The organism is Enterobacter cloacae complex sp. SYL001 (assembly GCF_049237025.1).
In the GTDB taxonomy this organism is placed as follows: Bacteria; Pseudomonadota; Gammaproteobacteria; order Enterobacterales; family Enterobacteriaceae; genus Enterobacter; species Enterobacter intestinihominis.
On the sequence record NZ_JBMKJI010000010.1, the window covers coordinates 1 to 55,429 of the forward strand.

Consider the following 55,429-nt stretch of genomic DNA (forward strand, 5'->3'; position numbering starts at 1 on the left):
ACACAGACCGCACGACCGTTGTAGGTCGGGTAAGCGTGAGCGCCACCCGACACACAGACCGCACGAACATTGTAGGTCGGGTAAGCGTAAGCGCCACCCGACACCACAGACCGCACGAACATTGTAGGTCGGGTAAGCGTAAGCGCCACCCGACACCACAGACCGCACTATCAGTACAGCAGACGCGCGCGAATCGTCCCCGGAATGGCCTTCATGCTCTGCAATGCTTTCTCAGCAATGTCTTCATCCGCTTCAATATCAATCACCACATAACCCATCTGCGCGTTCGTTTGCAGATACTGCGCGGCAATGTTGACGCCCTGTTCGGCAAAGATCTGGTTGATAGCAGTCAGCACGCCCGGACGGTTTTCGTGAATGTGCAGCAGACGACGCCCGCCGTGTAGCGGCAGAGACACTTCCGGGAAGTTCACCGCAGAGAGCGTTGAACCGTTGTCGGAATATTTGCTCAGCTTGCCCGCCACTTCCAGGCCGATATTCTCCTGCGCTTCCTGAGTAGAACCGCCGATGTGCGGCGTCAGGATCACGTTGTCGAACTCGCACAGTGGAGAGGTGAACGGATCGCTGTTGGTGGCCGGTTCCGTCGGGAACACGTCAATCGCCGCACCCGCCAGATGCTTACGCTTCAGCGCATCGCACAGGGCAGGAATATCGACCACTGTACCGCGCGCGGCGTTGATCAGCAGTGAGCCCGGCTTCATCAGCGCCAGCTCTTCCGCTCCCATCATGTTTTTTGTGGACGCATTTTCCGGCACGTGCAGGCTGACCACGTCGCTCATGTTCAGCAGGTCAGAAAGATGCTGCACCTGCGTCGCGTTACCCAGCGGCAGTTTGTTTTCGATATCGTAGAAAAACACGTGCATGCCAAGGGATTCCGCCAGAATACCAAGCTGCGTACCGATGTGGCCGTAACCAATAATCCCGAGTTTTTTACCACGCGCTTCGTAGGAGCCCGCGGCCAGCTTATTCCACACGCCGCGGTGCGCTTTGGCGTTAGCTTCCGGAATACCGCGAAGGAGTAGCAGCAGCTCGCCAATCACCAGCTCCGCCACGGAACGGGTGTTGGAGAACGGGGCGTTAAAAACCGGGATACCGCGTTTTGCGGCGGCATTCAGATCAACCTGATTGGTACCGATACAGAAACAGCCAATCGCCACCAGCTTTTCCGCCGCAGCAATAACGTCTTCAGTCAGTTGGGTACGGGATCGCAGGCCAATGAAATGGGCATCACGGATGGACGCTTTCAGCTCTTCAGTATCCAGCGCGCCTTTGTGAAATTCGATGTTGGTGTAACCTGCAGCGCGAAGGCTATCGAGCGCTTTCTGGTGCACGCCTTCAACCAGCAGGAATTTAATCTTGTCTTTCTCCAGTGATACCTTTGCCATTTACCCGACCCTGTTTTTATCTGAACTGATGTTGTGCTGGATATAAATCCCGTGCAGCCAACATATCAAAAAAAACTATTGCAGCAATATGAACGTTTGCGTCGGCACTCTGAAGAAAAGTCATACAGAGCAAAATGACAGAGGAAAATGCTATGGAAATTTACAAACGCGGCAGGATCGGCAAAAGAGGCGGAAAAACGTGACACAAGTCACCGAATTTAGCTTTTCAAAATTTTTTAGCGGGGGGAGCGCTCCCCCCGTCAGATCATTTTACGATGGTTTTTACACCGTCAGCCGTGCCGATCAGCGCCACATCCGCGCCACGGTTGGCAAATAACCCTACTGTAACGACGCCCGGAATGCCGTTGATCGCATTTTCCAGCGCAATGGCATCGAGGATCTCAAGGCCGTGAACGTCGAGGATCACGTTGCCGTTGTCGGTCACCACACCCTGACGGTATTCCGGACGACCACCCAGCTTCACCAGTTGACGTGCCACGGCACTGCGCGCCATCGGGATCACTTCGACCGGCAGCGGGAAACTCCCCAGAATGTCGACCTGCTTGGAGGCGTCCGCGATGCAGATGAACTTATCCGCCACGGAGGCAATGATTTTTTCACGGGTCAGCGCCGCGCCACCGCCTTTGATCATCTGCATGTGGCCGTTGATTTCATCCGCGCCATCAACGTAAATGCCCAGACGGTCCACTTCGTTGAGGTCGAAAACAGTGATGCCGAGGCTTTTCAGCTTTTCCGTGGAAGCATCGGAGCTCGAAACCGCGCCCTCGATTTGCCCCTTCATCGTGCCCAGCGCATCGATAAAGTGTGCCGCCGTCGACCCCGTACCAACACCGACAATGGTACCCGGCTGTACGTACTGGAGAGCGGCCCATCCTACTGCTTTTTTCAGTTCATCCTGCGTCATGATCGTTTTGCCTGTGGTGTGAAAACTCAGGGCGCATTATAGAACACGTCGAATGGATTTCGTCTGCCACGAAGGGAAAATTGTGTCATAGTGCAGATTAAGCAAAATTAAGGAGTCAGCCAGAGCAATGAAACGTCCGGACTACAGAACACTACAGGCACTTGATGCAGTTATTCGTGAACGCGGTTTTGAGCGCGCGGCGCAAAAGCTGTGCATCACCCAGTCCGCCGTATCACAGCGTATCAAACAGCTTGAAAACATGTTCGGGCAGCCGCTGCTGGTGCGTACCGTACCGCCGCGTCCAACGGAGCAAGGACAAAAGCTCCTCGCCCTGCTGCGCCAGGTTGAACTGCTGGAAGACGAGTGGCTGGGCGATGAACAGACCGGCTCCACGCCGCTGCTGCTGTCGCTGGCGGTGAACGCCGACAGTCTGGCAACCTGGCTGCTGCCGGCCCTTGCGCCGGTGCTGGCCGACTCCCCTATCCGCCTGAATCTCCAGGTTGAAGATGAAACCCGCACCCAGGAACGTCTGCGTCGCGGCGAAGTGGTTGGTGCCGTCAGTATTCAGCCTCAGGCGCTGCCAAGCTGTCTGGTGGATCAGTTGGGCGCGCTGGATTACCTCTTCGTCGGTTCAAAAGCCTTTGCCGAGCGCTATTTCCCGAACGGTGTGACCCGCGCCGCGCTGCTGAAAGCGCCTGCCGTCGCGTTCGACCATCTGGACGATATGCATCAGGCCTTCCTGCAGCAAAACTTCGATCTGCCGCCGGGCAGCGTGCCGTGTCATATCGTTAACTCGTCCGAAGCCTTCGTGCAGCTTGCACGTCAGGGAACCACCTGCTGCATGATCCCGCATCTGCAGATTGAGAAAGAGTTGAAAAGCGGTGAGCTGATTGATTTAACTCCGGGGCTGTATCAGCGCCGGATGTTGTACTGGCACCGTTTTGCGCCGGAAAGCCGCATGATGCGCAACGTCACCGACGCGCTGCTGGCGTTTGGGCATAAGGTGTTAAGACAGGATTGAAAAACAAGCCGGGTGGCGGCTTCGCCTTACCCGGCCTACGGGTTACTGAGCTGGCTTTTCAGTCGGCTCCAGCTGGAACACCACATCAACCTGATCGTCGAACTGAATGGTTGGCTGCTCGTAGGTTTCCTGAGCAGAAACCGGCGCGGCGTCCGCTTTCATCATCCGCACCATCGGGCTTGGCTGGTAGTTTGAAACGTGGTAACGCACGCTGTAAACCGGACCGAGCTTGCTCTTGAAGCCGGATGCCAGCTGCTGTGCCTGATGAATGGCATCATCAATCGCCGCTTTACGCGCTTCGTCTTTATACTTCTCCGGTTGCGCAACGCCCAGCGAGACGGAACGAATTTCGTTCAGCCCTGCCTTCAGCGCACCATCCAGCAATCCGTTGAGCTTATCAAGCTGGCGCACGGTCACTTCTACAGTACGCACGGCGCGATAGCCTTTCAGGATGCTTTTGCCGTTCTGGTAATCGTAATCCGGTTGAGTACGCAGGTTCGCAGAGCTGATGTCTTTTTTCGCGACACCGTTCTGTTCCAGGAAAGAGAGGTATTGCGCAACACGATCGTCTGCCTGTTTCTTGGCGGAAGCAGCATCTTTCGCCGCCACGTTCACTTCAATTGCCAGGGTTGCAACATCCGGTACCGCATCCACGCTTGCCGTACCTGAAGTGACAATGTGCGGGCCGTTTGGCAGTTCATTCGCCTGCACCGACACCGCACCTAAACTTACTAATGCCGCCAGGGCCATCACCTTAAACTTCACTGTCATTCCTCCATGTTGCGAAGAGTGCCCTGTTAACAGGGCTCATGCCAGCAAGCTTAGCGGGTCTTGTTCAGATGTCCATAAGACAACGCTTAGTTGAACAATCCCTGTACGTGATGAATGCCCTCTTTCGCCAGCTGGAAGGCAATAAACCACATCACCAGCCCCACCAGGGTATTGATAATGCGCTGCGCTTTGGCGGTACGCAGTCGTGGCGCCAGCCACGCCGCCAGGATCGCAAGACCAAAGAACCAGAGGAAGGAGGCGCTGACCGTACCGAGCGCAAACCAGCGTTTGGGCTCAACGTCCAGCTGTCCCCCCAGGCTGCCGAGCACCACGAACGTATCAAGATAAACGTGCGGGTTAAGCCATGTCACGGCGAGCATGGTGACGATAATCTTCCAGCGCCCTTGCTTCATCACTTCGGCGCTCGCCAGCTCAAGATTGCTGCTCATGGCCGTTTTCAGGGCGCCAAACCCGTACCACAGCAGAAACGCTACGCCGCCCCAGGTAACCAGCGCCAGCAGCCACGGCGACTGCATCAACAGGGCGCTGCCGCCAAAAATCCCGGCGCAAATCAGCAGCAGATCGCTCACCGCGCACAGCAAGGCAATCATCAGATGGTACTGACGGCGGATGCCCTGATTCATCACGAACGCATTTTGTGGACCAAGGGGAAGGATCATGGCCGCACCTAACGCAAGCCCTTGAAAATAGTAAGATAACATAACGTAATTCTCGCAGAGTTGTCCTGGGGCAGACTATACTGCGGGAACGACATTAGAGGAAATGGATAATATTAATTGGGGATTAGCGGGGCTAATAAAAGAAAAGCCCGGTGTCGCTGACGCTTACCGGGCCTACGGAGACGTTACTCTGCTTCTTTGACTTTTTTGACGTTTACGTCCATCTGCGGGTACGGGAAGCTGATGCCGTTAGCATCGAAGTCACGCTTAATGCGCTCCAGCACATCCCAGTAAACGTTTTGCAGATCGCTGCTTTTGCTCCAGATGCGCACCACAAAATTAATGGATGATGCGCCCAGTTCATTCAGACGAACGGTCTGCTCGCGGTCCTTCAGAATACGGTCATCTGAAGCAATGATGTTGGTAATCAGAGACTTCACCTGATCGATATCGGAATCGTACGCCACGCTGATGATCAGCTCGTTACGACGCACCGGCTCGCGGGAGAAGTTAATGATATTGCCGGCAATGATTTTCCCGTTCGGTACCACCACAATACGACCGTCGACAGTACGCAGAGTGGTAGAGAAAATCTGTACCTGCAACACGGTACCCGCGATCCCGCCTAAATCCACGTATTCACCGGAACGGAACGGACGGAAGGTTACCAGCAGTACGCCCGCCGCCAGGTTCGACAGCGAACCCTGTAATGCCAGACCAATGGCCAGACCGGCAGCACCGAGCACAGCGATGACGGATGCCGTCTGCACGCCGACACGCCCCAGCGCCGCAATCAGCGTAAAGGCGATGATGCCGTAACGCACCAGCGCGGAGAGGAAATCGGCGACCGTGGCGTCAATGTGACGTGCAACCATCACCCGGTTGACCGCGTTCGATACGATACGCGCCACGATCATCCCGACAATGATGATGGCAATAGCGGCAACAATATTCACAGCGTAGCTCAGCAGTAGCGCCTGGTTGCGCACCAGCCAGTTACCCGCGTGATTGATGCTGTCTACAACATCAAGTTGTTCCATTTATTCTTCCTTTTGCTAAACCAAAACACAAAATCTATCCCTTAAGGGGACAGGCAGGTCAGTAAAGGGTAAACAAAAAGAGCGGGTAATGCCAAACAGATCACAAAATCAGGTATTGCAGGATATTGAAAAAGCATAAAAAAAGGCCCGCATTTGCGGGCCTTCTGATGTGCTGTCAGCAGTACAAATTACAGAACGTCAACCGCGTTCAGTTCTTTGAATGCCTGCTCCAGACGAGTAATCATAGAAGTCTGGGCAGCGCGCAGCCATACGCGTGGATCGTAGTATTTCTTGTTCGGCTGGTCTTCGCCTTTCGGGTTGCCCAGCTGACCTTGCAGGTAAGCTTCGTTGGTTTTGTAGTATTGCAGGATACCGTCCCAGGTTGCCCACTGGGTGTCGGTATCGATGTTCATTTTCACTACGCCGTAGCTTACGGAATCTTTGATTTCCTGAGCAGAAGAACCGGAACCGCCGTGGAAGACGAAGTTCAGGCTGTTGTGCGGCAGGTTGTGTTTCTTAGACACATATTCCTGAGAATCACGCAGGATGGTCGGGGTCAGAACCACGTTACCTGGCTTGTACACGCCATGCACGTTACCGAAGGATGCTGCGATGGTGAAGCGTGGGCTGATTTTGCTCAGCTCGGTGTAAGCGTAATCAACGTCTTCTGGCTGAGTGTACAGAGCAGAAGCGTCCATGTGGCTGTTGTCCACACCGTCTTCTTCACCGCCGGTGCAACCCAGTTCGATTTCCAGGGTCATGCCCATTTTGGACATACGCGCCAGGTACTTAGAGCAGATCTCGATGTTTTCTTCCAGAGACTCTTCGGACAGGTCGATCATGTGAGAAGAGAACAGTGGCTTACCGGTTGCTGCGAAGTGTTTTTCACCTGCGTCCAGCAGACCGTCGATCCATGGCAGCAGTTTTTTCGCGCAGTGGTCAGTGTGCAGGATAACCGGAACACCGTAGTGCTCAGCCATCTGGTGAACATGATGTGCGCCAGAGATAGCACCCAGGATAGCAGCGCCCTGAGGAACGTCAGTTTTCACGCCTTTACCTGCGATGAACGCAGCGCCGCCGTTAGAGAACTGAACGATAACCGGTGCTTTAACTTTTGCAGCGGTTTCCAGTACGGCATTGATGGAGTCGGTACCTACGCAGTTAACTGCTGGCAGAGCGAAGTTGTTTTCTTTAGCTACCTGGAACACTTTCTGTACGTCATCACCAGTGATAACGCCAGGTTTTACGAAATCAAAAATTTTAGACATGTTGCTTAGTCCTGTATCTTCGGCCGTTAGAAAAGGTGCGAGCTCTGATAAGCGCGCTGAAAATTGGGCAGGTTTCCCTGCCCCTGAATGGCTTACTTCTTAGCGCGCTCTTCGAGCATTGCTACTGCTGGCAGGACTTTGCCTTCCACGAATTCGAGGAATGCGCCGCCACCAGTGGATATGTAGGAGATCTTGTCAGCGATACCGAACAGGTCGATAGCTGCCAGGGTGTCACCACCGCCTGCGATAGAGAACGCTTCGCTGTCTGCGATAGCGTTAGCCACGATTTCAGTCCCTTTGCGGAAGTTCGGGAATTCGAACACGCCGACAGGACCGTTCCACAGGATAGTTTTTGCGTTTTTCAGGATTTCAGCCAGTTTCTGTGCAGAAACGTCGCCCAGGTCCAGAATCTGCTCTTCATCTTTGATGTCATTAACAGATTTAAGGGTTGCGGTAGCAGTTTCGGAGAACTCGGTCGCCACGCGAACGTCAGTTGGAACCGGGATATCACAGGTGCTCAGCAGGCGTTTGGCTTCGTCAACCAGATCCGCTTCGTAAAGGGATTTACCCACGTTGTGGCCTTGCGCAGCAACGAAGGTGTTCGCGATACCACCGCCAACGATCAGCTGGTCAGCGATTTTGGACAGGGAATCCAGAACGGTCAGTTTGGTAGAAACTTTAGAACCACCAACGATAGCGACCATAGGACGAGCAGGTTCTTTCAGTGCTTTACCCAGCGCTTCCAGTTCATCAGCCAGCAGTGGACCTGCACAGGCGACGTCTGCGAATTTACCGATACCGTGGGTAGAAGCCTGCGCACGGTGAGCCGTACCGAATGCATCCATCACGAATACGTCGCACAGCGCAGCGTATTTTTTGGACAGGGTTTCGTCGTCTTTCTTTTCGCCTTTGTTGAAGCGAACGTTTTCCAGAACAACCAGCTCACCTTCGGCAACTTCCACGCCGTCCAGGTAATCTTTCACCAGGCGAACCGGGTTGGACAGTTTGTCTTTCAGGTAATTAACAACCGGCAGCAGAGAGAACTCTTCGTTGTACTCGCCTTCAGTTGGACGGCCCAGGTGGGAGGTGACCATCACTTTAGCGCCCTGCTTCAGAGCCAGTTCAATGGTTGGCAGAGATGCACGGATACGCGCGTCGCTGGTCACTTTGCCATCTTTAACCGGTACGTTCAGATCGGCACGGATGAAAACGCGTTTACCTGCCAGATCCAGATCGGTCATCTTAATTACAGACATGGTGAATCCTCTCGTTGATTCTTAAAGTTTTGCAAGCGCAAGGTGCGCTCTACCTGAAACCTTTTGCGGCCATGGCTAACGTGGTGTCGAGCATTCGGTTAGCAAAGCCCCATTCGTTATCACACCAGACCAGCGTCTTGATGAGGTGCGCACCACTGACTCGCGTCTGCGTGCCATCCACGATGGCGCTGTGCGGGTCGTGGTTAAAATCTACTGAGACCAACGGTAATTCCGTATAGTCAACTATACCATGAAATGCTCCCTGTGCCGCTTTTTGCAGCAACAGGTTGACTTCACAGGCTTTTACCGGTTTTTTCACCGTCACGCTAAGATCGATTGCGGTGACGTTTATCGTCGGGACGCGCACGGCAATCGCTTCGAAACGGTCGTTAAACTGCGGGAAAATACGCGTGATCCCTGCAGCCAGTTTCGTATCCACCGGAATGATGGACTGGCTCGCCGCGCGAGTGCGTCGTAAATCCGGATGGTAGGCGTCGATAACCTGCTGATCGTGCATGGCGGAGTGAATCGTGGTCACGGTACCGGATTCAATGCCATACGCATCGTCTAACAGTTTAATGACCGGAATAATGCAGTTGGTGGTACAGGAGGCGTTGGAGACAATGCGGTGTTCAGCCTGCAGCTCGTGCTGGTTGACACCAAACACGACGGTGGCGTCGAGGTCGTGACTGCCGGGATGGGAGAACAGCACTTTTTTCGCGCCAGCATTCAGATGCGCTTCGCCATGTTCACGGTTACCGTACACGCCGGTACAGTCCAGCACCACATCCACACCCAGTTCGCGCCAGGGCAGCTCTTCAATACTGTTCTCATGCAGCACGCGGATGGCATCGTCACCGACGAACAGCTGTTCCCTTTCCTGGCGAACGTCCCAGGCGAAGCGACCGTGGCTGGTGTCATATTTCAACAAATGCGCCATGCCCGCAGCATCCGCCAGTTCATTGATTGCCACCACGGTGATTTCCGCACGACGCCCGGATTCATATAAAGCACGAACCACGTTGCGCCCGATGCGACCGAAGCCATTAATCGCTACGCGTACGGTCATAGATCTCCTGCAAAGCTATCCCTGAGTTTGAGGTGGCTGAAAGAGTAATCCAGCGACGCCCGAAGGGGAATCCTTGCTGTCACAAACTGCGATTGATTGGTCAATTGTCGAACATTTAATCGACTGAAACGCTTCAGCAAGAATAAGCGAATCGGGGAATAAAAGGAATCTCTGTCCAGATGAATAAGCGAGCTATATGACTTGCATCACATTTTCGGTGGAATAATTTACAGAGCAGTTACATGTCTGAGGAATCGTGCATACAAAAAAGCCGGGTGGCGCTAACGCTTACCCGGCCTACATTTAATGCCATTTGTAGGCCCGGTAAGCGTTAGCGCCACCGGGCAAAACGGCAATTACAGCAGTTCTTTCGCTTTAGCGACAACGTTCTCAACGGTGAAGCCGAACTCTTCGAACAGCAGCTCTGCCGGAGCAGATTCACCGAAGGTGGTCATACCGACGATAGCGCCGTTCAGACCCACGTATTTGAACCAGTAATCAGCGATACCCGCTTCCACTGCCACGCGAGCGGAGACCGCTTTAGGCAGTACAGATTCGCGGTACGCGGCATCCTGCTTGTCGAACGCATCGGTAGACGGCATGGAAACCACGCGCGCTTTCACGCCTTCAGCAGTCAGTTTTTCCCATGCGGCAACGGCCAGTTCAACTTCAGAACCGGTCGCGATAAAGATCAGCTCAGGCTGGCCCGCGCAATCTTTCAGCACGTAACCACCGCGGGCGATGTTTGCCAGCTGCTCTGGGGTACGTTCCTGCTGCGCCAGGTTCTGACGGGAGAGGATCAGCGCAGTCGGGCCGTCCTGACGCTCAACGCCGTATTTCCACGCCACCGCAGATTCAACCTGGTCACATGGACGCCATGTGCTCATGTTCGGGGTCACGCGCAGGGAAGCCACCTGCTCTACCGGCTGGTGAGTTGGACCATCTTCGCCCAGACCGATGGAGTCGTGGGTGTAGACCATCACCTGACGCTGTTTCATCAGCGCGGCCATACGCACGGCGTTACGTGCATACTCTACGAACATCAGGAAGGTAGAGGTGTACGGCAGGAAACCACCGTGCAGAGCGATACCGTTGGCAATCGCGGTCATACCGAATTCACGTACACCATAATGGATGTAGTTACCGGCAGTGTCTTCGTTGATTGGCTTAGAGCCAGACCACAGGGTCAGGTTAGATGGCGCCAGGTCAGCGGAACCGCCGAGGAATTCTGGAAGCAGAGGACCAAACGCTTCGATCGCATTCTGAGACGCTTTACGGCTGGCGATTTTAGACGGGTTCGCCTGCAACTTCGCAATGAACTCGTTCGCTTTCGCGTCGAAGTCAGACGGCATGTCGCCTTTCATACGACGGGTGAATTCAGCCGCTTCCTGTGGGAAGGCTTTCGCGTAAGCCGCGAACTTCTCGTTCCAGGCTGCTTCTTTCGCCTGGCCCACTTCTTTCGCATCCCACTGCGCGTAGATTTCAGATGGGATTTCGAAGGCAGGGTGTTTCCAGCCAAGCGCTTCACGGGTCAGTGCGATTTCCGCGTCGCCCAGTGGTGCGCCGTGGGAGTCGTGAGTGCCCGCTTTGTTCGGAGAACCGAAGCCGATGATGGTTTTGCACATCAGCAGGGACGGTTTGTCGGTCACGGCGCGCGCTTCTTCTACGGCACGTTTAATCGAGTCAGCATCGTGGCCATCAACGCCGCGCACAACGTGCCAGCCGTAGGCTTCGAAACGTGCGGCGGTGTCGTCAGTGAACCAGCCTTCAACGTGACCGTCGATGGAGATGCCGTTGTCGTCGTAGAACGCAACCAGTTTACCCAGCTTCAGGGTGCCTGCCAGGGAGCACACTTCGTGAGAAATGCCTTCCATCATGCAGCCGTCGCCCAGGAACGCATAGGTGAAGTGGTCAACGATGTCGTGGCCAGGACGGTTGAACTGTGCCGCCAGGGTCTTCTCAGCAATCGCCATACCCACGGCATTCGCAATGCCCTGACCCAGCGGACCGGTAGTGGTTTCAACGCCAGCGGTGTAGCCCACTTCCGGGTGACCTGGAGTTTTGGAGTGCAGCTGACGGAAGTTTTTCAGCTCTTCAATTGGCAGATCGTAGCCAGTGAGGTGCAGCAGGCTGTAGATCAGCATAGAGCCATGGCCGTTAGACAGCACGAAACGGTCGCGGTCTGCCCATGCCGGGTTCTGCGGGTTGTGGTTAAGGAAATCACGCCACAGGACTTCGGCGATGTCAGCCATGCCCATAGGGGCGCCCGGGTGGCCGGATTTGGCTTTCTGTACTGCGTCCATGCTCAGCGCACGAATAGCATTAGCAAGCTCTTTACGTGAGGACATTTTAACTCCAGATCGGACTGTTAAAGGCCATGCCCTTGACGACAGCGCGTTTTGGGCTACGCCGGAAAAAAGTGCCAACAATGTAACCCAAGCCGCAGGGCATGTACATGGACCATTCTTTTGCAGCTTAAGAAATCTCTGGATCATGCTCGCATGTTGCGCAATCTACTCGCCCGCCCCTGTAGATATTCCTTATACTTAGCCCGACACCGGCTTCGTTGACGGTGCATTTTTCGGAATTAATTCAGATTAACGAGTACGGAAGCAACATCATGAAAATGCGTGCAATTGGGCTGGCTGTGGGAACAACGCTCCTGCTAAGCGGCTGTCAGAATATGGATTCTAACGGCCTGATGACCTCAGGCGCAGAAGCTTTTCAGGCCTACTCATTGAGCGATGCGCAGGTGAAAGCGCTGAGCGACGAGGCCTGTAAGGATATGGATGGAAAAGCTACGCTTGCCCCGGCAAACAGCACCTACACGCAGCGTCTGAACAAGATTGCTTCCGCGCTGGGCGACAACATTAACGGTCAGCCGGTTAACTACAAGGTGTATATGGCGAAAGACGTCAACGCCTTCGCGATGGCTAACGGCTGTATCCGCGTTTACAGCGGCCTGATGGACATGATGACCGACAACGAAGTGGAAGCGGTGATCGGCCATGAAATGGGTCACGTTGCTCTCGGTCACGTGAAGAAAGGGATGCAGGTTGCGCTGGGCACCAATGCCGTGCGTGCTGCGGCGGCCTCTGCGGGCGGCATTGTCGGCAGCCTGTCCCAGTCGCAGCTGGGCGACGTGGGTGAGAAACTGGTTAACTCCCAGTTCTCCCAGCGTCAGGAGTCGGAAGCGGATGACTACTCTTACGATCTGTTGCGCAAACGCGGCATCAATCCATCGGGTTTAGCCACCAGCTTCGAAAAACTGGCGAAACTGGAGGAAGGCCGTCAAAGCTCCATGTTTGACGATCACCCGGCCTCCGTTGAACGCGCGCAGCATATCCGTGACCGCATGGCGGCAGACGGAATTAAATAAAACTTCGGCCCGGTGCGCGCCGCGCTACCGGGCAACAAGGCTCAATCAGTACAGCGTTTTCTGTGGCGGCCCGGCAAACTTAAGGGCGCCAATCTGCCCCATCCGCACCTCAACCACCGACGGCCCCGGCATCGCCAGCGCTTCCGTCATCACCGCATCAAAATCCTCGGCCCGCTCAACGCTCCAGGCCTGTAGGCCAATCGCCTGCGCCAGCAGGGTAAAATCCGGTGTATGCAGCGCGTTATAATACTGACGCCCGCCAAAATATTTATCCTGAATACCGCGCATTACGCCGTAGCCCCCGTCGTTCATGATGAGCAGCGTCACGTTGGCTTTCTCCTGCGCCAGCGTCGCCAGCTCGCCTAAATTGAGGCTCAGGCCGCCGTCGCCCACCAGTCCCACCACCCTGCGCTGCGGGTTAGCAATCGCGGTGCCGATGGCCATCGGCAGTCCCATACCAATCGCCCCGGCGAGAGAGTGAATGTTCAGCAGCGGACCGTTAGCCCTGAACAGGCGGCTACCCCACAGGCTGCCGGACACGGTGATATCGCGCACCAGCAGGCCGTCTTTCGGCAAGGCTTTTTCTATGGCGTCGTTAAGCTTCGCATAGGCGCCGCACTGCTCGCGCAGCCCCTGCTCAGCTTGCCCGACCGCCTGCTGCACCTGCATATCCCACTGGGCGTTGCCCCACTCGCGGCTCTGCACTTTTTTAGCCAGCGCGCCAAGCAGCGCTGAACAATCTGCTATCAACGTGCTATCCATCAGGTAGTTACGGCTGGCCGCCGCCGGGTCGATATCAATCTGCACCCGCGGGGACGGCAGCTCAAGCGTCCAGGAGCGGGTTTCGTTGCTGCGCAGACGTGAACCGGCGACCAGCGTAAAATCACACTGCGCAATCAGCGCCTCCACCGACGGCGAGTTGTGGAACGCCCGCAGGCTGGCGCGGTGGTCGTCCGGCAGCACGCCGCGCGCGTGGGTGCTGGAAATCACGGTGATGCCCGCATCCGCCAGTTTTTTCACCGCCTCAGCGCTTCCCAGCGCCCCGCCGCCCAGCCACAGCAGCGGCTGTTTCGCCTGTTTGAGCTGCGCCCACAGCGCGTCAACCATCCCGGTATCCACGGCTGGAACCGATGCCGGTTTGACCGGGGCGGTAACCAGCGACAGCGGAATTTTGGCGCCCTGAATATCAATCGGGATTTCCACCGAGACCGGTCCGCACGGCGGGGTCTGCGCGTCCTGGATGGCTTTATGCAGAATGGCTATCGCCTGATTCGCATTGCTGATACGGTACGCCCGTTTTGAGCTGGCCTTCAGGAAGGTCAGCTGATCGCGGGTTTCATGGATAAACCCGGTGTCGGCGTCCAGCCAGGCTTTCTCTACCTGCCCGGTTAAATGCAGCAGCGGCGTGCAGGCATTCATCGCTTCCACCAGCGCGCCTACCGCGTTCCCGGCCCCCGCGCCGGTGCTGGTCAGCGCCACGCCGAGGCCGGAAAAGCGCCCGTGAGCATCGGCCATGGTGACGGAACCGGCTTCACCGCGCGCGGGTACAAAGCGGATATTGCCCCGCTGCCCAACCGCATCCGCTATCGGCAGGTTGTGAATGGAGATGACGCCGTAGATGGCCTCAACCTGATACTGCTCCAGCGTTCTGGCGATGGCGTCGCCGACGGTTATCATTTCGCTCATTGCTCACCCTTTCTCAGTCGCACCAGTGGTTGACGCTGTTACCCGTCGCCAGATAAATGCTCTTTTGTTGCATCCAGGCTTTCAGCCCCTGGATACCCTTCTCGCGGCCCAGACCGCTCTCTTTAAAGCCCCCAAACGGGGTCGAAATCGCAAAAACTTTGTAGGTGTTGATCCACACCGTGCCTGCCTCCAGCTGCTCGCTGAGACGCAGGGCGCGCCCGGAATCGCGCGTCCAGATCCCCGCCGCCAGGCCGTAAACCGAGTCGTTCGCCTCGCTGATCAACGCCGCTTCATCGCCAAACGGCATCGCCACCAGCACCGGGCCGAAGATCTCCTCCTGACAGGCGCGAGCGCTGTTGTGTAGCCCTTCGATAATGGTTGGCTGGAAAAAGCTGCCGTTTGCCAGAGCGGGATCGGCGGGGATCTCGCCGCCGCACAGCACGCGGCCCCCTTCCCGCTTCGCCAGTTCGACGTACTCGATCACGCTTTGGCGATGTTTCTCGCCGATCAGCGGTCCTACATGCACGTCGTCGGTAAACGGATGCCCGACGCGCAGCCCGCGAGTTAATTCCAGCAGCCTCGCCATCAGCGGGGCGTAAATACTCTCGTGGATAAACAGCCGCGATCCGGCGATGCACGCCTGCCCCGCCGAGCTGAAAATGCCGTAGCAGATCCCGCGCGCCGCCTGTTCGATATCGGCATCCTCCAGCACGATTGTCGGCGATTTGCCGCCCAGCTCCAGCGAGGCCGGGATCAGTTTTTCCGCCGCCACGTGCGCCAGATGACGGCCCGTAGTGGTTCCGCCGGTAAAGGAAATTTTGCGCACGCGAGGATGACGCGCCAGCGCATCACCAATCACCGAGCCTTTGCCCGGCAGCACGCTCAGCAGCCCGGCGGGCAGCCCGGCCTGTTCAAAAATCCGCGCCAACTCCAGCGCCATCAGCGGCGTGGCTTCGGCGGGCTTGAGGATCACCGCGTTCCCGGCGGCAATCGCCGGTGCGACCTTCTGCATTTCGCTGGCAATCGGCGAGTTCCACGGCGTGATGGCCGCCACCACGCCAAGGGGCTCGTAGCGGCTCAGCGTCAGCAGATCCGGCTGGCGCGGTGTCGGAAGTTCACCCTCCAGCAGCTCGCAGGCGGCGGCAAAGTAGCGCGCCGTTCCCGCCGCGCTCATCACCAGCCCGCACGCTTCCGCCAGCGGCTTGCCGTTATCCCGGCTCTGCATCTGCGCCAGTTCATCCACACGGGATTCAATAAGATCCGCCACCTTGTGCAGGATCTTCGCCCGCACGTGCGGCAGGCTGTTACGCCAGGCGGGATCGCGCCAGGCGCGCTCTCCGGCGTCTACCGCCTCCTCCAGGTCATCCAGACTGGCGGCGTTCAGCGTCGCGTTGATCGACCCGTCTGCCGGGAAGTGGCTCTGCATCGGGTTACCTCCGCCGTGTCGCCACTGGCCGCCGATAAAAATCTTCAGATCGTCCATCGTCACTCCTCAGCTCAGGGCCAGCTCGCGGCAGGCGCGCACCGCGCTCAGTGCCGCCAGGGTGGAGGTTTTAGGGTTAGACGCCAGCGGCAGCCCGCTCAGCTCCAGATGGAATTCGCCAAACAGCCCTTCGACGTGCAGCGTGTGGGTGTTACGTTTCGTTGCCGGGTCAACCATCAGCTGCACGCGGGTGTCATCCATCCCGACGCCGCCGAGCGCCACGGTCGCCGCTACGTTGGCGTTCGCCGGGAACAGCCGCGCCGCCTCGCGAGCGCTGCCTTCAAAAAAGACCTCTGCCTCTGACACCGCATTCAGATCGATAAGCTGCTCGGCATAGCTGCCGCGCCAGCTGGCCGGGCTTTTGCGCGACTGATAGGTGACGCGCTCAAGCCCACCCTCTTTCGCTGCCGCCAGCCCGTCGATACCGGCCACTGCACCGGAAAGCAGAGTCAGTTTTCCGCCCGCGGCGAGCAGACGCTGCTCCAGCGCGCTGTCCGCCAGCGCGCCGGTGGAAATGACGGCCAGATGCCAGCCGCGACGCAGGATCTCTTCCCCGTACTGGGCCACCGCCTGCTGGCTGGCGCATTCCAGCACCAGATCCGGCGTTTGCGCGCACGCCATTGGCGACGTCAGCGCCTCGACCGCATCGCCAAACTGGTCGTGAATGGCGGCATGGTGAGACGCGCGCGCCACGATCCAGCCGATAGCCACACCGGCGGGCAGGCGCTCAATCACCGCCTGCGCCATGGCACCAAAACCAATCAACATTACCTTTTTCATGATGCGTCCTTACAGATGGCGACAGAAGCCGCCGGAAACGTCCAGCGCGGCGCCGGTGGTAAACGAGGCCAGCGGCGAGGCGAGGAACAGCAGCGCCTGCGCGGGCTCCTGCGGCTTGCCGAGGCGCGCCATTGGAATGCCGCGCTTGCGCGCGATATCCGCCGTCCACTCCGGCCAGCTCTGGCTTTTGTCCGCCCGGTTTTCAAAGCGGCGCTGCCACTGGCCGGACTCCACCATGCCGAGCAAAATGGAATTGACGCGAATGCCTTTACCCACCAGCTCTTTCGAGAGCGTCAGCGTCATGTTCAGCAGCGCGGCACGAGCAGCGGAGGTAGCGATCATGTGCTCCTCCGGCTGTAGCGCCAGCAGGGAGTTGACGCAGGTAACAGAGGCAATGTCTGACTGCTCCAGCAGCGGCTGAAACGCCTGCACCGGATTGATGACGCCAAACAGCTTCAGCTCTGCCTCGTGCAGCCACGCCTCGCGCGGGGTGTCATGGAAGTGCGCCACGTAGCCCTGCCCGGCGTTGTTGATCAGCAGATCAGCCGCGCCAAAGCGCGCCTGCACCGCATCCGCAAAGGCCTGAACCTCGTCGGCGTTCAGCACGTCGCAGCGGTAAGAAAAAATCTCCCCGTGGGGGAATTCGTTTTGCAGCGTCGCATGGGCGCTGGCGAGCCGATCCGGGTCCCGGCCGCAGAAGGCGACTTTCGCCCCTTCACCCAGCAGCAGGCGCAGCGTTTCAAAGCCAATGCCAGAAGAACCGCCGGTGACTACCGCTACGCGCCCGTCAATTTGTGCATTCATCGCGCACCTCTGCGTTAATGCGTAAAAGCTGTTGGTTGAAAAACACGTCGTTATCGAGATAGCTGGCGTGCCCGGCCTGCGGAACTGCGGTAAACGGCATGCCGTAGCGCAGCGCCAGCCCCTGCACCAGTTCGGGCTGCGTTATCGCGTCCTGCTCGCCGCACCAGACTTCAAACGTGCCGGAGTATCGTTTAAGCCAGCCGTGAATGTCGTCATGCGCCAGCATCCACGCGGCGGCAAGGTAGCCTTCCGGGCGCAGCGTGCGCATGCCCGCCGCGACGGTGGCGATATCTTCCGCGCGCGCGCCGGGGCGCAGCAGCTTCGCGGCGCGGGTCTGGGCGAGGATTTCGCCGCCCAACGCCATCTGCTGCTCGCGGTTGCGCCAGACCTGCTCCCGCTGCTCCGGCGCGGCATTGCCGTAGCCCTGCGCAGCGTCGGCCAGTACAAGATGAATGACGCGATCCGGGAACTTCGCCGCAAAGGCACTTGCGACCAGTGCCCCCAGGGAATGGCCAACCAGCACTGCCTGCCAGACACCGGCGCGATCCAGCATCGCCGCCAGCACGTCGGCGTAATCCCCCGCGTTTGCCCGCGCGACGGCCAGCATCGGGCTTTCGCCATAACCGGGCATGTCCCACGCCAGCACGCGAAAACCGTTCAGCGCCATCTGCTTGTGCCAGGACGCAGCGCCAGAGCTGATCCCGTGTAGCAGCATCAGCGGAATGCCGCTTCCCTGTTCACGAAAACCCGTCATCATGCCCCCCTTAGTTCCGCTTCACTTTCGAGAGCGGATGGTCGGACGGATAGGTCGGGATTTCCGGCTTGTTGGTCCCCAGCATGACGCACATCAGCGCCTCCTCTTCCCCGTGGTTAAACAGGCCGCGATAGATGCCCGGCGGGACGGAGATCAGGTCACGCTCGCGCAGCACCGTTTCGGTGTAGTTGTCGCCATCCTGGATCATCAGCGTGATTTGCCCCTTGAGCATGAAGAACACCTCTTCCACGTCGTCGTGCAGGTGCAGCGGCCCTTCGCACTTCGACGGCAGTACCATGGTCGAGAAGGTAAAATGGTCCGCCTGCACGGTGTTGGTGTCGTTCGCTACGCCGGTTGCGCCGGTGCCGATGTAGCGCATCTGCGCCCGGCGGTATTTTGGGTCAAAATCGGCCTGGAACTTCAGCGCGTTCCAGTCGTATTTACGGCCTTCGAAGCGCGCGATGCGCGACTCGACCCACTCCTCCATCGTCAGATGGTCAGGTTTGATGCCCGTTTTGTGGGTTACGGTTGAATCAGTCATGACACTCTCCTCAGTAACGTCTCAGCAGCGGCAGTAACAGGACGCAGCCCACCGCCGCCATCACCGCCAGAAAAATCAGCCCGGAATCCATGCTGTGGGTGAAGGCGATAAGCGCGCCCATCACCGCCGGCGACAGCGCGCCTGCAAAGTTTCCCAGCCCGTTGAAAATGCCGCCCGCCGTGGCGCTCACCCGGGGATGGGTGGCCTTCGCCAGCAGGGCGAAAATGTTGGGCGCTCCGGTGCCCCACATAAAGGTGCTGAAGCTCATCGCCGCGATGACGGCGAGCGGGGTATCGAGGTGCATCACCGCCGCCAGCCCCACCGCCGCCCCCGCCATCGAGATAAAGCAGGCCGCCGCGCGCTTATCGACCCTGTCCGAGAGCCACGCGCCAATCACTTCCCCCGCCAGCATGGCGATGAACGGCATCGACGACAGCCAGCCTGCATGCTCAAGGTGAATGCCTTTGCCTTTGATCAGGTAGCCCGGCAGCCAGCCGTTGATGCCCCACAGGTAGGTCAGGAACGCGATGTTAAAGATGCAGATGATCCAGAAATGCGGGCTGACGAACAGCTCGCGCCGCGCCGCGCGCCGCTCGTCCTGAGACGCCTGCGAAGTGCCGGGTTTAGCCTCCAGACGGATCCCGCGCAGGCCGATGCGTACAAAGATAAGCACCGGCACGGTAAGCATGGCCATGACAAAGAAGGTGCTCTGCCAGCCGAAGGTGTTCAGCAGCCAGAGGGAGAGCGGGAAGCCAATTGCCGCCCCTACCGGTGTGCCCAGCAGCCAGAGCATGGTGGCGCGCGCCTGTAAATGCTGCGGGAAGTTGTGGCGCACGATGGCGAAAGCCAGCGGGAACAGCGGCCCTTCCGCCACGCCCAGCAGGATGCGCAGGACGATCATCAGCGTGTAGTTATGGGTAAAGCCCATCGCCACCATCAGCACGCACCACACAGCCATCATCCCGGTGAGCAGGCGCAGCGGCGCGATTTTGTCGCCTAAACCGCTCAAAAATACCGACGAAAAGCCGTAGCTCAGCAGGAAGGCGCTCATCAATATGCCGAGGCGCGTGGTGTCGAAATCAATGCCCATCGCCTGCTGGAAATGGGTATCCGAAAAGAGCGCCGCGATGCTGATTTTGTCGAAAAACGCCAGCAGCACGCAGGCCAACAGCGACAGCGGGATGGCCCAGCGCACCGCTTTTTCGGGCGTGCGGGTCCCCTCACCGCTCGCCTCAACCGGCGCGGTGTTCGTCTCTAGTGTGGTCATCTCTCCCCCTACGGGTGCGGGTTAGCTATCGCAGTGACATCAGTGAAAATGTCGGGTCGGCAAGCGGTACGTTCGACAGATCCCGCCCCGCCGCCATCCAGCGCTTCGCCAGCTTGACGGTGCGCGCATCGTTGAACGCCACCAGCTGCGTCAGCCGCCCGTTTTCATCCAGCGAGAAGAACAGCGCATCTTCACGCACTATCGTTTTACTCTCCGGCTGCGGAATACCGAGGATCTGAATATTGTGCTGATATTGATCCGACCACAGCCACGGCGCGTCGTCATAACCTGGCGCATCGCGGTTGAGCATCGCTTTCGCCGTCGCCACCGCCTGATTCTGGGCGAAGGCCCAGGACTGGATGCACAGGCCGTAGTGATGGTGCTGGGCCACATCGCCTGCGGCAAAGATGAATGGATCCGAGGTGCGTCCCTGGGCATCCACCACGATCCCGCGCCCGGTTTTCAGCCCCGCATCAAGCGCCAGCTCCAGATTGAGATCGACGCCGATCCCGACCACGACCGCATCAAAGGTTTCACGGTTGCCGTCGCAGTGGATGACCGGCAGGCCATTATCGTCCTCCAGCTCCAGCGCGCCGCAGCCGGTACGGATCTCCACCCCCTGCTCGCGGTGGATGGCCTCCAGGCGCTGGGACACCTCGCTGCTCACCGAGCGCATGCACACCGCAGGCTGCTGCTCGAACAGGGTGACCGCCACGCCGCTTTTCCGCGCGGAAGCGGCAATCTCAAGGCCAATCCAGCCGCCGCCGATAATCGCCAGTTTGTGACTTTCCGACAGGCGACTTTTCAGGCGCTGCGCGTCCTGCCAGTGGCGCAGGGTGTAGACCTGCGGATGGCTGGCCCACGCCTGCGAAGGCAGGCGCGCCCGACCGCCGGTAGCGATTAAAAGGATGTTGTAACTAAGACATTCGCCGTTGCTTAAACGCACGATTTTCTCTTCACGATCGACTGATTCAGCACGCAGCGGGCGGTACCAGATCAGGTTCAGCGTCTGCTGCGCTTCTTCGCTAAACAGCCGCGGAAGCGCGGAGTCCGGCTCCAGCAGAGACGCTTTTGACAGCGGCGGCCGCTCGTAGAAATCCCATTCCTCTTCCGCCACCACGCAAATCTCGCCGTCGAAGCCCTCGTCACGCAGGGTTTTCGCCGCCCAGCCGCCCGCCTGGCCGCCGCCGATAATGACAATGCGCGATGTCATACCGCCTCCGGCTTTTTCTGCTGACGGCGCGTGTCGTGGTCAATCCCGCCCTCCACCGCCCATTCGGTAAAGGAGACCAGGGAGTGCTCCAGCTCGCGCGGCTGCCAGTTTTCGGTCAGGTAGTCGTCGTTGGTGTAATACTCAAACGCGCCGCCGGTCGGGCTGTTGACGTACCAGAAGTACGCCGACGACACCGGATGACGGCCCGGCCCGATAAAGGTGCTCCAGTTATGTTTATTCATCGCGATACCGCCGCCGATCACCTCGTGGATGTCGCGCACGGTGAAGGCCACGTGGTTAAGGCCGCGCTTGCGGTTCGGCAGTTGCAGCAGGAACAGGTTGTGATGGCCGCCACGCGCCCCGCAGCGCAGGAACACGGCGCGGTTGATATAGCGATCCGAGACCTGGAAGCCGAGCACCTCGCGGTAGAATTTCTCTACTGCCGCCAGCTCTTCCACGAAGAACACCACATGCCCCACGTTGATCGGCTGGGCGCGATCGTAAACCGGGCTGGGTGTGTCGATACGGCGGGCGTCGCCCCACTGGTTTATTGGCTCGACGTTAAGCTCCACGTCGGTCTGCTGGGTCACCTGCACGCGCAGCGTCATGCCGTTCGGATCCAGGCATTCCAGCGCGTCGCCCACTTCACGAAAACCTGGCTGTTGCGCCAGCTTCGGGCGCAGCGCATCCAGCTCAGACTGGCTGGCAACCGCCCAGGTCATGCGGCGCAGGGTGTTGCCCGCTTCAAACGCGGGCGGCAGGTCGGGGCTGTCGATCGGGTTAAGCTCCACGCGCGCGCCGCTCAGGGTGGTGAAACGCTGGCCGCTGGCATCGCCCGTCAGGCCAAAATCACGCATAAATTTGGCGCAGTGCGTCAGGTCTTCCACACCAAATTCCAGCTTTTCAATTCCGGTTATACTCATCGTTCGTTGCCTCATCTGGCCCAGATTGGGCGTAAAACATGCCCGACGCAGTCAAGCGCCTGACGTTAACTCACTGATTTAACTGGCCTGTGACAGATACCCTAAGAAGCCAGAAATTTTATCCGCCGCAAGGCGAACCTCGTTTTGCAGGCGCTCGCGGTCGCTCAGTGGGATCTCCTCCGACGGCACCAGAATGCTGACCACCGCCGCCACGCGGCCGCTTCGGTCATACACCGGGTAGACGATGGAAGAGATGCCGTGGCGGAAGAAGGATTCGCCGATGACATACCCGCGGGCTTTGTCCTGCTGCACCATCTGCCACAGGGCTTCGCGGTCGTGAAGCTGCCCCGGCGTGTTGCCCGGCAGGCGCTCATGCGGGAACAGCTGTTCGAAATCAGCGCAGGAAATATCGGTCAACAGCATGCGGCCCAGCGAGGTGCAGTGCACCGGCAGACGGGTACCAATGCTGACCTGGTTGATACGCGACCCGGCGGCGCTGACGCGGGCGATATAGATAATGTCGCGCCCGTCGCGGATCGCCAGATGGCTGCTGCACTGGCTCACGTCGCGCAATTGCTCGATCACCGGCTGGCCGACCTGCGCCACGTCCAGCGAGGCGATGTACTCAAAGCCAAGACGCAGCACGTTCATGCCCAGCGAAAAGGTATTGGTGCGCGTGTTGCGCTCCAGAAATCCCATGTACTCCAGCGTCTGTACCACGCGATAGGCGGTGGCCTTCGGCATATCCACCAGCCGATGCAGTTCGGCAAAGGTCAGATCGCGATGCTGCTCGCCAAAGGCCAACAGCAGCTGTAAACCGCGCTCCAGCCCCGGCACCAGATACTTCACTTCCTGATCGTTTGCCATCATCGCCCTACCTTAGTTAAAGACAAAACCGCCGTTGACCGGGATCAGCTGTCCGGTGATGAACCGCGACAGATCGCTTAACAGCCAGACCACGCTGCCGGTGACGTCTTCCGGCTGCTGCGCGCCCGTTAACGCGCGGCCGTTTTCGTAGAGCTGATGCCGTTCGGCGGGGACATATTCCGTCGCCTCGACGCGGGTTAGCCCCGGCGCGATGGCGTTAATGCGTATACGCTTTTCACCCAGTTCGCGCGCCATTGACCGGGTCATGGCAATCACGGCGCCCTTGCTGGCGACGTAGGCCATCAGGCGCGGAGCGCCCCACAGTGCGGTGTCGGACGCGACGTTCACGATGCCCGCCCCCTCGCGTAGCAGCGGTACGGCGGCGCGCGTTACCAGCCAGGTGCCTTTGACGTTGACGCTCATCACCCGATCCCAGAGATCCGGATCGTAATCGAGCATATTTTTGCCGCCGACGCCCGTCGCCATCGCCGCGTTGTTCACCAGGCCGTCAATCAGCCCCTGCTCGCCAATCGCGCTGAACACCTGCTCAATGGACTGCGGATCGGCCAGATCGATAACGTGCGATTCGATCGCATATCCCTGCTCACGCAGCCGGTGGGCGCTCTCGGCCAGTTCGCCTTTGAGGATGTCGCACATCACCACCGCCGCGCCCTGCTCCGCGCAGGCCTGGGAAAAGTGGTAGCCCAGCCCGCGCGCTGCGCCGGTTATGACGATGCGCTTGCCGCTCAGCAGCCCGTTCATCAGGCGGCCCCCTGCTGTGCTTCACGTATCGCCAGCTGCTCTTTAGCGGCCTTTTGCATCATGCGACGCAGGCGCGAGAGGCCAACGTCGTGCTGATACAGGTATTCATGATCGCGGGCGTTTGGCGCCAGGCTCTCCAGCACCACGCGGTCCTGCTCCAGCACTTCCCAGTGCAGTTTTTCCAGCCGGTTGCGGTACATGAAGCGCCACATATCGCGCTGCCAGCCCTGCACGCGGCGGATGCGCCAGAAGAAGACGCGGCAGTTGTCGTTATCTTCCGGCACCACCATGCCGACGATAAAGAAGTGGCCGCCCGGCCCGAAACGCTTCTTGTACGGAATGGAGAGACGCATCCAGCAGGTGCCGCTGTTGCCCAGCTCCACCCAGTCGAAGTTGACGCCGCTCTGCCCTTTCTTCTCAAAGATAAAGCCGGTTTTGGTCGGCTGGAGCACCATGTCGGCCTTGCGATCCCCTTCCGCCATCGAGTGCGAGGAGGAGTGCAGATAGGTGCCGTGCATCGGGTCCATCACGTTTTCCAGCGCGTACTGGTAATTGCATTTCCACGCGGCGGTGCAGAGGAAGTTGCTGAAGTTTTCCGTGTCGGCGAGTTCATCCGGGAAGGTCAGTTCGTCCGGCTGCTGATCCGCGGTGACGCCAAACCAGAGGAAGATGGCGCCGTGCGCCTCCTGCACGTTATAGCTGCGCACGCACTGCTGGCCGACCAGCGGACATTTATCCACAGCGGGCACGTCTTTCACCTCGCCGTTGCCCGCCACCTCTACGCCGTGATACCAGCAGGCGATGCGGTCGCCGAGGTTCCAGCCCATCGACAGGCGCGCGCCGCGGTGCGGACAGCGGTCCTCCAGCGCCTGCACCTGGCCGTCTTTGTTGCGCCAGACCACAATCTGCTCGCCCAGGCGGGTGATGCCCACAGGAGCAGACTGCACTTCCCAGCTCGCCAGCACCGGATACCAGAGGCCGCGCAGGCCTTTATCCAGATAGTGTTGTACGGTCGTCGTCATCGCGTTGCCCTCAGTAGCCGTTAACCTGTAAGAATGCCTGGAAGCTGGCGTCGCTCCACGGCTCGCCCTGCTGGTCGTGCATGCGCACCGCGTTCAGCCCGTTTACCAGCTCCGGCAGGGTTTCAACGCCCTGCTCGAAGAGATCTTCCAGCGTCGCAATCAGCTTCACCTCCCAGCTTTCCGGCTCGCGGCTGCGGGTCTGCCAGATCAGGTTCTGGTACTCGCCCGGCTTGTGAATGGCGCCATTACCGCCCTCTGCCGGCGGGGTAAACTGGCGGCTTTCCGGCAGCGCCGGGTTGTAGTTCAGCGTGTCGCTCATGCCACGGTCTCCTCAACAAAGGTAATCTGAATCTGGTTTTCAAAGACCCGAACCGGGTAACCATTGAGGTTGCGTCCTCCGGGGCCGTGCAGACACTGGCCGGTTTTGACGTCGAACACCGCCTCGTGCAGCGGGCATTCCACCTTGCCGTCTTCTACGAAGCCCTGACTCAGCAGGGCATAGGCGTGGGGGCATACGTCTTCCAGCGCGTAATATTCACCGTCGATCAGGTAAACGCCGATCTCTTTCCCGTCGACGTTGCCGCTAAAAGGGAAATCTTCCTGTACTTGTTCTGCGTCACATACGCCTATCCAGCTCATCACGATCCTCCAGGCTTTTGTTTCATATATGAAACTCTGTTTCTTATTTAATACGGTCAATATAAAAGCGATGAATGTTTCGTCAAGCGACAATGTGACGAATTTGTTAATCGATCAGCAATTAATTAACTAAGTGTGCAAGGGATCACGAAAAAATGCAGCGATATGAAATTTTCATTATTACAGCGTGAGAAATACGTTTTTTTAATGGTCTCTTATTTTGAATAAAAGATATTGACTTCCTTTCTTTTTACTCTTTAAAAATAAATTAACGTCACCTCTTTCGCGTTTCACCGGTGAAACTCATTTTTAATTTATCTTTAATAAACAATGAGTTTCACAGGTGAACCATTTTAGCTCCGTGACAATCACATTGATGAAAAATATAAGTTACAAAAAACGTAAGGCGGACATGATGACGGCAAGATGGCAAGGCACGATTGCGCTTTTATTACTCATTATTATTTCGTACGTCGATCGGGTAAATATCTCGGTAATGATTTTAAACCCGGAATTTGCCGAACATTTTCAGTAAAATGAAAACAGAATGTTACAGGGTCTACTCATGACCTGCTTTCTTCTGGGTTATGGTTTTTACGCTCAATTATTAACGTCGGTTATTGAAAGCAAACTTCATTATCGGCAGGGATTATTAAGCAGCATTGCGCTTTGGGCCGCGGTCTGCGCGGTTTCGCCTTTGTTAGGCTCGCTGACGGGAATGGTCATCGCCCGCGAAATAACCGGGGTTTGTCCACACCTTCACGCTGGCCTGGGGAATGTTGCTGCTGCGCATGCGGCGCGCAGCAGCAATCAGCGCGTAAGGCTTATTCGCCTTTTTTCGCTGCCTGGATGTAGAGCATTTCCAGCGCCAGGGTCGCCGCGGCCAGCGCGGTGATCTCGGACTGGTCATAGGCCGGAGCCACTTCCACCACGTCCATCCCGACAATGTTCAGATCCTTCAGGCCGCGCACCAGCTTGATGGCGCGGTCTGACGTCAGGCCGCCGATCACCGGCGTACCGGTACCCGGTGCGAATGCCGGATCCAGGCAGTCAATGTCGAAGGTCAGGTAGACAGGCATATCGCCGACGATCTGCTTAACCTGAGCCAGAATATCGTCCACGCCGCGATCGTTCACCTGGCCCGCGTCGAGTACGGTGAAGCCGTTGTCTTTGTCGAACTCGGTGCGGATGCCGATCTGCACGGAGTGGTTCGGATCGATCAGGCCTTCTTTCGGCGCGGTGTAGAACATGGTGCCGTGGTCGAATTCGCAGCCGTTCGCGTAGGTGTCGGTATGCGCGTCAAAGTGCACCAGCGCCATTTTACCGAAGTGCTTCGCGTGGGCGCGCAGCAGCGGCAGGGTCACGAAGTGGTCACCGCCGAAGGAGAGCATGCGTTTACCGGCCGCCAGCAGCTTCTCGGCGTGCGCCTGCAATTTTTCGCTCATTTCGCGCGCGTCACCGAAGGCGTACACCAGATCACCGCAGTCCACCACGTTCAGGCGCTCGCGCATGTCGAAGTTCCACGGGAAGCGGTTGTGCTCCCAGGCCAGGTTGGTGGAAACCTGACGGATTGCCGCCGGGCCATGACGTCCACCCGCACGACCGGACGTTGCCATGTCGAACGGTACGCCGGTGATCACCCAGTCAGCATCGCTGTCGTAAGGCTGGAAGTTCATCGGAAGGCGTAAAAAACCAAACGCGTTAGATACCAGAGAGTTATCGTACTGATGACCTAAAGTGCTCATGTCCTGACCTCTTATAAAGTCGATACATTAAAAACAGATGAAAAAAAATCCCCTCCGCGTCGTTAAACCCGACGAGGAAGGGATTGATTCGTAAATCGCATAGTGGGGCGAATTATCGCCGTTAATTCATACGGGTTCAAGTGAGTATAGGGCATCGTGCGGCCTTTGCCCCTCACCCTAACCCTCTCCCCAGAGGGGAGAGGGAATAAAAAGCTTATTCGTCTTCCAGGTAGGTGTAACCGTACAGACCCGCTTCAAACTCTTCCAGGAACTGCTGCTGCAAGGCATCGTCCAGACCGGTGTTTTTGACCTGATCGCGGAACTGGGTGAGCAGTTTTTTCGGATCCAGCTGAACGTATTCGAGCATATCCGCCACGGTGTCCCCTTCGTCGGACAGCTCAACCTCCACGCTGCCGTCAGGGAAGACAAACACGTCAACCGCTTCGGTATCACCGAACAGGTTGTGCATGTTGCCGAGGATCTCCTGATACGCACCCACCATAAAGAAGCCCAGCATTGGCGGGTTCTCCGGATCGTACTCCGGCATTGGCATGGTCGTTGCGATACCGTCACCGTCGACGTAGTGGTCAATCGCGCCGTCGGAGTCACAGGTAATGTCCAGCAGCACCGCGCGGCGTTCCGGCGCATGATTCAACCCTTCCAGCGGCAGAACCGGGAACAGCTGGTCGATCCCCCAGGCATCCGGCATCGACTGGAACAGGGAGAAGTTGACGTACATTTTGTCCGCCATACGTTCCTGCAACTCGTCGATAATCGGACGGTGTGCGCGGTTGCTCGGATCGAGCTGCTTCTGCACTTCATGGCACATATTCAGATAGAGCTGCTCCGCCCACGCGCGTTCCTGCAGGCTAAAGGTGCCTGAAGAATAACCGACGTGAATGTCGTGCAGATCCATCTGGCTGTCGTGCAGCCATTCGCGCAGAGAACGACGCGTGCCCGGCTCGTGCATCTCCTGCCAGGTTTCCCACATGCTTTGCAGGGAACGTGGAGCATCGTCTGCCGGAGGCGTGGCTTCAGTGATTTCGCTGCGCTCAACGCCGATGATGTTAGAGACCAGCACCGTATGGTGCGCAGTGACCGCGCGGCCGGATTCGGTGATCACCGTCGGGTGCGGCAGGCCGTGCTCTTCGCAGGCATCGCCAATCGCCCAGATAATGTTGTTGGCGTATTCGTTCAGGCCGTAGTTGACCGAGCAGTCAGACTGCGAGCGTGTCCCTTCGTAATCCACGCCCAGGCCACCGCCCACGTCAAAGCACTGAATATTTACGCCAAGCTTGTGCAGCTCAACGTAGAAACGTGCCGATTCACGCACGCCGGTGGCGATGTCGCGAATGTTGGCCATCTGCGAGCCAAGGTGGAAGTGCAGCAGCTGAATGCTGTCCAGACGACCGCGCTCACGCAGAATTTCCACCAGCTGAAGCACCTGGTTCGCCGCGAGGCCGAACTTGGATTTTTCACCGCCGGAAGACTGCCATTTACCGGAACCCTGCGACGCCAGTCGCGCACGCACACCAAGGCGTGGGATCACGTTCAGACGCTCGGCCTCTTCCAGCACGATCGCGATTTCGGTCATCTTCTCGATCACCAGATAGACCTTGTGGCCCATCTTCTCGCCAATCAGCGCCAGACGAATGTATTCGCGGTCTTTATAGCCGTTACAGACGATCACCGACCGGGTCATGCCCGCGTGCGCCAGAACCGCCATCAGCTCCGCTTTGGAGCCAGCTTCCAGGCCCAGCGGTTCGCCGGAGTGGATCAGGGACTCAATCACGCGACGGTGCTGGTTTACCTTGATCGGGTAAACAAGGAAATAGTCGCCGTTATAACCATACGATTCCCGCGCGCGTTTGAACGCGGCGTTAATAGAACGCAGGCGATGTTGCAGGATCTGCGGGAAGCAGAACAGTGCAGGCAAGCGCTGACCCTGGGCTTCACGGGCTTTCACCAGCTTAGCGAGATCCACGCGCGCTTCCGGGACGTCCGGATCCGGGCAGACACTGATGTGGCCCAGCTCGTTAACGTCGTAGTAGTTATTGCCCCACCAGGCAATATTGTAAGTGCGCAGCATCTTGCTGGCTTCCTGGGAGCTCATCGCAACCTCCTGCATAGAACGTAGTACACCCTGTTCGCCTGCTGACGAAGGCGAAAGCGAAGACATGTCGTCAGACATAGCGAACCTCAACTCTTTGTATTAAGTGTAAAACAGTTGACTACTATCGCAGCGTTATACGGCGATAACAACCCATTAACGGCTCCATTTCCCAGCAGAGTATGCTGAAATCCAGACCGTGCGACCGGTTTCTTATTCATATCATTGTAAAACACGTATCCGAACTCTGTATGACAAGGTTCGGCGAAACCACGAGAAAACTCCTGTATTAACAAGAGCGCCCTTGTTCAGTTTTCACAAAGCGTGACCGGCTCTGGAATCCTGAGAAGCACCGAGATGGGTATAACATCGGCAGGTGTTTAGACCAGAAGTGCGGGTGGGAATCAAATGCGCGCCAGAACGGCTGCGCTGAATGAGCGGAAAACAATGGTTCATTATCTCGTATCACCTCCACGGCCGCCTCTGCTGAAACGGACCACAAGCCAAAGCTAAAAGTTCACTGCTTAACCCGGCTGGAAGTGGCGACACGATGTGTTCATCGAGCGCTTATTTTATATGAGCCGCGCGCCGCGTTTTATACCGAGAAGGTCGCTAAAAAGCAAAACAAAAATGCGCAGGTTGCCAGCGCCGTCAGGAAAAATTTCCAGCCGTGTTTTCAACGCAGTGAGAGGTGAGTCAAAAAAAACTGGAAATCGGGTGAAGAAGTGACCTAAAATAGACGTCCAGATGTTAATCCATCCATACCGATTAACACTCAGACTGCCAGTGTCAAAATCCTGCAGGCCTTGGTAGAATTATCTCCTTTGGCTATTCCACACAGCAGTTCGAGCTAACCAAATTCCTTTTAGGTGAAATAAAACATGGCAAAACACCTGTTTACGTCCGAGTCCGTATCAGAAGGACATCCTGATAAAATTGCTGACCAAATCTCCGATGCGGTGCTGGATGCGATCCTCGCGCAGGATCCAAAGGCGCGCGTAGCGTGTGAAACCTATGTCAAAACCGGCATGGTTCTGGTTGGCGGTGAGATCACCACCAGCGCATGGGTTGATATCGAAGAGATCACCCGTAACACGGTGCGTGAGATCGGCTATGTACATTCTGATATGGGCTTTGATGCCAACTCCTGCGCCGTACTGAGCGCTATCGGCAAACAGTCCCCGGACATCAACCAGGGCGTTGACCGTGCCGATCCGCTGGAACAGGGCGCGGGCGACCAGGGCCTGATGTTCGGCTACGCGACCAACGAAACCGACGTGCTGATGCCAGCGCCGGTGACTTACGCACACCGTCTGGTGCAGCGTCAGGCTGAAGTGCGTAAAAACGGCACCCTGCCGTGGCTGCGTCCGGATGCGAAAAGCCAGGTTACCTTCCAGTATGACGACGGGAAAATCGTCGGCATTGATGCCGTGGTTCTTTCCACGCAGCATGCTGAAGATATTGACCAGAAATCCCTGCAGGAAGCGGTGATGGAAGAGATCATCAAGCCGGTTCTGCCAACTGAATGGCTGAGCTCTGCGACCAAATTCTTCATCAACCCAACCGGACGCTTCGTTATCGGCGGCCCAATGGGTGACTGCGGTCTGACCGGTCGTAAAATCATCGTAGATACCTACGGCGGCATGGCGCGCCACGGTGGCGGCGCGTTCTCCGGTAAAGACCCGTCTAAAGTGGACCGTTCTGCGGCGTACGCTGCACGTTATGTGGCGAAAAACATCGTTGCTGCGGGCCTGGCTGACCGCTGTGAAATTCAGGTTTCCTACGCCATCGGCGTGGCTGAGCCAACCTCCATCATGGTGGAAACCTTCGGTACTGAAAAAGTGCCTTCTGAACAGCTAACCCTGCTGGTGCGTGAGTTCTTCGACCTGCGTCCATACGGTCTGATTCAGATGCTGGATCTGCTGCACCCAATCTACCAGGAAACCGCAGCGTACGGTCACTTTGGTCGCGAACATTTCCCTTGGGAAAAAACCGACAAAGCCGCCCTGCTGCGTGATGCTGCCGGTCTGAAATAAACGACTGCCAGCAGCTTAAACAGGCCAGCCTTTGTGCTGGCCTTTTTTATGTCGGGTGGCGGCTATGCCTTACCCGACCTACGGGTAGTGAATTTTTGTAGGCCGGGTAAGGCGCAGCCGCCACCCGGCAATGTTTGGAACCGTTTACACCTCACTCTCTATACCCCGCTTTCAGAATATTCTCTTTGCATGATCGCATTTCTTCTGCTGTTACATTCCCTTTCAGTTAAGTCTGAAATTTGTGCAAACGCGATGCATATCAATTAATTTACCTCTATATTTTCAAAGCTTTAATTATTTTTACGGTTACAAACTAGTGTAACCGATTACACCGTTGTGATTTGACTCACATATTTTTATGAGCCGCTCACCTACTCTTAATATCGTAAAAACTGATAACCCAACTGGAGGGCATAATGCCTGACAATAATAAACAGGGGCGTACGTCCAATAAGGCAATGACGTTCTTCGTCTGCTTCCTCGCCGCTCTGGCAGGATTACTCTTTGGCCTGGATATTGGCGTAATTGCCGGTGCATTACCTTTCATCACCGATGAGTTCCAGATTAGCGCACACACTCAGGAATGGGTGGTCAGCTCCATGATGTTCGGTGCCGCCGTCGGCGCGGTCGGCAGCGGCTGGCTCTCCTTTAAGCTCGGGCGTAAAAAGAGCCTGATGATCGGTGCGATCCTGTTCGTTGCCGGCTCACTGTTCTCTGCCGCTGCGCCTAACGTTGAAGTGCTGATCCTCTCCCGCGTGCTGCTCGGTCTGGCAGTGGGCGTGGCGTCTTATACTGCCCCGCTGTACCTGTCTGAAATCGCACCGGAAAAAATCCGCGGCAGCATGATTTCCATGTACCAGCTGATGATCACCATCGGTATTCTGGGGGCTTATCTTTCCGATACCGCCTTCAGCTACAGCGGCGCATGGCGCTGGATGCTGGGCGTCATCATCATTCCGGCCATTCTGCTGTTGATTGGTGTCTTCTTCCTGCCGGACAGCCCGCGCTGGTTCGCCGCCAAACGCCGCTTCCACGATGCCGAACGCGTGCTCTTACGCCTGCGTGATACCAGCGCCGAAGCCAAAAACGAGCTGGAAGAGATCCGCGAAAGCCTGAAGGTCAAACAGTCCGGCTGGGCGCTGTTCAAAGAGAACAGCAACTTCCGCCGCGCGGTGTTCCTCGGTGTGCTGTTACAGATCATGCAACAGTTCACCGGGATGAACGTCATCATGTATTACGCGCCGAAAATCTTCGAACTGGCGGGCTACACCAACACCACCGAACAGATGTGGGGCACCGTGATCGTCGGCCTGACCAACGTGCTGGCGACCTTTATCGCTATCGGTCTGGTGGACCGCTGGGGGCGTAAACCAACCCTGACGCTGGGCTTCCTGGTGATGGCCATCGGGATGGGCGTACTGGGTACCATGATGCACATGGGCATTCACTCCTCGACGGCACAGTACTTCGCCGTGGCGATGCTGCTGATGTTTATCATTGGGTTTGCGATGAGCGCCGGTCCGCTGATTTGGGTGCTGTGTTCTGAGATCCAGCCGCTGAAAGGGCGTGATTTTGGTATCACCTGCTCTACCGCAACCAACTGGATTGCCAACATGATCGTCGGCGCAACGTTCCTGACCATGCTCAATACCCTGGGTAATGCCAATACCTTCTGGGTCTACGCCGGTCTTAACCTGTTCTTTATTGTTCTCACGATCTGGCTGGTTCCTGAAACCAAACATGTTTCACTGGAACACATTGAACGTAACCTGATGAAAGGTCGTCCTCTGCGCGAAATCGGCGCACACGACTGATCCTCCTGCGGGGAGGCGCCTCTTGCGCCTCCCCGCTTCCCGCTTTATGCTCTGCCCCTATGAAATCTCCCCGTCTCCCCATCGCCATTCAGCAAGCCGTTATGCGCAGCCTGCGGGAAAAACTCGCCCAGGCCAACCTGAAGCTCGGCCGCGATTATCCTGAACCGAAGCTGGTCTATCAGCAGCGTGGCACCGCGGCAGGCACCGCGTGGCTGGAATCGTATGAGATCCGCCTGAATCCGGTGTTGATGATGGAAAATCAGCAGGCGTTTATCGAAGAAGTGGTGCCGCACGAGCTGGCCCACCTTCTGGTGTGGAAACACTTTGGCCGCGTCGCGCCGCACGGCAAAGAGTGGAAATGGATGATGGAGGCGGTGCTCGGCGTTCCGGCTCGCCGCACCCACCAGTTCGAGCTGGAATCGGTACGCCGCAATACGTTTCCCTACCGCTGCCAGTGCCAGCAGCACCAGCTTACCGTCCGCCGTCACAACCGCGTGGTGCGCGGCGAGGCGACCTATCGCTGCGTAAAGTGCGGCGAACCACTGGTGGCGGAATAATCACTCGAACTTTCAGGAACTTTCCTGATCTGACTGATTGCATACGGGAACAACATTCGTTACGTTGCGGGCTCGTTTTGACACGGAGTGTAAGATGTCCCGTAATGTTTCTCTCGCAGTCGCTTTTCTGGCGACGGCGCTCTCCGGCCATGCTCTGGCCGACGGAATTCACAGTTTCTCACAGGCAAAAACCGCAGGCGTAAAGATTAACGCCGACGTACCGGGTGATTTCTACTGCGGCTGTAAAATTAACTGGCAGGGTAAGAAAGGGGTCGTGGATCTGGGATCCTGCGGCTATAAGGTGCGCAAGAACGAGAACCGCGCCAGCCGAATCGAATGGGAACACGTTGTTCCGGCCTGGCAGTTTGGCCACCAGCGCCAGTGCTGGCAGGACGGTGGACGTAAAAATTGCGCAAAAGATCCGGTCTACCGCCAGATGGAAAGCGATATGCACAACCTGCAACCCGCCGTGGGTGAAGTCAATGGCGACCGCGGAAACTTCATGTACAGCCAGTGGAACGGTGGCGAAGGCCAGTACGGTCAGTGCGCCATGAAGGTCGATTTCAAAGAGAAACTCGCCGAACCGCCTGCCCGCGCGCGCGGCAGCATCGCCCGCACTTACTTCTATATGCGCGACCGCTACGATCTCAACCTTTCCCGCCAGCAGACGCAGCTCTTCAATGCCTGGGACAAGCTCTACCCGGTGACGGACTGGGAATGCCAGCGCGACGAACGTATCGCCAAAGTCCAGGGGAATCACAACCCTTACGTCCAGCGGGCTTGCCAGGCGCAAAAGAGCTAACCTACACTACGGCAATTCGCTTATATCGCATGACACATGGAATTTCTGACTATGCGCATCCCTCGCATCTATCACCCTGAACTGATTACCCCAGGCGGCGAAATCGCCCTGTCTGATGATGCCGCAAACCACGTAGGCCGCGTGCTGCGCATGGGCGCAGGCCAGGCGATTCAGCTCTTTGACGGCTCAAATCAGATTTTTGACGCTGAAATTACGCGCGCCGATAAAAAAAGCGTGCACGTGAAGGTGCTGCGTGGCGACGTGGACGACCGGGAATCCCCGCTGCACATTCACCTTGGCCAGGTGATGTCGCGCGGGGAAAAGATGGAGTTCACCATTCAGAAATCCATTGAACTGGGTGTAAGCCTCATTACGCCACTTTTTTCTGAGCGCTGCGGCGTTAAACTGGATGCGGAACGTCTGAACAAAAAGATCCAGCAGTGGCAGAAAATTGCCATTGCAGCCTGTGAACAGAGTGGCCGCAACCGCATCCCGGAGATCCGCCCGGCGATGGATCTGGAGGACTGGTGTGCAGAAGAGGAAAGCGGGCTTAAGCTTAATCTTCATCCGCGCGCCAGCGCCAGCATCAATACGCTGCCGCTGCCCGTTGAGCGCGTACGCCTGCTGATTGGCCCGGAAGGCGGCCTGTCGGCTGACGAAATCGCCATGACGGCGCGTTACCAGTTTACTGATATTCTGTTGGGACCTCGCGTTCTGCGCACTGAGACAACGGCACTCACCGCCATTACCGCCCTACAGGTGCGATTTGGCGATCTGGGTTGAAGCAAAGCCTGACCCATAACCGGAGAAGAACATGATTAAGCTCGGCATCGTGATGGACCCCATCGCAAACATTAACATTAAGAAAGATTCCAGCTTCGCTATGCTGCTGGAAGCGCAGCGTCGCGGCTATGAACTCCACTATATGGAGATGAACGATCTGTACCTGATCAACGGTGAAGCCCGCGCACGTACCCGCATCGTTAACGTCGAGCAGAACTACGAAAAATGGTACGAATTCGGCACCGAGCAGGATATTGCCCTGGCCGACCTTAACGTCATCCTGATGCGTAAAGATCCGCCGTTCGACACCGAATACATTTACTCCACCTATATCCTTGAGCGTGCCGAAGAGAAAGGCACGCTGATCGTCAATAAGCCGCAGAGCCTGCGCGACTGCAACGAGAAGCTCTATACCGCATGGTTCTCTGACCTGACGCCGGAAACGCTGGTCACCCGCAGCAAAACGCAGCTGAAAGAATTCTGGCAGAAGCACGGCGACATCATCATGAAGCCGCTGGACGGCATGGGCGGCGCATCGATCTTCCGCGTGAAAGAGGGCGACCCGAACATTGGCGTAATTGCCGAAACGCTGACCGAGCTGGGGACCCGCTACTGCATGGCGCAAAACTATCTGCCGGCCATTAAAGACGGTGACAAGCGTGTGCTGGTTGTAGACGGCGAGCCGGTGCCTTACTGCCTGGCGCGTATCCCGCAGGGTGGTGAAACCCGTGGCAACCTGGCGGCCGGAGGCCGTGGCGAACCGCGTCCGTTAAGCGAAAGCGACTGGGAAATTGCCCGCCGCGTCGGCCCTACGCTGAAAGCCAAAGGCCTGATCTTCGTTGGCCTCGATATCATCGGCGATCGTCTGACCGAAGTGAACGTCACCAGCCCGACCTGCATTCGTGAAATCGAAGCGGAATTCCCGATCTCGATCACCGGAATGCTGATGGACGCTATCGAAAAACGTTTACAGAAATAACCTGTGACAGCGCCTGTGTTTATCCCCATACTGGGCGCTGTCGCTTTTTAAACCAGGAAACAGTACCTCTGACAATGAATTTACAGCATCACTTTCTTATTGCCATGCCTGCTCTCCAGGATCCGATTTTCCGCCGCGCCGTGGTCTATATTTGCGAATACAACGAAGACGGCGCAATGGGGATTATCATCAATAAGCCGCTGGAAAACCTTCAGGTCGAAGGCATTCTGGACAAGCTGAAAATCCCTGCTGAAGCGCGGCTGCCGGAAATCCGTCTTGATAAACCGGTGATGCTCGGCGGACCGCTTGCAGAAGATCGTGGCTTTATCCTGCATACCCCGCCGGTTTTCTCGTCCAGCATTCGTATCTCCGATAACACCGTCGTCACCACCTCTCGCGATGTGCTCGAAACACTGGGCACGGCAAATCAGCCTTCTGAGGTGCTGGTTGCGCTCGGCTACGCTTCCTGGGAAAAAGGGCAGCTGGAACAAGAAATTCTGGATAACGCCTGGCTGACGGCCCCTGCGGATATGAATATCCTGTTTAAAACCCCTATCGCCGATCGCTGGCGTGACGCGGCAAAACTGATTGGCATTGATATTCTGACCATGCCTGGCGTTGCGGGGCACGCGTAATGAGCGGCACCCTTCTCGCCTTTGACTTCGGCACCAAAAGCATCGGCGTCGCTGTGGGTCAACGGATCACCGGCACCGCCCGCCCGCTCACGGCGCTGAAAGCTAACGACGGCACGCCGGACTGGAACCTTATTGAGCGCTTGCTCAAAGAGTGGCAGCCGGACGACGTGATTGTCGGTCTGCCGTTGAACATGGACGGCACCGAGCAGCCGCTTACCGCCCGCGCACGCAAGTTCGCGAACAAAATTCATGGCCGCTTTGGTGTCTCCGTTAAGCTGCACGATGAACGTTTGAGCACCGTCGAGGCACGCGCTGGCCTGTTCGAGCACGGTGGCTTCCGGGCGTTGAACAAAGGCAGCGTGGATTCAGCTTCAGCCGTCATTATCCTCGAAAGCTATTTCGAACAGGGTTACTGAGCGCCGGGGCCTACAGCCGCCCCTGCGCCCGTCGCTCCGCCAGACTCTGCTCAAAGTTCTGCATCCCCGCCTGCTGCCCCGTTTGAATAATGCCCGGCAGTTGCCAGGTTTTACCTTCGCGGATCAGGTTTGCCGCCGCCGACGTATTCACCAGTAGCTCATACAGCGCCACGCGCCCGCCCTGGACATCCTGACGCAGCTTCTGCGCCAGTACCGCACGCAGGCTTCCCGCCAGCTGATTACGAACCGGATCTTTCTCCTGCGCCGGGAAGGTATCGACCAGGCGCTCGATCGCCTGCGCCGCACCGCGCGTGTGCAGCGTGGCCAACACCAGATGGCCAGTCTCAGCCGCCGTCAGCGCCAGGCGTATCGTCTCGCTGTCGCGCAGCTCACCAAGCAGAATCACATCCGGATCTTCACGCAGCGCACTGCGCAGGGCCTCGGCAAAGGACGGGCTATGCTGGCCTATCTCCCGCTGCCGGATGAGGCAACGTTGACTCTGGTACATAAACTCCACCGGATCTTCCAGGGTCAGAATGTGCCCGTCCGTATGGTGATTGAGAAAATCGACCATCGCGGCCAGGGTGGTCGATTTCCCGCTGCCGGTGGCGCCGGTGACCAGAATCAGGCCATTGTCATTGGACAAAAGCTCCGGGATCGCTCGCGGCACGCCTAGCGCAGAGAGCTGCGGACACGTTAGCGGCAACAGGCGTAGCGCGATCGAAACGCCGTGCATATGCTTAAACGCACTGCCGCGCAGCCGCTGACGGTCTGCGAGGGTAACGGCAAAATCCACCTGTCCATTTGCCCACCATGCGCCCTGCTGTTCATCGTTGAGCCACGCTTTTAATAACGCCTCCACATCCGGGGGCGGAAACGGCGCAGGTTCAAGACGGCCTGACCTGCGCCAGCGCGGTGGTGAATCACTGCACAGGTGTAGATCGGAGACGTTATGCTTTACACTAAGGGCCACAATTTCTTCCACATCCATAGACTACTCCTCGGAAAATGAACGACATTGCGCATAACCTGGCACAGGTCCGGGACAAAATCTCAGCCGCGGCAACGCGTTGCGGCCGTGCTCCAGAAGAAATTACATTGCTTGCAGTCAGCAAAACCAAGCCTGCGAGCGCCATCGCAGAAGCGATAGCCGCCGGTCATCGTGCCTTTGGTGAAAACTATGTGCAGGAAGGCGTAGATAAGATTCGCGCTTTCCGGGAGCGGGGAAATACAGACCTGCAGTGGCACTTTATCGGTCCGCTACAGTCGAACAAAAGCCGTCTGGTAGCAGAGCACTTCGACTGGTGTCACACCATCGATCGTCTGCGTATCGCTACCCGTTTGAGCGACCAGCGCCCTATGGAGATGCCAGCGCTTAACGTGCTGATTCAAATCAACATCAGTGATGAAAACAGCAAGTCCGGCATTACGCTGAGCGAACTGTATGCGCTGGCGGCGGACGTGGCGGCGCTGCCGCGCTTAACCCTGCGCGGACTGATGGCCATTCCGGCACCAGAGTCAAGTTATGAAAGGCAGTTTGCCGTAGCACAGCAAATGGCTGTAGCATTTGAGGCGCTTAAAGCGCGCTATGACACGGTAGACACGCTTTCTCTGGGCATGTCGGACGATATGGAAGCCGCCATCGCGGCAGGCAGCACCATGGTGCGCATCGGCACAGCAATTTTCGGTGCGCGCGATTACACCCAATAATAAGGAAACCTGAGGAACGCCATGAAGACGTTGACTTTCCTGCTTTCAACGGTCATTGAACTGTATACGATGGCGCTGCTACTGCGCGTCTGGATGCAGTGGGCCCGTTGTGATTTTTACAATCCATTCTCACAATTTATCGTGAAAATCACGCAGCCCATTGTGGGGCCGCTTCGCCGCATCATTCCGGCAATGGGGCCGATTGACAGTTCATCTCTGCTGATGGCGTTTATTCTGAGCGTTATCAAAGCGATCGTGCTGTTTATGGTCATCACTTTCCAGCCGATTATCTGGATTTCAGCCGTTCTGATCCTGGTTAAAACCGTCGGCTCGCTGATCTTCTGGGTCCTGCTGGTGATGGCGATTATGAGCTGGGTAAGCCGGGGCCGTAGCCCGGTGGAGTACGCGTTGATTCAGCTGACTGAACCGTTACTGCGTCCGATCCGTAGCCTGCTGCCTGCGATGGGCGGAATCGACTTCTCCCCGATGCTTCTCGTTTTGCTGCTGTACGTGCTGAATATGGGTATCGCGGAACTGTTACAGGCGACGGGTAATATGCTGCTGCCGGGGCTGTGGATGGCGTTATGAGTGCAGTTAGCCCCTGCGCCGACGGGCTGGTTTTACGGCTGTACATTCAGCCGAAAGCCAGCCGCGACAGCATTGTTGGGCTGCATGGCGACGAGCTAAAAGTCGCCATCACTGCCCCGCCCGTTGACGGCCAGGCGAATGCGCATCTGACTAAATATCTGGCAAAACAGTTTCGCGTCGCTAAAAGCCAGGTCATCATTGAGAAAGGTGAACTTGGCCGGCATAAACAGGTAAAAATCCTTAACCCGCAATCTATCCCGACGGAAGTCGCGGCTCTGACAAACCAGGACTAAACCATGCAGAAAGTTGTTCTCGCCACCGGAAACGCCGGTAAAGTGCGCGAGCTGGCCTCGCTATTACATGATTTTGGGCTGGACGTGGTGGCTCAGACCGAGCTGGGCGTGGACTCCGCCGAAGAAACCGGCCTGACGTTTATCGAAAACGCCATTCTGAAAGCGCGCCATGCGGCGCAGATCACCGGACTGCCCGCGATTGCCGATGACTCCGGTCTGGCCGTGGATTTTCTGGGCGGTGCGCCGGGGATTTACTCCGCCCGCTATTCCGGGGTGGACGCCACCGACCAGCAGAACCTGGAAAAGCTGCTTGTGGCCCTGAACGACGTCCCTGACGAACAGCGTACCGCACAGTTCCACTGCGTGCTGGTCTACATGCGTCACGCGGAAGATCCCACGCCGATTGTCTGTCACGGCAGCTGGCCGGGCGTGATCACCCGTGAAGCGGCGGGCAACGGCGGCTTTGGTTACGACCCGATTTTCTTTGTCCCGACCGAGGGCAAAACCGCTGCGGAACTCACCCGCGAAGAGAAAAGCGCGATCTCCCACCGTGGACGCGCCCTGAAACTGTTACTGGAAGCACTGCGTAATGGCTAATTTGCCGCCTCTGAGTCTTTATATTCACATCCCATGGTGCGTGCAGAAATGCCCGTACTGCGATTTCAACTCGCACGCGCTGAAGGGCGAAGTGCCGCACGATGATTACGTCGCGCATCTGCTGGCCGATCTGGATGCCGATGTACCGTACGCACAGGGACGTGAAGTGAAGACCATTTTTATTGGTGGCGGTACGCCGAGCCTGCTTTCAGGCCCGGCGATGCAGACGCTGCTGGACGGTGTGCGCGCACGCCTGAACCTGGCAGCGGATGCTGAAATTACGATGGAAGCCAACCCGGGCACCGTTGAGGCCGACCGTTTTGTCGAGTATCAGCGCGCGGGCGTGAACCGTATCTCCATCGGCGTGCAGAGCTTTAGCGAGCCAAAGCTGAAGCGTCTGGGGCGCATTCATGGCCCGGAAGAGGCAAAGCGCGCGGCGAACCTGGCAACGGGGCTTGGGCTGCGCAGTTTTAACCTCGATTTGATGCACGGCCTGCCGGATCAGTCGCTGGAAGAAGCGCTGGACGATTTGCGTCAGGCAATTGAACTGAACCCGCCGCATCTGTCGTGGTATCAGTTGACCATTGAACCGAACACCCTGTTTGGTTCCCGTCCTCCGGTGCTGCCGGACGATGATGCGCTGTGGGATATCTTCGAGCAGGGCCACCAGCTTTTGACCGCGGCGGGGTATCAGCAATACGAAACCTCGGCGTATGCGAAGCCGGGCTATCAGTGTCAGCACAACCTGAACTACTGGCGCTTTGGTGATTATCTGGGGATTGGCTGCGGGGCACACGGCAAAGTGACCTTCCCGGACGGGCGCATTCTGCGCACTGCAAAAACGCGTCATCCGCGCGGGTTTATGGAAGGCCGCTACCTGGAGCGTCAGCATGACGTCGAGGCGGTGGATAAGCCGTTTGAGTTCTTTATGAACCGCTTCCGTCTGCTGGAAGCCGCACCGCGCGCGGAGTTTGCGCTCTACACCGGGTTGTCAGAGTCGGTGATTCGTCCGCAGATTGACGAGGCGCTGGCGCAGGGGTATCTGACCGAGTGTGATGAGTACTGGCAGATCACCGAGCACGGTAAGCTGTTCCTAAACTCCCTTCTTGAGCTGTTCCTCGCTGAAAATCCTGAAGGCTGATTCAGGATTTTACATCCCGTTCTGCTGGTTGAGGGAAAGGCTGGCAGAGTGTGGGGATGGAAACAATACGTTCATACGCAAAGCAGCTCAGACGCGAGCTGACACAGGAAGAAAGACGGCTTTGGTATTTACTGCGCAGCCGCCGTTTCGAAAATTATAAATTTCGCCGACAGCACCCGGTAGGTAACTACATTCTGGATTTCGCCTGTTGTGCGGCTCGGCTGGCCGTTGAGCTGGATGGCGGACAACATGATGAAAATCAGGAATACGATCGACAAAGGACATTGTGGTTAAACCATAAGGACTGGCACGTCATTCGATTCTGGAACAACGAACTCTGGAATAACGAAGAGGCGGTGTTAGAAAGGATCCTTGAAACGCTGCAAGCGCTGCAACCCTCACCCCGGCCCTCTCCCTGAAAGGGAGAGGGGGCAAACATCCCCTCGCCCCTTTAGGAAAAGGGTTAATGTGAGGGCGCAAACTATTCCCTCGCCCCTTTGGGGAGAGGGTTAGGGTGAGGGGCTAAGTGAATTACTTCAACGTCCCCACCAGCGCCTTCCGGCTGTCTTCCAGCGACACCACGCGCTTACACACGTCTTTGCCGAACTGCTGGAAATCGGCTTCCTGATTCTTCCACTCGTTCTGAATCGAGGTTTGCAGTCCGCCCAGACTACCCAGTACACCCTGCAACGGATTACCGCCACCCTTCAGCACCGCTTTGGCGCCCATCTCGTTGATGCTGTCCTGGAGAATGCCGCCCATCGCCTGGTTCACCAGTTGCTGACCGTCGGCACGCACCTGATCGATCGCCTTATAGTGGAACGTCAGGCCATCAGAGCGCGTCTCGATAATACGGTTCATCTGCTCTTTCAGCTGTTTATCCAGCTTCGTCAGGCGGGTGCGCATATTGCTGCTCTCCCCCACCTCTTTGGTGATGATTTTATCCAGCGCCACGCGGCTCTTTTCAACGCGGGTCAGCGCGCCATCGTTGATCCAGGGCAGCGCGGTACGCAACTCGGCCTGGTAGTCCATCGCCTGCTCGCGCTGGGCGGCCGTCAGGTTTTGCGGTTTGCCGTTAAAGGTCACGTTGCCATCCGGCGTAATCACCAGATTGCCATTCTCGCCCTTAACCTGCACGGTTTGCGGACTCAGCACCACGTCATCACGCGGGGTGACGCTACATTTATACTCCGCATGGGCGGTGGATCCGATTGCCAGTAAAGCAACAGCCAGCAACGTTTTGCGCATCTTAAACACTCCCTCAGACAAAATGGGCCAGCTAATGCTGGCCCCGTTCTTGCTTTATTAGTCCCACCAAACGTCGAAAAGTTCGCTAACGCGGACATCTTCCAGTTTGTGGTCTTCAAGCCATTTGCGTACCAGCGCCTGATGCTCTTCGGTGCATTTCCCCACTTCCTGGGTGCAAATCAGACCTTCCCACGCCAGATAGCCGCTACCGTCGAAGGCCAGCTTGTTTGGCTCGATCACCTCGTTGATGAACGCATCAACGTCCTGATCGATCTGCTCAACGCTGGTGCCTTCCGGGAAACGCCAGGCAACGGAGAAACCCACTTCCTGGAATTCTTCGATGTGCATCTTTTTACGCAGACGACGGCTACGATTCTTTGCCATTATTTCACCCTCTCGAACATTAAGTCCCATACGCCGTGACCAAGACGATGGCCACGCTGTTCAAATTTTGTCACCGGACGTGAATCCGGACGCGGTACGTAGTCGTTGCTTTCAGACTGATTTTTATACCCGTCCAGGGACGACATCACTTCCAGCATATGTTCCGCATAAGGTTCCCAGTCGGTTGCCATGTGGAAAACGCCGCCCAGCTTGAGCTTACTTTTCACCAGCTCGGCAAACGGCGCCTGAACGATACGGCGTTTATTATGACGCGCTTTGTGCCACGGGTCAGGGAAAAAGAGCTGAACCATGTTCAAAGAATTGTCAGGAATCATTTTGTGCAGCACTTCCACCGCGTCGTGACACATCACGCGCAGGTTCTCAACGCCCTCTTCGTGGGCCGTTGCCAGGCACGCACCGACGCCTGGCGAGTGCACTTCAATACCGAGGAAGTTCTGCTCTGGTCGCGCTTTCGCCATAGTGACCAGCGAGGTGCCCATGCCAAAACCGATCTCCAGCGTCACTGGCGCATCGCGGCCAAACAGCTCGGTAAAGTCGAGCGGCTGCTCGCTGAACTCAACGCCCATCACCGGCCAGTAGTTGTCCAGCGCGTGTTGCTGCCCTTTTGTCAGGCGGCCCTGACGGCGGACAAAGCTGCGAATACGGCGCAGCGGGCGACCGTTTTCATCAAATTCCGGTGAAATGACGTCGTTTTTCATAAAAGAGTTGTCTGCTTGTGAGAGTGTACGGGAAACGGGCATTATCCAAAGTTAAGGCTTCTATGCAAGCATGGGAAAGATCCGGTTTACAGCAGATTGACGCTGTGCTGCAATCTGCCTCCCTGATTAAGCGAATCGATGACCATGCAAGCCTCTCAATTTTCAGCCCAGGTGCTGGACTGGTACGACAAATACGGGCGTAAAACCCTGCCCTGGCAAATTGAAAAAACGCCTTACAAAGTATGGCTCTCCGAGGTGATGTTGCAACAAACGCAGGTCGCGACGGTCATTCCTTATTTCGAGCGTTTTATGGCGCGCTTCCCGACAATCACCGATCTGGCCAACGCGCCGTTAGACGAGGTACTGCACCTGTGGACAGGCCTCGGCTATTACGCCCGCGCGCGCAACCTGCACAAAGCCGCACAGCAGGTCGCCACCCGCCACAACGGTAAATTCCCGGAGACCTTTGACGAGGTGGCGGATTTGCCCGGCGTCGGGCGTTCAACCGCAGGCGCAATCCTTTCCCTGTCTTTAGGCAAGCATTTCCCTATTCTCGACGGCAACGTCAAGCGCGTGCTGGCACGCTGCTACGCCGTAGAAGGCTGGCCGGGCAAGAAAGAGGTTGAGAAGCGCCTGTGGGAGATCAGTGAAGCGGTCACTCCGGCGAAAGGGGTGGAGCGTTTTAACCAGGCGATGATGGATCTGGGCGCGATGGTCTGCACCCGTTCAAAACCGAAGTGCGAACTCTGCCCGGTAAATAACCTCTGCGTGGCCTATGCGAACCACTCCTGGGCGCAGTATCCGGGGAAAAAACCGAAGCAGACGCTGCCTGAACGCACCGGGTACATGCTGCTGATGCAGCATGGCGACGAGGTGTTTCTCGCCCAGCGCCCGCCGAGTGGCCTGTGGGGTGGTCTATACTGCTTCCCACAGTTTGAGGATGAAGCTTCGCTTCGGGCATGGCTTGAACAGCGCGGCATTGCGGCCGATACCCTGACGCAACTCAACGCGTTCCGTCATACCTTCAGCCATTTCCATCTGGATATTGTGCCTATGTGGCTTCCCGTGTCCTCATTCACCTCCTGCATGGATGAAGGCACCGCTCTCTGGTATAACTTAGCGCAACCGCCATCAGTCGGGCTGGCGGCTCCCGTGGAGCGCCTGTTACAGCAATTACGTGTCGGTGAAATGGTTTAGCATCGGCAAGACAAAGAGGAATGAGTATGGCCAGAACCATTTTTTGTACTTTCCTGCAGCGCGACGCTGAAAGCCAGGATTTCCAGCTCTACCCGGGCGACCTGGGTAAACGCATTTACAACGAGATCTCCAAAGAAGCCTGGGGACAGTGGCAGAAAAAACAGACCATGCTGATCAACGAGAAAAAGCTCAGCATGATGAACCCGGAACACCGCAAGCTGCTGGAGCAGGAGATGGTGAACTTCCTGTTCGAGGGTAAAGACGTCCACATCGAAGGCTATACGCCACCGGAAAAATAATACTCTGCGGCTGCTGCCCGGCGGCGCTGCGCTTGCACGGGCCTACGGTTATGTAGGCCGGGTAAGCGCAGCGCCACCCGGCAACAGCAACCTCAAAGCAAACACAACACGCACTCCCGGAATGATGAAAAAACTATTAGCGCTAGCACTTGTTGCGCCGTTGCTTGTGTCTTGTTCTTCCAAAAAGGGCGATAGCTATAACGAAGCCTGGGTTAAGGACACCAACGGTTTTGACATTTTGATGGGGCAGTTTGCCCATAACATCGAGAACATATGGGGATTTAACGAAGTTCTAATTGCCGGACCGAAGGACTACGTTAAGTATACCGACGCCTATCAGACCCGTAGCCACATCAACTTCGATGACGGTACGATTACGATTGAAACCATCGCGGGGACTGAACCTGCGGCGCATTTACGTCAGGCCATCATCAAAACCCTGCTGATGGGCGACGATCCGGGATCTATCGATCTCTACTCTGATGCCGATGACATTACTATCTCCAAAGAGCCGTTCCTGTATGGGCAGGTCGTTGACCAGACCGGTCAGCCGATTCGCTGGGAAGGTCGCGCGACGAACTTCGCAGACTATTTGCTGCAAACGCGCCTGAAAAGCCGCACCAATGGCCTGAAGGTGATCTATAGCGTTACGATCAACCTGGTGCCGAACCACCTCGACAAGCGTGCGCATAAGTATCTGGGCATGGTGCGTCAGGCGTCGCGTAAGTATGGCGTGGATGAGTCGCTGATCCTGGCGATTATGCAGACCGAATCCTCGTTCAACCCGTATGCGGTGAGCCGTTCCGACGCGCTGGGGCTGATGCAGGTTGTGCAGCACAGCGCCGGTAAAGACGTGTTCCGCGCGCAGGGGAAATCCGGTACGCCGAGCCGCAGCTACCTGTTTGACCCGCAAAGCAACATTGATACCGGTACCGCATATCTGGCGATGCTGAACAATGTTTATCTCGGCGGGATTGATAACCCGACTTCACGTCGCTATGCGGTGATCACCGCCTACAACGGCGGAGCGGGCAGCGTCCTGCGCGTCTTCTCGAACGATAAAGTGCAGGCCGCGAACATCATCAACAGCATGGCGCCGGGGGACGTGTACTCCACGCTGACCACTCGCCACCCGTCTGCGGAATCCCGCCGCTATCTGTATAAGGTGAATACGGCGCAGAAGAACTACCGTCGCCGCTAGAAACCAACACCACCCCTCACCCTGCCCTCTCCCCAAAGGGGAGAGGGTGTTCAAGTTCCCTCTCCCCTTTGGGGAGAGGGTTAGGGTGAGGGGGCATCAGACCGCACCCATCTCATCCCACCCATACAAAAATGCTATTTGCATCACAATCCAAACTGCAAATTAATGTGGATTGCATTTTTTTGCGGGAGGTAACAAAACATATCGTTGCCAACTGATAGAATTGCATCAAATAACAACCTTGAATGTTCCTATAACAACATATCTCCCGCTCACTTGTGAGGAAAGTAACATGAACCTTAAGCTGCAGCTTAAAATCTTGTCGTTTCTGCAGTTCTGCCTGTGGGGTAGCTGGCTGACTACACTCGGCTCCTATATGTTTGTGACGCTCAAGTTCGATGGTGCGTCAATCGGTGCCGTCTACAGCTCGCTGGGTATTGCGGCTGTTTTCATGCCAACGCTGCTCGGTATCGTGGCGGATAAATGGTTAAGTGCGAAATGGCTGTATATGCTTTGCCATCTGGTGGGTGCAGGGACGCTGTTTATGGCGGCCGAAGTGACCACGCCGGGGGCGATGTTTATGGTGATCCTGCTTAACTCGCTGGCGTATATGCCAACGCTTGGCCTGATCAACACCATCTCCTACTACCGCCTGAAATCTGCCGGTCTGGATATCGTCACCGACTTCCCGCCAATCCGTATCTGGGGCACCATCGGCTTTATCATGGCAATGTGGGGCGTGAGCTTCGCGGGCTTCGAGCTGAGCCACATGCAGCTGTATATTGGTGCCGCGCTCTCCGTGCTGCTGGCGCTGTTCACCCTGACGCTGCCCACCATTCCGGTTTCTAACCAGCAGAAAAACCAGAGCTGGAGCACCATGCTTGGCCTGGATGCCTTCGCCCTGTTCAAAAACAAGCGCATGGCGATCTTCTTTATTTTCTCCATGCTGCTGGGGGCGGAACTGCAAATCACCAACATGTTCGGTAATACCTTCCTGCACAGCTTCGATAACGATCCGCTGTTTGCCGGGAGCTTTATCGTTGAACACGCGTCGGTGATGATGTCCATCTCGCAGATCTCTGAGACGCTGTTCATCCTGACCATCCCGTTCTTCCTGAGCCGCTACGGCATCAAGAACGTCATGCTGATCAGTATCGCTGCCTGGATGTTGCGCTTCGGTCTGTTCGCCTACGGCGACCCAAGCGCGTTCGGCACCGTGCTGCTGGTTCTGTCGATGATTGTTTACGGCTGCGCCTTCGACTTCTTCAACATCTCCGGCTCGGTGTTTGTGGAAAAAGAGGTGAAGCCTGAAATCCGCGCCAGTGCGCAGGGCATGTTCCTGATGATGACCAACGGCTTCGGCTGTATTCTGGGCGGCGTGGTGAGCGGTAAAGTGGTTGAGATGTATACCACCAACGGCATCACCAACTGGCAGCCAGTATGGCTGATCTTCGCCGGGTACTCGCTGGTGCTGTTCTTCGCGTTCATCGCGCTGTTCAAGTACAAGCACGTGCGCGAACCGCACGGTGCGCAGCCGATCGCGCATTGATTGTTGTGCCCGGTGGCGGCTTCGCCTTACCGGGCCTACAAACCGCAAACCGTAGGCCGGGTAAGCGTTAGCGCCACCCGGCTATTTTATTCCAGACAGCACCCACCCCACCGACAGCAAATCCGCGCTGCCGCCCGGACTCAGGTTTCGTTCAATCAACGCGTTATCCATCCTAAGTAACGCATCCTGATCCCAGCCGTTCGCCAGCAGCTCCTGTGCATAATCCTGGACGTAGCGCAGCCCTTCAGTGCCGCCGCGCGAAACGAGATTACTGTCCTGGTTGATGGCCATCAGGCGCAATAACAGGTCATGAAGGGTGTTTCCCTTCCACTGCGCCAGCGTCTTACGCACCGTGCTGAAGCCGCTTTCCGCCTCGCCGCGCGCGCCGGTTAAACCGTACAGCTGAAACTGCCGCTCTCCCGCCGTTGCCTGCCCGCAGCGCCCGCCCAGTTCCCGCGCCACGAGCCCACGACAGATGTTACTTACCTCACAACAGAGGCTATCCGCAGAGATATTTTTCACACGTCCGGCGGCGAAGCAGAGCAAACCAAGGGCAAAAATCCCGCCCTTGTGCGTGTTCACCCCGCCCGTGGCGGCGTACATCGCCTGCTCACAGGCCATTCCCATCGGGCGGATAATCCGTAGCTGCTCTCCAGCAGGTTTTTCCGCATGTGCTTCACCCAGTTCCGCAAAACGGGCAAACCACGGCGTAATCGCCGCAATGCTGCGGAGGAATAAGGTATGGTCCATATCGCGATGGGAGCCGTTATTGAGCCTGTCCACCAGCCCCGGTTTGGGCGTCAGCTCCAGCTCCTGCCACAGCGCCTCTGCGGCAAGCGCAGGAACATCAACCGGGCGCGGTTTAGTCGCGAGCAAACCAGTCATCTATCATTTTCTCCACGCGGGAAACCACCTGCTCAACGGGATGGTGCCGAGAACGGGAACAGGCGTGGGCAGGCTCGTCGCAAATCAGACAGCGCCTGAGGTGTGAACCCAACGACTGACGGCCAACGTGGCCGTTTTCAGGGCAGATCACATCCAGATCCCACAGTCTGCCGAGCGGGTGCGTCTGCTCCAGTTCAGCACAGTGCGCTTTAATTTCCGCCGCCGGATGCGCGACGCACCACAGCGCTTCAGGTCCGGTGGGTAGCCAGAGCACCTGGCGGTCCAGCACCTGCCAGCGGTTTTCCCACAGCAGCTGGTCGCACATCTGTAACGCCACGCCCATGGTGTTGCGATAGCGCAGGCTGTCTTTGATTTGCCCGGGCGTGACCAGCGTTAGGGAGATCACCGGTTGTTGATGGTGCGTAAGCCAGTCAGCCTGACGGGCTGCGCGGCGCTCTTTCGCCGCCAGCAGCGCGTCCAGGCTGACACCCGTCCGCACGGGTGTCGCAATAGTCATATTCACTCCTTTACCTGTCGAACGGTGTCGATCACGCTGCCGTCGCGGTAGCGGATCACCCCGACAATTTTGTCGGTGAACTCAATCGGTTTCGGTACGCCGGTCAGGGAAATCGCCCGCTCATAGAGCGCGTTGATATCTACAACCTTCAGCCCTGCTTCCATGAGTCGTTTGCGGATCTCCGGGCGCGCCGGGTTGACCGCAATACCGTGGTCGGTGACCAGCACGTCAATGCTCTCCCCCGGCGTGAGGCGCGTGGTAACGCGCTTCACGACGGTCGGGATGCGGCTTCGCAGCAGCGGCGCGACCACAATGGTCAGGTTGGCTGCCGACGCCACGTCGCAGTGCCCGCCGGATGCGCCGCGCATCACGCCGTCGGATCCGGTGATGACGTTGACGTTAAAATCGACGTCGATTTCCAGCGCGCTGAGGATCACCACGTCGAGCTGGTCGCAGCTTGCCGCCTTGCTGCCGGGGTTGGCGTAGACGTTGGTGGAGATCTCCACGTGGTTCGGGTTGCGCGCCAGCGAGGCCGCCGCCTGGCCGTCAAAGCACTGGGTGTCGAGCAGCTTTTCGATGAGCCCCTTCTCGTGCAAATCCACCAGGCTGCCGGTGATACCGCCAAGGGCGAAGCGCGCCTTCACGCCGCTGCGCTCCATCTTCTCTTCCATAAAGCGGGTGCAGGCGGTCGCCGCCGCGCCGGAGCCGGTCTGCATCGAGAAACCTGGTTTGAAATAGCCTGAGTGCTCAATCACGTCCGCCGCATAGCGGGCAATCATCAGCTCGCGCGGGTTGCTGGTGACGCGCGCCGCACCGACGCTGATTTTCGCCGGGTCGCCCACGCTCTCCACCTGCACGATGTAGTCCACCTGATCCTGCACCAGGCTGGCGGGCATATTCGGGAACGGCACCAGCTCTTCGGTCAGCAGCACCACCTTACGGGCAAAGTGTGCGTCCACCATGGCGTAGCCCAGCGAACCGCAGCACGATTTGCCCTGCGTGCCGTTGGCGTTGCCAAACTCATCGCTGCACGGCACGCCAAGAAATGCCACGTCGATATTCAGCTCGCCATCCTGGAGCAGCTTCACGCGCCCGCCGTGGGAGTGAATTTGTACCGGCTCGTCCATCAGCCCGTGGGAGATGGCCTCCGCCAGCCTGCCGCGCATACCGGAGGTGTAAATTCGGGCGATCACGCCGCTTTGAATATGCTCGATCAGCGCGTCGTTGCAGGTCATCAGCGAGCTGGAGGCCAGGGTCAAATTTTTAAAACCCATCCGCGCCAGCAGCGCCACAACGGTGTTGATCACCCGGTCGCCTTCGCGAAAGGCATGGTGGAAAGAGATGGTCATCCCGTCCTGCAAGCCGCTGCGCATAACGGCTTCTTCGAGGGAGGCGCAAAGCTTACGGTTGTGTTTCGCCTCGCTGTCCGCCAGCCACGGCGTCGCGCTGTGGGCGGTATCAAAAGGCTTCAGATCCCGCAGATGGGGGAAATTCACATGGAGAAGTTCTGTCTGATTCATTATGTCATCCTTACCGACGCACGCCGGAGGCCGCCGCGCGCTCCAGCACCACCTGCGCGTGGTTAATAATCGGTGCATCCACCATTTTGCCGTTGAGCGAGACCACGCCCAGGCCGTTACGCTCGCCCTCTTCTGCCGCTTCAATCACCCGTTTCGCGTGATCCACCTCTTCCTGAGTCGGAGCGTAGGCGTTGTGCAGCAGGTCAATCTGGCGCGGGTTAATCAGCGATTTGCCGTTAAAGCCCATCTTGCGGATCAGATCGACCTCGCGCAGGAACCCGGCTTCGTCGTTAACGTCTGACCACACCACGTCGAAGGCGTCGATGCCTGCCGCGCGGGCGGCGTGCAGCACGGCGCAGCGGGCGTAGAACAGCTCGGTGCCGTCGCCGCGCTCGGTCTGCATGTCCATTACGTAGTCAAAGGCGGCCAGCGCGATGCCGATCAGGCGCGGGGAGCTGCGGGCAATCGCCACGGCGTTGATGACGCCAATGGCCGATTCAATCGCCGCCATCACGCGGGTGGAACCTACTTCACGCCCGCACTCCTGCTCAATGCGCTCGAGGTGGCCTTCCAGCTCGTAGATATCGTCCGGGGTGTCGGTTTTCGGCAGGCGAATCACGTCTACGCCCGCGCGCACGGCGGCCTCCAGATCCAGCAGGCCAAACGGCGTGCTCAGCGGGTTAATACGCACCACGGTTTCGATATCCTGATACATCGGGTGCTGCAACGCGTGGAACACCAGCATGCGTGCGGTGTCTTTCTCGCGCAGGGCCACGGCGTCCTCAAGGTCAAACATGATGGAGTCGGGGCGGTAGATAAAGGCGGTGGAGAGCATGGCGGCATTGGCGCCCGGCAGGAACAGCATACTGCGGCGGAGTTTACTCATTTCAGCGCCCCCCAGTTGATGGCCTGTTCATCGGCGGCACGCAGAAGCGCGCTTTGCAGGCGGGCGCGGATCACACAGTCCAGCGCCCCTTTGTCTTCAATAATGATTAATCCCTGGTGCACGTTCATGGCGCGCAATGTGTCGTTGACCAACTGGCGTATTTGCTCGCCAAACTGCTTAATCACTTCACTGTGGATGACAATCTCCAGCTCACCGTGAGCGGGGGCGATTTTCACCATCAGGTCGCTGGACTCCTGCGTTCCGGCCAGCGCCTCCCTTACAATATTCATGATAAATTCCTGATAGTTATGCGACTTCCGCACTCGCACGATAATGTGCTTCGAGGTGCGCGAAGGTGGAGTCCGGGACAATCTCCCGGATCCGGGAAAACTGCTGTGTCTTGAGTAAACGGCGTACTTCCGAGGCCGAAATGGCGTTGCCGTTGGCTTTGATGCGCGGCATTTCCACCACGTCGATGTGCGAGGCCAGCAGGTCGTGCAGCGTCTGGTTGTACTGGCGGGTGATATCGCAGAACGGTTCCGAACCAATAAAACGGTGCGTGATGCCCAGCGCCGGGGCGATAAAGTCCCGGAAGATCAGCACGTCGATCTCGCTCCACGCCTGCTGCACTTTGCCGGTCTCCTTCAGGAAGTAGGCCGGAAACGTGGCGCGGGAGATGATGTACTGCGAGCCTTCATGCACCACCACGTTCGACAGGTGCGCCACGCCCGCGCGCACCATCTCAATGCGCGCGCTGAACGGGAAGAACGAGGCGTCTTCACGCACCACGAACAGATGCAGAGCATCGCACTGCGCCGCCGCCTGCTCCACCAGATGACGGTGACCGAGGGTGAACGGGTTGGCGTTCATCACTATCGCGCCAATTTTTTCCCCGCCCTTTCGCATCCGGCTTAAGGTACGGCAGTAGCGCACGATCCCTTGCGGAGTGTTCTCCATTAGCACCGCGCTGTTCCCGCTCTGGGCAACCGGCCAGAAACCGCTGCGGCCAAAGCGCTCCTTATTACACGGACGGGTGCAGAGGAAGAGGTGAAAATGGCCGCGCTCCAGCGCCGCATTTTCCACCTCTGCCAGCAGACGCGCGCTGAGGTTTTCCCCACGAAGCTGCTCGTTGACCGCGACGCACTTGATGACGTTGGCAGCAAGCCCGGCGCAACCCACCAGTTGCGCGCCGGACCAGGCTTCAACAAACAGCGTGATGTCGTTGTCCAGGCCAAGGCCGCTGTCTGCCAGCAGGTAGCGGATCTGGCTTAAGCGTTCCGGGTGTTTCGCCACAACGGTGTGGCGAAAATCAATGGGTTGCGATTGCATGCTGCCGCCTTACTCAGTGCGCTGCCGCGAGCCCGACGGCTGGCGCTTCCACGATCACGTTGCTCAGATGACCGATATGCTCGATCTCTACCTCTATGCGATCCCCCTCCTTCATAAACAGTGGCGGGTTGCGCTTTTTACCCACCCCGCCAGGCGAGCCGGTGATGATCACGTCGCCCGGGCTGAGACGGGTGAAGGTGCTGATGTACTCGATCAGCTCCGCCACCTTGTGGATCATGCTGCTGGTGTTGTCCTCCTGCACCATGCGGCCGTTCAGCCAGGTGCGGATCGCCAGGCTGTGCGGGTCCGGGATCTCATCCGCCGTCGCCATCCACGGGCCGAACGCCCCGGTCTGCCGCCAGTTTTTCCCGGCGGTGAACCAGGTGTGCTGCCAGTCGCGGGCGGAGCCGTCCATGTAGCAGCTGTAGCCCGCCACATGACGCAGGGCGTCGTCGCGGCTGATGTTCTCCCCGCCTTTGCCGATGATCACCGCCAGCTCGCCTTCGTAGTCGAACTCGCTGGAGTGGCGCGGCTTCAGCACCGGCTCGTTGTGGCCGGTCTGTGAATCCGGGAAGCGGACAAACAGGGTCGGGGCCGGGTTATGCTGATCAAACTCCTTGCGCTTGTCGGCATAGTTCATGCCCACGCAGAGAATTTTTTCCGGCTGGACAATCACCGGTAAGAAGGTGATGGCGTTCAGCGGTACATCCACCGCGTCGTTCAGAAAACGGGTGGCCTGCGCCAGCCCGTTCCCCTGCAACAGCGCTTTAAGGTCGCCATAGCGGTCGCCCAGGCGGCGGCCTAAATCAATCACGCCCCCGGCCTGAACGATGCCGTAGCTGCGTTTACCCTGGTATAAAAAGCTTGCGAGTTTCATTGTTCTTTCCTGAAAACTTAAACGAGGAAGTTGCCCAGAATCAGCAGTGAGACAGAGACGTTAATCGCCCCGCCGATACGGGTAGCAATCTGGGCGAATGGCATCAGGCTCATGCGGTTGCCTGCGGTCAGGATCGCCACGTCACCAGTACCGCCCTGCCCGCTCTGACAGCAGGAGACGATGGCGACATCAATCGGGTGCATACCAATCTTTTTGCCAACGAAGAAGCCGGTTGCCACCAGCGCGGAAACGGTGCTGATAATCACCAGCAGGTTGCTGACGGTGAACGCCGCCACCAGTTCATGCCATGGGGTAATCGCCACGCCAACGGCGAAGAGAATCGGGTAGGTCACGGAGGTCTGGAAGAAATTGTACACCACCTGGGAACCCTCCAGCAGACGCGGAGAGGCGCCATTACAGAGCTTCACCAGCACCGCCATAAACAGCATACCCACCGGCGCTGGCAGACCAATCAGCTTGTGACCGAGCATGCCCAGCATGTACAGCAGCACCGCCAGCAGCGCGCCGGAGGCGATGGTGGTCACATCCGCTTTGCCGGAGAACGCGGGTTGAGAGACGGTGGCATCGGCGTTGGCGCGGTTAGGCATCAGTTGGCCTTCACCGGTCAGGTGCGGATAGCGTTTACCGAGCTGGTTGAGGCAACCGGAGATGATGATCGCCGTCAGGCCGCCGAGCATTACCATCGGCAGCACGCGGCCGAGCGCCACGCCCTGATCCATGTGCAGCAGGGTGGCATAGCCGATAGAGAGCGGGATCGCCCCTTCCCCGACGCCGCCCGCCATGATCGGCAGAATGATAAAGAAGAAGATCTGGAACGGCTCAAGGCCCAGCGCCAGTCCAACGCCCATGCCGACAATCATGCCGACGATTTCACCGCACAGCATCGGGAAGAAGATGCGCAGGAAGCCCTGGATCAGCACGGTGCGGTTCATGCTCATGATGCTGCCGACAATAATGCAGCAGATATAGAGGTAGAGAATATTGGTGGATTTATAGAATTTGGTCGTGGACTCGACCACCACGTCCGGCAGCAGGCCG

The 55,429-nt window shown here is 57.7% G+C and carries 59 protein-coding genes and 1 pseudogene (1 of these 60 cut by a window edge); 21 read left to right on the top strand and 39 right to left on the bottom strand.

Annotation, left to right across the window (positions count from 1 at the left end; genetic code table 11):
- Positions 1-170: 170 nt before the first annotated feature.
- Positions 171-1,403 carry a phosphoglycerate dehydrogenase gene (gene serA, locus ACOTZP_RS11550; protein ID WP_022649321.1) on the bottom strand — a complete coding sequence of 411 codons (1,233 nt, stop codon included), beginning with the start codon at positions 1,401-1,403 and terminating at the stop codon, positions 171-173.
- Positions 1,404-1,668: 265 nt separating this feature from the next.
- A complete protein-coding gene (rpiA, locus tag ACOTZP_RS11555; protein ID WP_022649322.1) occupies positions 1,669-2,328 on the bottom strand; it encodes a ribose-5-phosphate isomerase RpiA in 660 nt (219 codons plus the stop codon).
- A 127-nt stretch (positions 2,329-2,455) separates the two neighbouring features.
- On the opposite strand from rpiA, the gene argP reads away from it, so the two are divergent.
- Positions 2,456-3,349, top strand: coding sequence for a DNA-binding transcriptional regulator ArgP (gene argP, locus ACOTZP_RS11560; protein WP_003860089.1), 894 nt, complete (start codon positions 2,456-2,458; stop codon positions 3,347-3,349).
- A 42-nt stretch (positions 3,350-3,391) separates the two neighbouring features.
- On the opposite strand, the gene ACOTZP_RS11565 is transcribed toward argP, so the two are convergent.
- From ACOTZP_RS11565 to tkt, 7 genes are all read right to left on the bottom strand, one after another.
- Entirely contained in the window at positions 3,392-4,114 is a 723-nt protein-coding gene (locus tag ACOTZP_RS11565; RefSeq protein WP_022649323.1) for an oxidative stress defense protein, read from the bottom strand.
- Between the two features lie 92 nt (positions 4,115-4,206).
- Positions 4,207-4,842 carry an arginine exporter ArgO gene (gene argO, locus ACOTZP_RS11570; RefSeq protein ID WP_003860085.1) on the bottom strand — a complete coding sequence of 212 codons (636 nt, stop codon included), beginning with the start codon at positions 4,840-4,842 and terminating at the stop codon, positions 4,207-4,209.
- A gap of 143 nt (positions 4,843-4,985) precedes the next feature.
- Entirely contained in the window at positions 4,986-5,840 is an 855-nt protein-coding gene (locus ACOTZP_RS11575) for a small-conductance mechanosensitive channel MscS (RefSeq protein ID WP_022649325.1), read from the bottom strand.
- A 188-nt stretch (positions 5,841-6,028) separates the two neighbouring features.
- On the bottom strand, positions 6,029-7,108 hold the full coding sequence (gene fbaA / locus ACOTZP_RS11580) for a class II fructose-bisphosphate aldolase (protein WP_017692704.1): 1,080 nt from the start codon (positions 7,106-7,108) through the stop codon (positions 6,029-6,031).
- Between the two features lie 92 nt (positions 7,109-7,200).
- Complete coding sequence (gene pgk, locus ACOTZP_RS11585) at positions 7,201-8,364, bottom strand: phosphoglycerate kinase (RefSeq protein ID WP_023298554.1); 1,164 nt, start codon at positions 8,362-8,364, stop codon at positions 7,201-7,203.
- A gap of 49 nt (positions 8,365-8,413) precedes the next feature.
- Positions 8,414-9,433, bottom strand: a complete 1,020-nt coding sequence (gene epd, locus ACOTZP_RS11590) for an erythrose-4-phosphate dehydrogenase (protein WP_022649326.1) — start codon at positions 9,431-9,433, stop codon at positions 8,414-8,416.
- Positions 9,434-9,789: 356 nt separating this feature from the next.
- Positions 9,790-11,781: a transketolase gene (gene tkt / locus ACOTZP_RS11595; RefSeq protein WP_022649333.1), complete on the bottom strand. Its 1,992-nt coding sequence runs from the start codon at positions 11,779-11,781 to the stop codon at positions 9,790-9,792.
- Between the two features lie 272 nt (positions 11,782-12,053).
- Here tkt and ACOTZP_RS11600 point away from each other — a divergent pair, with 272 nt between their 5' ends.
- Entirely contained in the window at positions 12,054-12,812 is a 759-nt protein-coding gene (locus ACOTZP_RS11600; RefSeq protein ID WP_003860073.1) for a M48 family metallopeptidase, read from the top strand.
- 45 nt (positions 12,813-12,857) lie between these two features.
- On the opposite strand, the gene ACOTZP_RS11605 is transcribed toward ACOTZP_RS11600, so the two are convergent.
- The 14 genes from ACOTZP_RS11605 to ACOTZP_RS11670 all read right to left on the bottom strand — a co-directional run bounded on the left by ACOTZP_RS11605 (position 12,858) and on the right by ACOTZP_RS11670 (position 25,553).
- Entirely contained in the window at positions 12,858-14,498 is a 1,641-nt protein-coding gene (locus tag ACOTZP_RS11605; protein WP_045623024.1) for a thiamine pyrophosphate-binding protein, read from the bottom strand.
- A 13-nt stretch (positions 14,499-14,511) separates the two neighbouring features.
- Positions 14,512-15,981, bottom strand: coding sequence for an aldehyde dehydrogenase (locus ACOTZP_RS11610; RefSeq protein ID WP_271075154.1), 1,470 nt, complete (start codon positions 15,979-15,981; stop codon positions 14,512-14,514).
- Between the two features lie 9 nt (positions 15,982-15,990).
- Entirely contained in the window at positions 15,991-16,761 is a 771-nt protein-coding gene (locus ACOTZP_RS11615) for an aspartate dehydrogenase (protein WP_032626138.1), read from the bottom strand.
- A 9-nt stretch (positions 16,762-16,770) separates the two neighbouring features.
- The gene (locus ACOTZP_RS11620) at positions 16,771-17,565 is read right to left on the bottom strand and encodes an SDR family oxidoreductase (RefSeq protein ID WP_063148693.1); all 795 of its coding nucleotides are present in this window, start codon (positions 17,563-17,565) and stop codon (positions 16,771-16,773) included.
- The gene (locus ACOTZP_RS11625) at positions 17,549-18,319 is read right to left on the bottom strand and encodes an alpha/beta fold hydrolase (protein ID WP_271075156.1); all 771 of its coding nucleotides are present in this window, start codon (positions 18,317-18,319) and stop codon (positions 17,549-17,551) included. The genes ACOTZP_RS11620 and ACOTZP_RS11625 overlap by 17 nt, the downstream gene beginning before the upstream one ends.
- 10 nt (positions 18,320-18,329) lie before the next feature.
- Positions 18,330-18,860, bottom strand: a complete 531-nt coding sequence (locus tag ACOTZP_RS11630; protein WP_022649339.1) for a cupin domain-containing protein — start codon at positions 18,858-18,860, stop codon at positions 18,330-18,332.
- A 10-nt stretch (positions 18,861-18,870) separates the two neighbouring features.
- Positions 18,871-20,127 carry an MFS transporter gene (locus tag ACOTZP_RS11635; RefSeq protein WP_022649340.1) on the bottom strand — a complete coding sequence of 419 codons (1,257 nt, stop codon included), beginning with the start codon at positions 20,125-20,127 and terminating at the stop codon, positions 18,871-18,873.
- Between the two features lie 25 nt (positions 20,128-20,152).
- Positions 20,153-21,340: an NAD(P)/FAD-dependent oxidoreductase gene (locus ACOTZP_RS11640; protein ID WP_271075153.1), complete on the bottom strand. Its 1,188-nt coding sequence runs from the start codon at positions 21,338-21,340 to the stop codon at positions 20,153-20,155.
- A complete protein-coding gene (locus tag ACOTZP_RS11645) occupies positions 21,337-22,263 on the bottom strand; it encodes a VOC family protein (protein WP_271075152.1) in 927 nt (308 codons plus the stop codon). Before ACOTZP_RS11645 ends, ACOTZP_RS11640 begins: the two co-directional genes overlap by 4 nt.
- A 78-nt stretch (positions 22,264-22,341) precedes the next feature.
- Positions 22,342-23,130, bottom strand: a complete 789-nt coding sequence (locus ACOTZP_RS11650; protein ID WP_421633720.1) for an IclR family transcriptional regulator — start codon at positions 23,128-23,130, stop codon at positions 22,342-22,344.
- 12 nt (positions 23,131-23,142) lie between these two features.
- Positions 23,143-23,892 carry an SDR family oxidoreductase gene (locus ACOTZP_RS11655; RefSeq protein WP_063201552.1) on the bottom strand — a complete coding sequence of 250 codons (750 nt, stop codon included), beginning with the start codon at positions 23,890-23,892 and terminating at the stop codon, positions 23,143-23,145.
- A complete protein-coding gene (locus ACOTZP_RS11660) occupies positions 23,892-24,914 on the bottom strand; it encodes an aromatic ring-hydroxylating oxygenase subunit alpha (protein ID WP_163347702.1) in 1,023 nt (340 codons plus the stop codon). Before ACOTZP_RS11660 ends, ACOTZP_RS11655 begins: the two co-directional genes overlap by 1 nt.
- Positions 24,915-24,924: 10 nt before the next feature.
- On the bottom strand, positions 24,925-25,233 hold the full coding sequence (locus ACOTZP_RS11665; RefSeq protein ID WP_032626155.1) for a recombinase-like helix-turn-helix domain-containing protein: 309 nt from the start codon (positions 25,231-25,233) through the stop codon (positions 24,925-24,927).
- On the bottom strand, positions 25,230-25,553 hold the full coding sequence (locus ACOTZP_RS11670) for a non-heme iron oxygenase ferredoxin subunit (RefSeq protein WP_271075151.1): 324 nt from the start codon (positions 25,551-25,553) through the stop codon (positions 25,230-25,232). Before ACOTZP_RS11670 ends, ACOTZP_RS11665 begins: the two co-directional genes overlap by 4 nt.
- Positions 25,554-25,968: 415 nt before the next feature.
- On the opposite strand from ACOTZP_RS11670, the pseudogene ACOTZP_RS11675 reads away from it, so the two are divergent.
- Positions 25,969-26,301 (top strand): annotated as a pseudogene (locus ACOTZP_RS11675) (MFS transporter); the annotation flags it as partial.
- 76 nt (positions 26,302-26,377) lie between these two features.
- Here ACOTZP_RS11675 and speB read toward each other — a convergent pair.
- From speB to ACOTZP_RS11695, 4 genes are all read right to left on the bottom strand, one after another.
- Positions 26,378-27,298: an agmatinase gene (speB, locus tag ACOTZP_RS11680; protein WP_017382921.1), complete on the bottom strand. Its 921-nt coding sequence runs from the start codon at positions 27,296-27,298 to the stop codon at positions 26,378-26,380.
- A gap of 214 nt (positions 27,299-27,512) precedes the next feature.
- Entirely contained in the window at positions 27,513-29,489 is a 1,977-nt protein-coding gene (gene speA, locus ACOTZP_RS11685; protein WP_022649348.1) for a biosynthetic arginine decarboxylase, read from the bottom strand.
- 8 nt (positions 29,490-29,497) lie between these two features.
- Positions 29,498-29,629, bottom strand: a complete 132-nt coding sequence (gene yqgB, locus ACOTZP_RS11690) for an acid stress response protein YqgB (protein ID WP_057979949.1) — start codon at positions 29,627-29,629, stop codon at positions 29,498-29,500.
- Between the two features lie 94 nt (positions 29,630-29,723).
- Entirely contained in the window at positions 29,724-29,864 is a 141-nt protein-coding gene (locus ACOTZP_RS11695; RefSeq protein ID WP_418251239.1) for a hypothetical protein, read from the bottom strand.
- Positions 29,865-30,289: 425 nt separating this feature from the next.
- Between ACOTZP_RS11695 and metK the strand changes: the two genes are divergently transcribed.
- The 8 genes from metK to ruvX all read left to right on the top strand — a co-directional run bounded on the left by metK (position 30,290) and on the right by ruvX (position 37,430).
- Positions 30,290-31,444, top strand: a complete 1,155-nt coding sequence (gene metK, locus ACOTZP_RS11700; RefSeq protein WP_022649349.1) for a methionine adenosyltransferase — start codon at positions 30,290-30,292, stop codon at positions 31,442-31,444.
- Positions 31,445-31,860: 416 nt separating this feature from the next.
- Complete coding sequence (gene galP, locus ACOTZP_RS11705) at positions 31,861-33,258, top strand: galactose/proton symporter (protein WP_022649350.1); 1,398 nt, start codon at positions 31,861-31,863, stop codon at positions 33,256-33,258.
- Between the two features lie 59 nt (positions 33,259-33,317).
- The gene (locus ACOTZP_RS11710; RefSeq protein WP_032621896.1) at positions 33,318-33,815 is read left to right on the top strand and encodes a SprT family zinc-dependent metalloprotease; all 498 of its coding nucleotides are present in this window, start codon (positions 33,318-33,320) and stop codon (positions 33,813-33,815) included.
- A gap of 94 nt (positions 33,816-33,909) precedes the next feature.
- Positions 33,910-34,617, top strand: coding sequence for a deoxyribonuclease I (gene endA, locus ACOTZP_RS11715; protein WP_022649352.1), 708 nt, complete (start codon positions 33,910-33,912; stop codon positions 34,615-34,617).
- Between the two features lie 51 nt (positions 34,618-34,668).
- Positions 34,669-35,400 (top strand): 16S rRNA (uracil(1498)-N(3))-methyltransferase, encoded by a 732-nt coding sequence (rsmE, locus tag ACOTZP_RS11720; RefSeq protein WP_003860033.1) that lies wholly within the window; start codon positions 34,669-34,671, stop codon positions 35,398-35,400.
- 31 nt (positions 35,401-35,431) lie between these two features.
- The gene (gene gshB, locus ACOTZP_RS11725; protein WP_003860032.1) at positions 35,432-36,379 is read left to right on the top strand and encodes a glutathione synthase; all 948 of its coding nucleotides are present in this window, start codon (positions 35,432-35,434) and stop codon (positions 36,377-36,379) included.
- Positions 36,380-36,453: 74 nt separating this feature from the next.
- Positions 36,454-37,014, top strand: a complete 561-nt coding sequence (locus tag ACOTZP_RS11730; protein WP_022649353.1) for a YqgE/AlgH family protein — start codon at positions 36,454-36,456, stop codon at positions 37,012-37,014.
- Positions 37,014-37,430 carry a Holliday junction resolvase RuvX gene (gene ruvX / locus ACOTZP_RS11735; protein ID WP_006811925.1) on the top strand — a complete coding sequence of 139 codons (417 nt, stop codon included), beginning with the start codon at positions 37,014-37,016 and terminating at the stop codon, positions 37,428-37,430. The genes ACOTZP_RS11730 and ruvX overlap by 1 nt, the downstream gene beginning before the upstream one ends.
- Before the next feature lie 10 nt (positions 37,431-37,440).
- Here the strand turns inward: ruvX and ACOTZP_RS11740 are convergent, their stop codons facing one another.
- Positions 37,441-38,421 (bottom strand): type IV pilus twitching motility protein PilT, encoded by a 981-nt coding sequence (locus ACOTZP_RS11740; protein ID WP_048966719.1) that lies wholly within the window; start codon positions 38,419-38,421, stop codon positions 37,441-37,443.
- Positions 38,422-38,438: 17 nt separating this feature from the next.
- Here ACOTZP_RS11740 and ACOTZP_RS11745 point away from each other — a divergent pair, with 17 nt between their 5' ends.
- From ACOTZP_RS11745 to ACOTZP_RS11770, 6 genes are read left to right on the top strand one after another with little or no spacing between them, the layout of a single operon-like run.
- On the top strand, positions 38,439-39,140 hold the full coding sequence (locus tag ACOTZP_RS11745) for a YggS family pyridoxal phosphate-dependent enzyme (protein WP_048966720.1): 702 nt from the start codon (positions 38,439-38,441) through the stop codon (positions 39,138-39,140).
- A gap of 21 nt (positions 39,141-39,161) precedes the next feature.
- On the top strand, positions 39,162-39,728 hold the full coding sequence (locus ACOTZP_RS11750; protein WP_003860024.1) for a YggT family protein: 567 nt from the start codon (positions 39,162-39,164) through the stop codon (positions 39,726-39,728).
- Complete coding sequence (gene yggU, locus ACOTZP_RS11755) at positions 39,725-40,021, top strand: DUF167 family protein YggU (protein WP_421633715.1); 297 nt, start codon at positions 39,725-39,727, stop codon at positions 40,019-40,021. Before ACOTZP_RS11750 ends, yggU begins: the two co-directional genes overlap by 4 nt.
- Before the next feature lie 3 nt (positions 40,022-40,024).
- Complete coding sequence (locus ACOTZP_RS11760; RefSeq protein ID WP_022649357.1) at positions 40,025-40,618, top strand: XTP/dITP diphosphatase; 594 nt, start codon at positions 40,025-40,027, stop codon at positions 40,616-40,618.
- Positions 40,611-41,759, top strand: coding sequence for a radical SAM family heme chaperone HemW (hemW, locus tag ACOTZP_RS11765; RefSeq protein ID WP_022649358.1), 1,149 nt, complete (start codon positions 40,611-40,613; stop codon positions 41,757-41,759). Before ACOTZP_RS11760 ends, hemW begins: the two co-directional genes overlap by 8 nt.
- A gap of 56 nt (positions 41,760-41,815) precedes the next feature.
- On the top strand, positions 41,816-42,178 hold the full coding sequence (locus ACOTZP_RS11770; protein ID WP_022651832.1) for an endonuclease domain-containing protein: 363 nt from the start codon (positions 41,816-41,818) through the stop codon (positions 42,176-42,178).
- 112 nt (positions 42,179-42,290) lie between these two features.
- Here the strand turns inward: ACOTZP_RS11770 and ACOTZP_RS11775 are convergent, their stop codons facing one another.
- Genes ACOTZP_RS11775 through trmB form a run of 3 tightly spaced genes read right to left on the bottom strand, consistent with a single transcriptional unit; the run spans position 42,291 to position 44,110 of the window.
- The gene (locus tag ACOTZP_RS11775) at positions 42,291-43,007 is read right to left on the bottom strand and encodes a DUF2884 domain-containing protein (RefSeq protein WP_003862419.1); all 717 of its coding nucleotides are present in this window, start codon (positions 43,005-43,007) and stop codon (positions 42,291-42,293) included.
- A 57-nt stretch (positions 43,008-43,064) separates the two neighbouring features.
- Positions 43,065-43,391 (bottom strand): YggL family protein, encoded by a 327-nt coding sequence (locus ACOTZP_RS11780; protein WP_003862421.1) that lies wholly within the window; start codon positions 43,389-43,391, stop codon positions 43,065-43,067.
- Positions 43,391-44,110: a tRNA (guanosine(46)-N7)-methyltransferase TrmB gene (trmB, locus tag ACOTZP_RS11785; RefSeq protein ID WP_022649361.1), complete on the bottom strand. Its 720-nt coding sequence runs from the start codon at positions 44,108-44,110 to the stop codon at positions 43,391-43,393. Before trmB ends, ACOTZP_RS11780 begins: the two co-directional genes overlap by 1 nt.
- Positions 44,111-44,254: 144 nt before the next feature.
- Here trmB and mutY point away from each other — a divergent pair, with 144 nt between their 5' ends.
- The 4 genes from mutY to ACOTZP_RS11805 all read left to right on the top strand — a co-directional run bounded on the left by mutY (position 44,255) and on the right by ACOTZP_RS11805 (position 48,356).
- The gene (gene mutY / locus ACOTZP_RS11790) at positions 44,255-45,307 is read left to right on the top strand and encodes an A/G-specific adenine glycosylase (RefSeq protein WP_171936010.1); all 1,053 of its coding nucleotides are present in this window, start codon (positions 44,255-44,257) and stop codon (positions 45,305-45,307) included.
- 26 nt (positions 45,308-45,333) lie between these two features.
- The gene (locus ACOTZP_RS11795) at positions 45,334-45,606 is read left to right on the top strand and encodes an oxidative damage protection protein (protein ID WP_271075148.1); all 273 of its coding nucleotides are present in this window, start codon (positions 45,334-45,336) and stop codon (positions 45,604-45,606) included.
- A gap of 124 nt (positions 45,607-45,730) precedes the next feature.
- A complete protein-coding gene (mltC, locus tag ACOTZP_RS11800; protein ID WP_032621902.1) occupies positions 45,731-46,807 on the top strand; it encodes a membrane-bound lytic murein transglycosylase MltC in 1,077 nt (358 codons plus the stop codon).
- A 292-nt stretch (positions 46,808-47,099) separates the two neighbouring features.
- A complete protein-coding gene (locus ACOTZP_RS11805; RefSeq protein WP_015571846.1) occupies positions 47,100-48,356 on the top strand; it encodes a nucleoside permease in 1,257 nt (418 codons plus the stop codon).
- A gap of 81 nt (positions 48,357-48,437) precedes the next feature.
- Here the strand turns inward: ACOTZP_RS11805 and citG are convergent, their stop codons facing one another.
- The 8 genes in view from citG to ACOTZP_RS11845 are tightly spaced (at most 17 nt apart) and all read right to left on the bottom strand, a layout consistent with a single transcriptional unit that may run on beyond the window.
- A complete protein-coding gene (citG, locus tag ACOTZP_RS11810; protein ID WP_271075147.1) occupies positions 48,438-49,241 on the bottom strand; it encodes a triphosphoribosyl-dephospho-CoA synthase CitG in 804 nt (267 codons plus the stop codon).
- A complete protein-coding gene (gene citX / locus ACOTZP_RS11815; RefSeq protein ID WP_022649366.1) occupies positions 49,219-49,758 on the bottom strand; it encodes a citrate lyase holo-[acyl-carrier protein] synthase in 540 nt (179 codons plus the stop codon). Before citX ends, citG begins: the two co-directional genes overlap by 23 nt.
- 2 nt (positions 49,759-49,760) lie before the next feature.
- Complete coding sequence (citF, locus tag ACOTZP_RS11820) at positions 49,761-51,278, bottom strand: citrate lyase subunit alpha (protein ID WP_271075146.1); 1,518 nt, start codon at positions 51,276-51,278, stop codon at positions 49,761-49,763.
- A gap of 10 nt (positions 51,279-51,288) precedes the next feature.
- On the bottom strand, positions 51,289-52,164 hold the full coding sequence (gene citE / locus ACOTZP_RS11825) for a citrate (pro-3S)-lyase subunit beta (protein ID WP_023306921.1): 876 nt from the start codon (positions 52,162-52,164) through the stop codon (positions 51,289-51,291).
- Positions 52,161-52,454, bottom strand: coding sequence for a citrate lyase acyl carrier protein (gene citD / locus ACOTZP_RS11830; RefSeq protein ID WP_271075145.1), 294 nt, complete (start codon positions 52,452-52,454; stop codon positions 52,161-52,163). Before citD ends, citE begins: the two co-directional genes overlap by 4 nt.
- A 16-nt stretch (positions 52,455-52,470) precedes the next feature.
- Positions 52,471-53,493 carry a [citrate (pro-3S)-lyase] ligase gene (citC, locus tag ACOTZP_RS11835; protein ID WP_271075144.1) on the bottom strand — a complete coding sequence of 341 codons (1,023 nt, stop codon included), beginning with the start codon at positions 53,491-53,493 and terminating at the stop codon, positions 52,471-52,473.
- A gap of 13 nt (positions 53,494-53,506) precedes the next feature.
- Positions 53,507-54,370, bottom strand: a complete 864-nt coding sequence (locus tag ACOTZP_RS11840) for a fumarylacetoacetate hydrolase family protein (RefSeq protein WP_023298578.1) — start codon at positions 54,368-54,370, stop codon at positions 53,507-53,509.
- A 17-nt stretch (positions 54,371-54,387) separates the two neighbouring features.
- Positions 54,388-55,429, bottom strand: the 3' portion of a protein-coding gene (locus ACOTZP_RS11845) for a 2-hydroxycarboxylate transporter family protein (RefSeq protein ID WP_271075143.1). 320 nt of this gene lie beyond the right edge of the window; only the last 1,042 of its 1,362 coding nucleotides appear in the window; the start codon falls outside the window, past its right edge — the gene reads right to left on this strand; the stop codon is at positions 54,388-54,390.

Bases quoted from the DNA above. Each gene is read 5' to 3' on its own strand.
- serA (WP_022649321.1), bottom strand. From the start codon at position 1,403: ATGGCAAAGGTATCACTGGAGAAAGACAAGATTAAATTCCTGCTGGTT.
- rpiA (WP_022649322.1), bottom strand. From the start codon at position 2,328: ATGACGCAGGATGAACTGAAAAAAGCAGTAGGATGGGCCGCTCTCCAG.
- argP (WP_003860089.1), top strand. From the start codon at position 2,456: ATGAAACGTCCGGACTACAGAACACTACAGGCACTTGATGCAGTTATT.
- argO (WP_003860085.1), bottom strand. From the start codon at position 4,842: ATGTTATCTTACTATTTTCAAGGGCTTGCGTTAGGTGCGGCCATGATC.
- ACOTZP_RS11575 (WP_022649325.1), bottom strand. From the start codon at position 5,840: ATGGAACAACTTGATGTTGTAGACAGCATCAATCACGCGGGTAACTGG.
- fbaA (WP_017692704.1), bottom strand. From the start codon at position 7,108: ATGTCTAAAATTTTTGATTTCGTAAAACCTGGCGTTATCACTGGTGAT.
- pgk (WP_023298554.1), bottom strand. From the start codon at position 8,364: ATGTCTGTAATTAAGATGACCGATCTGGATCTGGCAGGTAAACGCGTT.
- epd (WP_022649326.1), bottom strand. From the start codon at position 9,433: ATGACCGTACGCGTAGCGATTAATGGCTTCGGTCGCATCGGGCGCAAC.
- tkt (WP_022649333.1), bottom strand. From the start codon at position 11,781: ATGTCCTCACGTAAAGAGCTTGCTAATGCTATTCGTGCGCTGAGCATG.
- ACOTZP_RS11600 (WP_003860073.1), top strand. From the start codon at position 12,054: ATGAAAATGCGTGCAATTGGGCTGGCTGTGGGAACAACGCTCCTGCTA.
- ACOTZP_RS11605 (WP_045623024.1), bottom strand. From the start codon at position 14,498: ATGAGCGAAATGATAACCGTCGGCGACGCCATCGCCAGAACGCTGGAG.
- ACOTZP_RS11610 (WP_271075154.1), bottom strand. From the start codon at position 15,981: ATGGACGATCTGAAGATTTTTATCGGCGGCCAGTGGCGACACGGCGGA.
- ACOTZP_RS11615 (WP_032626138.1), bottom strand. From the start codon at position 16,761: ATGAAAAAGGTAATGTTGATTGGTTTTGGTGCCATGGCGCAGGCGGTG.
- ACOTZP_RS11620 (WP_063148693.1), bottom strand. From the start codon at position 17,565: ATGAATGCACAAATTGACGGGCGCGTAGCGGTAGTCACCGGCGGTTCT.
- ACOTZP_RS11625 (WP_271075156.1), bottom strand. From the start codon at position 18,319: ATGACGGGTTTTCGTGAACAGGGAAGCGGCATTCCGCTGATGCTGCTA.
- ACOTZP_RS11630 (WP_022649339.1), bottom strand. From the start codon at position 18,860: ATGACTGATTCAACCGTAACCCACAAAACGGGCATCAAACCTGACCAT.
- ACOTZP_RS11635 (WP_022649340.1), bottom strand. From the start codon at position 20,127: ATGACCACACTAGAGACGAACACCGCGCCGGTTGAGGCGAGCGGTGAG.
- ACOTZP_RS11640 (WP_271075153.1), bottom strand. From the start codon at position 21,340: ATGACATCGCGCATTGTCATTATCGGCGGCGGCCAGGCGGGCGGCTGG.
- ACOTZP_RS11645 (WP_271075152.1), bottom strand. From the start codon at position 22,263: ATGAGTATAACCGGAATTGAAAAGCTGGAATTTGGTGTGGAAGACCTG.
- ACOTZP_RS11650 (WP_421633720.1), bottom strand. From the start codon at position 23,130: ATGGCAAACGATCAGGAAGTGAAGTATCTGGTGCCGGGGCTGGAGCGC.
- ACOTZP_RS11655 (WP_063201552.1), bottom strand. From the start codon at position 23,892: ATGAACGGGCTGCTGAGCGGCAAGCGCATCGTCATAACCGGCGCAGCG.
- ACOTZP_RS11660 (WP_163347702.1), bottom strand. From the start codon at position 24,914: ATGACGACGACCGTACAACACTATCTGGATAAAGGCCTGCGCGGCCTC.
- ACOTZP_RS11665 (WP_032626155.1), bottom strand. From the start codon at position 25,233: ATGAGCGACACGCTGAACTACAACCCGGCGCTGCCGGAAAGCCGCCAG.
- ACOTZP_RS11670 (WP_271075151.1), bottom strand. From the start codon at position 25,553: ATGAGCTGGATAGGCGTATGTGACGCAGAACAAGTACAGGAAGATTTC.
- speB (WP_017382921.1), bottom strand. From the start codon at position 27,298: ATGAGCACTTTAGGTCATCAGTACGATAACTCTCTGGTATCTAACGCG.
- speA (WP_022649348.1), bottom strand. From the start codon at position 29,489: ATGTCTGACGACATGTCTTCGCTTTCGCCTTCGTCAGCAGGCGAACAG.
- yqgB (WP_057979949.1), bottom strand. From the start codon at position 29,629: ATGAATAAGAAACCGGTCGCACGGTCTGGATTTCAGCATACTCTGCTG.
- ACOTZP_RS11695 (WP_418251239.1), bottom strand. From the start codon at position 29,864: ATGAACCATTGTTTTCCGCTCATTCAGCGCAGCCGTTCTGGCGCGCAT.
- metK (WP_022649349.1), top strand. From the start codon at position 30,290: ATGGCAAAACACCTGTTTACGTCCGAGTCCGTATCAGAAGGACATCCT.
- galP (WP_022649350.1), top strand. From the start codon at position 31,861: ATGCCTGACAATAATAAACAGGGGCGTACGTCCAATAAGGCAATGACG.
- ACOTZP_RS11710 (WP_032621896.1), top strand. From the start codon at position 33,318: ATGAAATCTCCCCGTCTCCCCATCGCCATTCAGCAAGCCGTTATGCGC.
- endA (WP_022649352.1), top strand. From the start codon at position 33,910: ATGTCCCGTAATGTTTCTCTCGCAGTCGCTTTTCTGGCGACGGCGCTC.
- rsmE (WP_003860033.1), top strand. From the start codon at position 34,669: ATGCGCATCCCTCGCATCTATCACCCTGAACTGATTACCCCAGGCGGC.
- gshB (WP_003860032.1), top strand. From the start codon at position 35,432: ATGATTAAGCTCGGCATCGTGATGGACCCCATCGCAAACATTAACATT.
- ACOTZP_RS11730 (WP_022649353.1), top strand. From the start codon at position 36,454: ATGAATTTACAGCATCACTTTCTTATTGCCATGCCTGCTCTCCAGGAT.
- ruvX (WP_006811925.1), top strand. From the start codon at position 37,014: ATGAGCGGCACCCTTCTCGCCTTTGACTTCGGCACCAAAAGCATCGGC.
- ACOTZP_RS11740 (WP_048966719.1), bottom strand. From the start codon at position 38,421: ATGGATGTGGAAGAAATTGTGGCCCTTAGTGTAAAGCATAACGTCTCC.
- ACOTZP_RS11745 (WP_048966720.1), top strand. From the start codon at position 38,439: ATGAACGACATTGCGCATAACCTGGCACAGGTCCGGGACAAAATCTCA.
- ACOTZP_RS11750 (WP_003860024.1), top strand. From the start codon at position 39,162: ATGAAGACGTTGACTTTCCTGCTTTCAACGGTCATTGAACTGTATACG.
- yggU (WP_421633715.1), top strand. From the start codon at position 39,725: ATGAGTGCAGTTAGCCCCTGCGCCGACGGGCTGGTTTTACGGCTGTAC.
- ACOTZP_RS11760 (WP_022649357.1), top strand. From the start codon at position 40,025: ATGCAGAAAGTTGTTCTCGCCACCGGAAACGCCGGTAAAGTGCGCGAG.
- hemW (WP_022649358.1), top strand. From the start codon at position 40,611: ATGGCTAATTTGCCGCCTCTGAGTCTTTATATTCACATCCCATGGTGC.
- ACOTZP_RS11770 (WP_022651832.1), top strand. From the start codon at position 41,816: ATGGAAACAATACGTTCATACGCAAAGCAGCTCAGACGCGAGCTGACA.
- ACOTZP_RS11775 (WP_003862419.1), bottom strand. From the start codon at position 43,007: ATGCGCAAAACGTTGCTGGCTGTTGCTTTACTGGCAATCGGATCCACC.
- ACOTZP_RS11780 (WP_003862421.1), bottom strand. From the start codon at position 43,391: ATGGCAAAGAATCGTAGCCGTCGTCTGCGTAAAAAGATGCACATCGAA.
- trmB (WP_022649361.1), bottom strand. From the start codon at position 44,110: ATGAAAAACGACGTCATTTCACCGGAATTTGATGAAAACGGTCGCCCG.
- mutY (WP_171936010.1), top strand. From the start codon at position 44,255: ATGCAAGCCTCTCAATTTTCAGCCCAGGTGCTGGACTGGTACGACAAA.
- ACOTZP_RS11795 (WP_271075148.1), top strand. From the start codon at position 45,334: ATGGCCAGAACCATTTTTTGTACTTTCCTGCAGCGCGACGCTGAAAGC.
- mltC (WP_032621902.1), top strand. From the start codon at position 45,731: ATGAAAAAACTATTAGCGCTAGCACTTGTTGCGCCGTTGCTTGTGTCT.
- ACOTZP_RS11805 (WP_015571846.1), top strand. From the start codon at position 47,100: ATGAACCTTAAGCTGCAGCTTAAAATCTTGTCGTTTCTGCAGTTCTGC.
- citG (WP_271075147.1), bottom strand. From the start codon at position 49,241: ATGACTGGTTTGCTCGCGACTAAACCGCGCCCGGTTGATGTTCCTGCG.
- citX (WP_022649366.1), bottom strand. From the start codon at position 49,758: ATGACTATTGCGACACCCGTGCGGACGGGTGTCAGCCTGGACGCGCTG.
- citF (WP_271075146.1), bottom strand. From the start codon at position 51,278: ATGAATCAGACAGAACTTCTCCATGTGAATTTCCCCCATCTGCGGGAT.
- citE (WP_023306921.1), bottom strand. From the start codon at position 52,164: ATGAGTAAACTCCGCCGCAGTATGCTGTTCCTGCCGGGCGCCAATGCC.
- citD (WP_271075145.1), bottom strand. From the start codon at position 52,454: ATGAATATTGTAAGGGAGGCGCTGGCCGGAACGCAGGAGTCCAGCGAC.
- citC (WP_271075144.1), bottom strand. From the start codon at position 53,493: ATGCAATCGCAACCCATTGATTTTCGCCACACCGTTGTGGCGAAACAC.
- ACOTZP_RS11840 (WP_023298578.1), bottom strand. From the start codon at position 54,370: ATGAAACTCGCAAGCTTTTTATACCAGGGTAAACGCAGCTACGGCATC.